Here is a 57,671-nt window from a genome sequence, read left to right on the forward strand (position 1 = left end):
GGCACCCAAAAAGGTGCTTTTTCTTTTGCTCCATTCCTGGTTGCTAGGGCATCTCGGGTAACCGAGATTACAGCGGCCCAAGTTTTGGATAGTAGCAGCTGCCTCACGCGGGAAGTGTGGGTGATTTAGGATAGACAAGCTCTTAAAACTTTCTCAAAATGGTATTGAGGAGGTGGATGAGAATTGTCTTTTGAGAGTGGGCCTTTTGTTGATGTAATGGTGCTATTACTTGTCATAGCGTTTGCGCCAGCAGGGATATTTTTGGTTTACGGTGTTTATCGAAAGTGGTCAGTAATAATACTCGGTCCAGTGACATTGAGTATAGTTGCTATAGGTGCTGTGTATTGGTGGACTAATCATTTTAAACCATTCATTAGCGGAAATTGAATTAGCACCCACGGGGTGCTTTTTCTATTGATCAAAATGACCGTCCTCTAATGAGAGTACAGTCACAATAAAAAAGCCTTATGTACCAAGGGGAACGGTTCCTTCTGGAGAGGTAGATGCATGCGGGTCGAGCGAACCTAGAAATCTCCAGATTTATTTTTTTAAAATTACTTTCGCTTTTGCTTAACCCGATCCCAGAGATGACATTTTCAAATTTTGGCTTCATCTGATGACCCGGAAATTGGTATCCCTACGATACGAGTTTAAAACGAAAGTGAGGTGGGAAAAATTTGGCGAGGCCAAAAGCGAAACCAGAGAAGCAACAAGATAAAGAAATACTGACGTCAGAATTGGTGGCAAATGTAGGGAAGACTCCCAAAAGGTTGGGTCAGTTAACCAAACTCAAATTAATATAGGTTCGAAAAAAATGACTCTGTTCTAGCACATGTGGATGGTATGCGTAAAGCCGAGCTGAAAATCCACTAATGTTAATACCTCTCCAGCTGATCCCAACAGCAGCACGAAGTAAAACGTTTTAATAGAGTGGTCGGCTCATTACTAAATGAAGCATCTATAGAGAAACTTAAACGTTAGAACTGATCATGCTTATCCACGTTATGAATCACACTTTCAGTATAAAGAAACCATTAAATCCAGCGTTTTTAATAAAATTAAGATGGAATTGAGTCGTATAAATGAAAAATTTAGGATAATGAGAACCAAACTGCTCTCTCCTTGTGTCTATATTATATAGACTTCAAACAGGATGTGAATCGATTGAGAGAACCGATGAATAATTGTGATGAAGAGCTTGCGTGTTCCGGAGATTTAGAAGCTTTTACAAGGCTGGTCAAGAAACATGAACAGAGCATGTATCGCGTTTCCCGTTCCATTTTGACGTCCGAAAACGAGTGTCTGGATGCTGCACAGGAAGCAATAATAAAAGCCTACCATTCGTTGTCTACTTTGCGGGATCCCCGTTTTTTCAAATCGTGGCTCATGCGAATTCTTGTCAATGAATGCCACCGCCTGGTCCGTAAAACCCGCAAACTCGTACTTCTTGACGAGTGGCATGAGCAAGCATCTTCCTATCGTTTTGAAGAGAACATCGAGGTGCACGAAGCCGTCCAGCTCTTGGAAGAAGAACTTCGACTGTGTATCGTTCTGTATTACTTTGAGGATATGGCAATCAAAGACATATCGATCATACTCAGCCAACCGGAGGGGACCATTAAATCTCGATTGAGTCGGGCAAGAAAAAAATTGTCTGCTTATTTCACTTTAGAGTCTACAGAATGGAGGACTAGCCATGAATGAATTACAGGTTGATAAAGAGCTTCGCGAAAAAGCAAAGAAAGCGAATGTTGATGTTCCCACGCATTTTTCTGCTGGAATCGATCAAGTGTTGGGCTCTCTTCCGATACGTCCTGTACTGAAGAAATCATATGTGAGGAAGAACAAGTGGTTGATATCCGTTGCTTGTCTTTTTATGGGTATGTTCTTATTGATTGGGGCGGGGCTTGTGTCTCCAACCATGGCACACATGATGAAAAACTTGCCTTATGTGAGCACCATTTTCAGTTTCGTTGGGGATTCAGGGATAAAAGTAGCCGATCAACAAGGACTTACTCAACCGTTGGATCAGTCAGTGAACAACCAGGGAATCACGGTGTCTCTAAAAGAGGCCTATTACGATCGCCTTAATCTTTCGATTGGTTTTGTTGTCACATTCCCGCCGAGTGAAAACGGGTTTCAGCATATAGAGAAGCTCAGCTATGAATGGCAAGGGCGTACGATAACGAGAACATTCACGACGGAAGAAGCCAAGAAAAGTTATCTGCTACATTGGCGTCACGTTGAGGGAAATACATACTACGGAACATTTCAGCCGTTCTTCTTTGAAGAATTGCCTGAAGAATGGACATTAAAATTGGTATTACAGAAAATAGGTGGCGTAGATGGAACATGGCAATTTGACATTCCTCTTACTCGAAAACCTGCAGATGCTGTGACGAAGGTAACGGAGCCAGGAGTTTCCGGTCAATCAAGAGGCTTCATTCTCTCGGTTAAACAAATTATTCGAACCCCTAGTACCACTAGGATTGTTTTTGGGGTACAGGGTGAAAGTGAATCCATAGAACCGGCAGAGGAAGAAACGTTGAATCAGATTGACCTGTTGTCAGATGCTATTCGCGTTTTCGATTCAAAGGGCGTTCCTCTTTCCAGTATTACAGACGAAAAGGGAAATAGGCGAGGAGGCATCACCGGTAGCACCATCTTCACCAAGGATTTCCATCCGATTTCCGTGGACTCCCACTCCATGACTATCGCTGTAGACAAACAGTTGCGTTTCGAGATCCCACTCAACTGACAAAAACCACTCAGCCGCCAGTCTTCCTTTTAGGCTGAGTGGTTTTTGCTGTTATTCAAGTGCTCCTTGTAGAGAATGGAGCCAGGTAGGTAGCAAGCAAAATAGAAAACCTATTATCGATGCGCTTTGTGTTACTGGAGCAGCGAGCTTTGTACTTACAGATGAACGAAGACGACAAGCTGGTTAAGATCCCTATTGTTGAGCAAGACGAACTGGAATCCTTAAACTACGTTATTTGTGATTCATCCCGAGCGGATTATGCTATTACAGTAACGTGGTGGGAGCAAGTAAAAGGCAACCTGGGGACCATATGTACAATGTGGGGTGTTGTTAAGTGGATCTATCAGAACGGTAGGAGAATTAAGCTCGTTACCGATGAAGATAGCCAGTGGATATCTATGGATCAAATAACGGCCGTAATCGCGGACTAAGGAGGACTCTATGGAAAAGTCAACCACACCAAAAAGACCGACCGGGATGAATTAGAATTAGAAGAAATGGGGAATTAGCTCGTTGAAGCAAAAGATGATGGCGACGGGAGAGCGTTGACTGTTTGGGGAATGCCTGAGAAAGTACGTGAGCGGATATCGGTCCTCGATTCGCGCACAAGGTTAGTTCATGTTGATGAAAATGGTATTACAAGGAAAATTCCTTTCGTAAAGGTTAGCTACGAATAATTTCCGACAAAGGGGTTTTCCTTTGTCCGGGAAAGTTCCCCGCATCAAGAATCGGATTTACTCTTTAAAGCATTACCCATTAATTTTCTCAGTCTCCTTCCCCTTCCTACAGGTAGCTTACATAAAATTCCTACCTACAGTAAAATAGAGGAAGTGAACTTAGGAGGGGACTTTCAATGTCTACCAATCTTCCAAGCAAATCGGATAACATTCGCCAGTTACACAAAGAAGGTAAATCAATTAGTGAAATCAGCAAAATACTCAACATCCGCTATCAACATGCATACAACGTCGTCAACAAACAAAATAATCAAGGCGAGCAAAACCGGCTACCAATCCAAGCTGCAGTGGATAGGAACGATCTGTATGCTACCCCAGCATCAAAATTATCTCAAAGAAAAAACATGGGCACGGGGATGTTTTCGAGAATCAACTACCAGTTACGACGTGGCATGAAGGAGCTATACTTGCTTCGTAATCTATCTGAGACGGAGTGGGAAGAAATAAAAGCGTTCTTCAACCACAAATGTGCCTATTGTGGTACTCCGGATACTGGTGACTCAAGAAATGGACTTGTTCCGGATCACCTTATCGCTGTTGCAGAAAACGGGGATTTCGTACTTGGCAATGTGATCGCTGCTTGTCATTTATGTAATGACAAACGAGGAAAAAAGCCATGGAAGAAATGGCTGGAGGATAATTATAATGTGAATGCCCCCGTAAGGGTTTCGAAAATAGAATCTTATCTTGAGCGCTACCCTTACACGCCGCCTGCCGGACCCTGGGAACGTTTGACCGAATCGGAGATGACTCAGTATTTTTCCATTATAAATGATTGGCAAGAACTATGGTTACGAGCACAAAAACTCCGTGACCAAATTTCCGCTCGTAGATCTGAACCTACATTGGATTCAGACAAACTAGATTACGAGAGCGAGGAAACGACAGACTAGGATACAATCGTTACTGACTTTCAAGAGGCGGATTCGTATAAAAGATGGTTTTGATCGTAATTAACATTGGGGTGAGTATTGTGGAAAAATGGGAATATAAAACTCTCAAGTTTCAAACAGGTGGATTCTTCGGAGGAAAATTGAACGCTGAAGGATTTGATGGAATACTAAATAAAATGGGCAATGAAGGATGGGAACTAGTTTCTTGTTTTGATACAAGCCAAACACAAGGTGTTTCAAGGGACGTCATTACAGTTTTTAAAAGAAAGAAACAATAAAATGAAGTTTTAATTAGGGAGAGTGTTGCATGAATTACCCTTTAGTTGTTGCAGTTATAAAAGAGCCCTATTATCAGATACCTGATTGGTTGAATACAGATGTGGCTTATACTGAATACGTCAAGTTAACAGGTCAAACTACTAGTGATGAAGTTGATTTGTTTATTGCGATGCTTTTGGGATACAACAATATAGACATTAAGGGTACACCTCATGAAGTGTTAAAGCGATTATTTGATGAATCAGATGTAGTAATTGGAGGAGGAATCTATTTTGAAAGTAATGATAGGATAATTCCTCCGAGTTGTTGTTCTGGTCTAGAAGCTTGGAGAGATGTGCTAGATAGTGTTATTAACAGGAAAAGCCCTTGGATGGGTCATAATCCAACACCAAGAATGGAATTCGTTGATAATATAGTGCGTGTTTGGTCCGATGATTCTAATGAAGAAGATGTAGACAAGAATGAACTTTACTATATTGATTTTGATTATGTGGAGTTTATTGCAAAGCTAAAAATGGTTGAATCGGATTTAATGGAATTTGCAAGAGTGCCTCTCTTCAATAGATTTTTAGAGTTTGACCCTGAGTTAGCCAATGATGTGGTGAAAAGGTTTGAAAGTTGGTTTATCTTCAAAGGTGACTAAGAGGGGCAGTAAAAAAGTGAACCATTATTCAAAGAAGGTCAGAAGGTATTCACTAAAGGCGGTCTTGAGGCAACAGTTGTTAAGCAATACAGTAATTTATCAGAGTTTATATACACTATTTCTTATGTGAAAAATGGTAGGAAATACGCAACGAATATAAAAGAGGCTAGCTTAGGTTTAGTGCCATTCGAACCAGAGCCAGAAAAGCCTAAAAAGGGTTATGAAGCAATTAGGCAGCGAGTTATTGAGAAAGCTGAAGAACAAAAGAAACGGGCTGACTTAATTGGAAGACTTGCAGAAGTCAATGATTCCAATTCTGAATAAAGTATTGAGTTTATTTCACTCAGTGGAGCTGACTTATTCACTAGAGAACAACTTATGTTTCCTCACTACAGAAGAATGAAAAAGAAGTCTTTCCTGCTTGGAAGGTTGAACCCGAATAAAAACAAGATTTTGTTGGGAAAGGAGAGGTAATGCACACTTTAATCAAACAAGTAAATGGATACACAATCAGACATTGGACTCTTGGTGATGTGTTTTACATTCAAGAAGGTGAGGAATGAAAAGGTAACTTGATTATGTTTTGGAGGGAAAAATGAGTAGGGTATTTTCTACGCTTGCTTCAAGGAGTATTGTTTCAATAGTCTCCGTTATAAACTACTATGCTCTAATGCTGCTCGCTTATCTGATATTAACGGGAACAGATGCTTTCGTAATTACAGCGATACTTCCTATCATGTCGATCATTTTGGCAGTAGTTACTTTCGTTACATTGCATCGTGGAAAAGATAAAGGATGTGGCATGATGATCTTATGGACGAGTTTCATGCAACTCTCTTTATTCTTACTAATAGCTTTTTTCATAATTGATACGATGACAAATCCTCATGGTATTTGGATTTATAAAACACCATAGTACAGCGCTTTAATTAGGAGTTGATCTATTTCGACCAAATTAACTAGCTGCTACTTTAAAGGTAATGATATTTATCTACTTCTGGTAGTTATATTGCCTACATAAATAATATTCTTGCAAAACTATAGCACAGCTATCTGAATTGGTAATATATAGGTATTTTGAGTGATTTAGGAAAGGTTATACTTGAACTATGGGCCTCGGTAGGGGTGAGGGTTGTACCACAAGAAATAGGTATCGCAATGATATTGGAGTAAATGAAATTGGCATTTCATCAAGAATGGATGAATAGAAAATGGAAGCTTATACCAAAATCGAAATGCTAAAACTTATTAAAGCAATGGCAAATAGTCAGCTACTGACTCTGATATATGAAACGGATTCAGATAAAGATTTCGATCCAAAGACATTGTGGAGCACAACAGGCATAACTTACTTACAGTGGCTGGATGCATTATGTGATGAAGGCGTTAGGCGAGGACTATTGCTTACTGAACCAAGTAAGGATATTCGAGATGATTCCTTTTAAATTGGGGAATTCATGAGGAAGGAGAATACAAATGAGTACATTAGAAAAAGCAATTGTGATTGCAACACAAGCTCATGCTGGACAAGTCGATAAGGGTGGCAACCCATACATACTTCACCCTTTACGAATCATGTTAAAGATGTCGACGGTAGAAACTATGATATCAGCTGTTTTACACGATGTGCTTGAGGATACAGATGTTACAGTGGAAGAGCTTCGAAATGAAGGGTTCTCTGAGGAAATCATTGCGGCAGTTATTGCTTTGACCAGAAATGATGACGAAACATATATGGAATTCGTCGGAAGAACAAAGCAAAATCCAATCGCAAGGTTAGTGAAGTTGGGTGACTTAGAGGACAATAGCGATTTGTCAAGGATTCCAGAGCCAACCGAGAAAGACTATGAGCGACTGCTACGCTATAAGAGAGCCATTAAAGAACTGCTTTCAATATAGAACGCGAGCGGGAAGCACAATGCTCCGATTTGGAAAGGACTGCTTGAAGTAAATGAGATTTTACCTTAATTAAATACACTATACTTCGATTAGAACATATGTGGTATTAAAGAAGTCATATGAAATCTTAATTTGTATTTACTTGCCTTGCTAAATCTGTTGATGATGGATGGTTCATATATGAATGTCAGAAGGCTGCCTAGCATAGATAGTTAATCACCAACCGCCTACGGGCGGTATTTTTGCATTTTCGGAAAGACCTACTTTCTCGAAACGATTTCCACGAAATTTTAGCTGATCAATTAAAAATTCCTTTACAACCGAATAGTCAGAATTGAAAACATATAACGTGCAGATTATAATTTTACTTAATTTACAATAAATCCCACAGGGGGTATTAGTTAATGAAACGATTCACAACTGTATTACATGCAGCTCTCATAACTTCTGTACTATTTAGCTCGCAGGGAGTTAGCTTGGCACAGGAAAAGAATAGTGAAGCTATGGTAGATCAGCAGGAGATCGAGCTCATCGAAATCGGCATAGCCCAAGTGATTTACTTGGAAACGTACCCGGGCTACTCGTATGCATTAAAGGAGGGAAAGTATGTCTGGCTCGATTATGATAAAGGCACCTTTGAGTATAAATTGGTGGCAGGATTGTCTCAGGCAACGGATTATCTGTATCAATATGACCAGTACGGAGTTTATCTCAAAACTATCAAAGTAATTGTCAAATAAGCAGAGTGTGTCCATCAAAAGTTTTAACCGAAAGCTTTTGTCTGGTGAAGACAAAATAGGCCGATGACGGTCTATTTTTTATTTTGTTGCTTGAGACGAAAGGAACCGGGATGTTTTCGAGTATCCCACTTATAAAAACATTTGTTAAAACCCTTGAGAAACAAGGTTTTTTATGCCCTCAACCATCCTCCCTGATTACATACCCCCCTAAGAGGTGGTTACCGCTTGATTATTTTTCACCTTGATTCAACAAAAGCATTTCAGCTTTCTCTCGAAGTTATCAGCTGCCTCTTTTTGCATTTTTGGCACCATGGCAATATTCGTTTATTTTAATCCATGTTGCAGGTATATCGAGCAGGGTAGACTCAAAACCGAATAAGGTGGTTTTTTTGTACATAAAGGTGTATTTGTAACTTTATACCTATCGCTCGTAATCATTCTACATCCGATACTTCAAAATGTGGGTATTATTTCCTTTTTACATATAGATTGGATATCTAGCATATCGATCACCATGAGTCTTCCATCTGTATTGAATCCTTTACAGAGAGGAGGAGACTGAATGCCCAATATTGAAGGTATCAACATCCAACAATCAAGTGCGGAACGCAAGAGCTACGTGGTTGTGGGAGCTATTTTATCTTGCAGCAACGGAAGTAAACAGAGTCGGCTGAAAATGCCGTTCAGCCATGGTGTTTTTGTAAAAGGAAAGCCGCAAATGAACATCATGGATTTTGTTCCCAACGTAAATATCATGCCCTTTGGAAAGTGCAGCAGCTTACAAAATCCCACAGTCGCTACAGCCACGGCAGCTAACAACGGTGTACTTAAACCAATGCCATGCATACCTCTGACAACAATGCCATGGATAGATGGGAAAGCGGACAAAATGGTCGGTGGCCATCCTGCATTGCATAATAAATCAACAAATATGTGTTTTTATTGTGGGCAGATCAAGATAGAAGATGACGGGCAGGATTTGGGTGGTGTGACGATAGGAAATCAGTCGTCAACAAATAGCGGGACGTCTGCTGCTGGTTTTGGACAAGGACCAGCTTGCGAAAAGCCGCAGGAAAAGCCCGGCATGTGGGATAGTTTCGTCAAAGGAATCTCAATGCTGGGAGACGTTCCAGCCGCGATGCAAAAAGCGGCAAGTGAGTTGCCAGGGGCTTTGGAGAAAGCTGCTAATGATTTGCCAAAAGGTTTGAAAAAGGCAGCGGAGGATTTACCAAAGGGTATTGAGGTGTTTGTGAAGGAAGGCTTTATCGAGCCAATGCAAGAAGACTTGGATACGTTGCGGGATGAGGATGTCAATCTTGAGGATGCACTTGCAATTAGTGGTCTTGCCGTACATGCACTGACGTTGGGGAGAAGTAAGAATGTTAAGGATATAGTGAATGCGTTAAAGAAGGGAACGGGTAATGTTAGACCTGTACAACAAATTAATAATAGATTTCCCGATGATGTTCAAACTGGAAAAGAGTTTTCTTTCAATATCGAAAATGGATATTTGAAAAACACTAATGGTCTTACAGGAGTGGATTTTGTTATAGACATGAATGGAGGACTTCATATTGGGAGAGGGCATTCCTTTTTGGCAAATGGGCAGTCAGTTCAAGCGGCAGGAAAGCTAAAGCTTAATGGTCAAGGACAGGTTCGAAGTATAGCTAACCTATCTGGTCACTATACTCCTACAGTTGAGCAAGCAAAATTATTCCCACAAGTTCTTGAGCAAGCAGGGGTGAAGACTAAAAATGCTTGGTTTGATATTTATACTATAGAAACAACTCCTTCGGGATACGTTAACACAAATGAACTTGTTAAGATTTCTAGCACTAAGTTAAAGTAGGTGATGAACGTGGAAGAAATAAAGCAGATGAATAAAGATATTTTTAGAGAAAATTTATTAAAAACGATTGAGGAAATTTCGAAAAAGAAAAGATTGATTTTTAGCGATTGCAAATTTGTTATAGAGCCTGTGAAAGAAAAAGACAAGCCGCTAAACGGTGCAGATGATATGATGAGGCTAAATATTTTAAGTGAAGAAAACATTGGGAACAAGCGATTAACATTGGATAACACTGTAAATTTACTTTGTGGATTACAACCATTAGTACCAATATGGATAGATGTACTTTTCGTCGAAATGAATGAAAATGCCGCTATTTTTAAGTTGCGTTGTAGTCTAAGGTTTAGAAAGCCGACTTTATTGAGAAATGCAGAAACTGGACACGCTCCGTTCAAGGCTATAATAGAAGAAATTTTCTAGGTAAGGCTTAGGCTTCTTCTTCTGGTGGGGCTACCCAGTGCCGAATGAACCGCTTCACCTTATAATCACTAGTATAACCTTTGTTCTGCCTGAGGAAATTTTAGAATGTTTGAAAACTGTATACTTAACTATGATTTGAAGGGTAACATATCTGACACAAGACGTTTTTACGAATTTTGCAAGTCAATCGATAAACGCTCTATACTAAGGCTACGCACGATGAATAAGCCGCTCGGGTAAAGAACCGGGCGGCTCTTTTTTTGAAATGGTAAGTGAAGAGCATAGCTGAAAAAATTCTGTCGTAAGTTAGCGGGTTCCAAGCAACAGCGGGCCGTCTACTGCTGGTTTTGGACAAGGACCAGCTTGCGAAAAGCCGCAGGAGAAGCCCGGCATGTGGGATAGTTTCGTCAAAGGAATCTCGATGCTAGGAGACGTTCCTGCTGCGATGCAAAAAGCGGCAAGTGAGTTGCCAGGGGCTTTGGAGAAAGCTGCAAATGATTTGCCTAAGGGTGTTGAAGCGTTTGTAAGAGAAGGATATATCGAGCCAATGCAAGAAGACTTGGATACGTTGCGGGATGGTAAAGTCGATCTCGCGGATGGAATTGCAATCGGTGGGCTTGCCTTGGGTGTACTTACGCTGGGGGGAAGTAAAAGAATTAAGGGTTTATTGGATGCGGCAAGGAAAGGGAAGAAGAGAACTGGTGGAGGTCAAAACAATTTAAGGAAGATTAAAGATACTAAAGGTCTACGTAATGATCTACCTTTAACTGAGAGCCAAATCAAGGAACTAACAATTTATGCTGAAAAGTTAGGGATGCCGAAGGAAAACATTAATGTAGCAGGTCCTGATGATACCTCCCCGACAGGGTTATTATTTGATACGATTCTAAACATTAATAATGACGTTCTTCCTTCAAATGCAGCAGGGAAATTGTCTGCGAATAGTAGAATTACTGGAAAAGCTACCATAGCACACGAAGTAGTAGGGCATTATGAAGCGGGTCTAGCTGGGAGGTCCCTCCAAGTCATGGATGAAGAACTTAGGCCTATTATTAGGAATTTTGCATTGGATAAGCACAAGCAAGTATACGTGCTGCAAGGTTTGCTCCTGATTTAGCACAAACGGAAAGAATTATGCTTTTACGCGATGGAATATCTAGGCTACGAAACGCAGGAATTAGAATCAGAGATGTAAGGGAATTACTTTTCATTGATCGTCGATAGAAGGGAGAAAATCTTTTGGAGATAATGAGATTAGATAATGTAGTTGATATGCCCGGGCGGGGGTTGGTGCTGATCGTTAGCTTTGTTGAATCGGATACACACGACATTACACAACTAAAAAGAATAGTTGGTTCAAAGATAGTCGTAAGCAGCCTGAATGGAACGGATTTCGAATTTTGGGTTAAAGATATTAGTGTGTCATTTTCGATTTCAAATAGCCCTCTTATAGGAATAAATATTCAAGAACGAGTGAATATCGAGGAAATAAAGAAGGGATCCATAGTTTATTTCAATAGGGATTTGTCGGACGGTAATCCTCATAGGGTAGAGTGTATCGATGATAGTATCTAGGACAATTTTACGATGATCATACCACACAACCAATCCCTACCCTTGATTGGCTTCAATAGAGAAATATGTTCACTATACTTTTGAAGGGTTTACAAATCTGACAGACCTGACGCTCTTGACGGTTTTTGCAAGTCAATTGATAAACACTCTATATTAAGGCTACGCACGATGAATAAGCCGTTCGGGTAAAGAACCGAGCGGCTCTTTTGTTGGAGTGGTAAGCTGTGAGACAGAGTGATGAAAAAGTTCTTCTGTAAGTGTCGCATAAGGAAAATACTGTGAGTTCTTTAAGCAATAGGGCTTTACCTCCCATTTATACCATTCGACCCAAATAAACCATCTCCCCATAATAGGGCTCAATATGGGAAAGCTGTTGATGTACAGAAATTAAGACAAATCCAAACTGGCCAAATCCAAATAATCCAAATCCTAACCGGATCACCAAGTATTATCAGTACACCTGATACTCCAACGGGAAGTCACAGAGTTTTTGAACATATAGATGACCCTACCAGAAGTTCACATTTCCCATATGTGCAAATAAATAAAGAATGAGTGGGTGAGAGAAAGTGAGTTTATTGTTGTATCATGCTTATTTACCTGAAAATCACGCACATTTTGTTTCGGAAGAACAAGTCATGCAAGAAGGAATACAATACTTTACAAAGTCTAATAATCGTTATAGTAACGGTGGTAGAGTAAAAAATGAAAAGACTGAAAGTTTGAGACCTTTTGGTATCCCGGATTGGGTTAATTTTAAAGAAGCTATAGGTGTTAATATATCTAATCGCTTCTTTAAGTCGTTTTGTTTTCCTGTGTTTACGGATAAAATTCTCGTATTTGATAGTGAGATATCTATTTCTATCTATGATCAAGCGTTCTACGATGATTTCAAGGATTTTGATGAAGAAGCCTTGAACTTTGACACGGGAGAAAGCATTGAGCATTGGATTAAGTTGTATTGGGATAGCATGATGACACTTCAAGAATACTTGCTAAAAAGACCTTATCCAAAACCAGAGATATTAGTGTTTGAGTCAATACCTAAAGAGATTATTCGAGTGTGTGAAGAAAAATCGTAAACTGTGCGTATTTGGCTTGGTAGGGCTACCCAGTACCCAATTCATGAAGAGCACTTAATTATGATTTGAAGGTTGACGCTCTATAGGAAGGCTACACACGATGAATAATCCGCTCGGGTAAAGAACCGGGCGGTTTTTGTTTTGGATTCACTAATGTTGGAAGGAGTTAGAGATTTAGGAGCAGGTTTATACGTTCTATTCAGATTTCGAGGAGACAATGCTGTACCTAAGGTCGTAAAAACGCCAATGTTATCATATTGATAATTTGTACCTCAAGCACTTCTTTGCTTCAAAACTCATACTTCGATGCTCAATGACACTCGACGCACTAAACTGTCAAATCTGGTAAATTAAAGCAGGAATCTGTCGTTTCTAGTAGAATATAACCCTCATATAAGTAATTGAGGTGAAAAAGTTCCATGCTGTTTGTCCTATTTTCAACATTGGAATACCTTGCAATATTTGCTCTTATGACTACGCTATTTCGATTTGGTTTTTGGGTGCATATCAACCGGATTCTTTTTGTGATTTTGGTATTAATGCTTTTCTCGTTTGGGCTACGCCAATTTACGCCATATGGAGACTATGCAACCATAGCCCAAGTCGTCATCATCTTTGGGACATTAATCCTGGTATGGAACGTGAATTGGGGACAGGCTGCCTTGATGACAATGATAACATCAGGAATCTACTTGGGGATTCAGATGGTGGAAGTGTTTTTCCTAACTGTCATAGGAACCCTAGAGACAATTGAATCGTTAGGGGATCGAACCATCAATACCGGGTTCATATTCCAGACAATCTCCGCAGTACTCACCTTTGCATTATGCTACGGACTTCGGAAATGTAGACTACAATTTACATTTGTCAGAGACGGAGCGCCTTTCTCTCTTTACCACAGAGTCAACATGGTAATTTTATCACTAATCATTGTAACAGGTGTATTGATAACGGTCCTGTTTAAATTAGCAAGTACATATGGAATTGGTTCCCTAGTGTGGATTTTCTTTGGAATGGCAATCGGAATCACAATACTGGCATGGTTGGCTATAAAAAGGGATGGGGAATATGATTGAAACTCTTGCTGAAAGAATAGCCATACAACTAAAGTCGATCAATCCACATGAAACGAAGTCAGTCCCTACCATGAAATTTGGGCTAATCCTTATCATCAACATGCTGCTCATCATTACGATTAGCCTTACCCTTTCCCTCATGATAGGGACATTTCAAGGAACATTACTCACATTGGCCGGATTTTTAGTACTACGCCAATTTTCAGGAGGATTTCACTATTCATCGTCTGTCTACTGCACCATGACAAGTATTACGGGAGCGGTATTCATCCCTCTCATTACCCTTCCTACTGATTTTATCACCCCGATTATTATCATCACATTCGTTCTAGTAGCACTTTTTGCTCCGCAAGATATGGAAATGCAATCACGACTATTCAAACAGAATCAGACTTTTCTCCTCAAGATCATCTCACTTCTCATCGTCAGTTTATTATTTTTCATAGAAAGCGAGACACTGGTTAAGACCTTCTTTGTGCAAGCACTGACGCTAATTCCACTGAAAGGAGGTGGAAAAGATGAGAAATAAAGCGATGATGTTCGTAGCGAAACATGTTTCAGCAATTGCTTCATTTGTTGCAGTACTGGCAGTGTCTACAGCATCCTTCGGTTTCGTGGGGAAACCTGAAATTCCAGAAGAATTAAAGAAATAAGAAGCAATGAACGACACAGACCATTTCTCACTAGATTTCATATCGCCCTAGGAAAAAATGGTTGCCTCAATGCGATTTTTCAAATCCTACCTTTATAAACAAAACACCCGTGTATGATTGTACTGTACTTATCGACTGCTTCTTTCGGGGTGTTACCAATTATCTCAGCCCCTTGGTAGACAAGGGGTTTTCTTATTTTTTTGAATCAAAGGGGACTGTCTTTTAGTCGGAAAATCGACTTTTGAGACAGCCCCTTTCTCTTAACGCTTAATGAAACTTGGAAATAGCGAATTTAGCTGTAAAATTCATTTTTTTCATATAGGAAGAATTCGCTCCAGCTTGAAATTGTACAGAAATATTGCCGTCTTTTTTTGCCTGAAAGACGCGTCCGTAAGGTGAATTCGCTTGGTATGTACCAATCGCTTGATTATCCGCATCAAAGACGGTATAGGAGATCGGGAATCCTGAATTGCTTACAAAAATCGTAAGTTCTTCTCCCTTTTTCAGCGAAAAAGATTCTTTTTGCGTCACTTCGTATGAACTCAGAGAATAGTATTTCGTAACCTCTTGCATGTCTAAAGCCGTTGTTGCTGCGCTAGCTTTTGAGACTTCCACTCCTGGCAAAGATACACCCGAAAGTACTGCAATCCCTAATGCACCTGCTAAAATGACTTTTTTCATAATCGAAATGCCTCCTTTTTTGCTCATTCATGAGCGAAAGTAAATATTTGGAAATTATAACCATTATAGTCTCGTTGAAAATGATTATCAATAAGTTTTTTGAAGATTACTCTCACGGCGTGATAAACAGGACATAAAAAAAGAGAGTGATTCATTGGAATCAACATCCCCCTAAAAACGGCACACACATCCCCGTATCTGGACAAAACCCCTCATTCTCCACGCACAACTTCTCCGTAAATCCAGGGTCCTCCTGCGCCAGAAACTTAAAATAACAAACAATTTCATGATTCCTTACAGCTAAGCTATTCAACTGAAAATCCAACAAATGCTTCCGATCGACATGCTGGTAGTACAACCCTTTTTTCGTAAACGGAGGAGGGTACACCTTGGAAGGCAAAGTCGGAATAATATCATGAACATTCACGATCCAAACACTGTTCTTTACCGTCTCATTAAACCGCGAAGCAAAGATAGGTTCTCCGACACGAGGGCTCCCATACGTATACACAAAAGGTCGCGTAAACTTCGTATTCACGGCAATATCCAAGCCGGCAAGTGCGGCCAAACCTCCCCCTAAACTGTGCCCCGCAACAAATAGTCTTTTCGATCTAGAGAGCTTGCTCAACTCCCGAATCAATTCATCTCGCGCGGATTGGTAAATGCAAGTAAACCCACGGTGGGTCTTTCCTGCCTTTCTGACAAAAGGATAGGGGACTTGATACAAATCCTGATCTGACTCATTGTCGTTAAACGTGCGTGTTCCCCGAAGAGCAACAACGATATTGTCTGGTGACTCAGCTACAAAACCAAATACTTCGGGTTCCGGCGTCTCGACACCAGCCAACGCTCGAATCGTCAAGCGCTGACGATACCCTTGTGGCAAGACAAGTGAATCTGTTTCAAAAAGCTGATAGGCCTGATGGATCATGGCCGCAAGTAAAATCGCATCTTCACTGTTATAAATACGATCGATCATTCATGTGTCTCCCTTTCTCGGTTTCAAGGCTGTAAAAGCTAGCATTTGCCTTGAAACGGAATACACGTATCGGTATCGGGACAAAACCCCGGATTTTCCGCACAGAGTGTTTGGGCGTAATCAGGGTCAAACTGAGTGAGGCTATGAAAATAGCAGGCGATACTATCGTTGCGAGGCGTATTATTCAGTTGAAACGAGATCGGAAACTTGTTTTTTACATGTTGATAATAGATACCTTCCTGGGTAAAAGGAGGTGGATATTTTTGGTCGGGGAAGGTAGGAAAAGCGTCGTGAACATTGACAATCCGCAGGCTATTTAGAACGACTTTATTGAACCGTCAAGCGAAGTGGGGGTCACCAATACGCGGACTGCCATAGGTATAAACGATTGGGTGTCTAAACTGCGTGTTTACCGCTATATCTAAAGCTGCCAGCACAGCTAGAGCGCCACCGTAGTTGTGTCCAGTGATAATCAGCTTTTTTGATTTGGAAAACTGATTTATTTTTTTGAGTAATCGATCGCGTGTTGACTGATACAGGCAAGTAAATCCACGTGAGGTTTTCCCTGCATCTGTGACAAAAGGATAGGGAATTTGTAGGATGTCATAGGCAGCCAAAAGGTCTGCCGGATAGGCTGCGTACCCTCTGAAGGCAATGATGATTTGATCTTTTGATTCTGCTACAAAGCCATACATATGTTCAGTTGGATTCTCTACGTCAGCAGAAGCTCGAATCGTGTATCGGAGTTGAAAGCCTTTGGGTAAGATAAGCTCGCCTTCAAAAAATAGTAGATAAGTCTGATAGCTCATGGCTGCAAGGAAAATGGCAGCCTGACTAGTAAACATGTTGTCTTCGTCCGAGAAAAACATGTAGACAAATTCCTTTCCAAACAAGAATAACGAACAAACACTTTTACGATCGTGCTTCGAACTTTTGTTTGTCCCTCCCAAATGAAAACAGGTCAATCCTATTTGAATATTACTTACCATGAGCCTATGTTTTTACAACGGAATGCGTGCTTGTATGAAGAAAATAAAAAGGGGCGCGTACGAGACGCTCCCCAATTACAAAGGTTTTGAGAGAATTTCAATTCCCACATCAATGGTTTTCTCTACTCCCATGAAGGTTAAAAATATTTTAGCCCTGTTTTTGTGCTTGTCCACTTTTTTGATAATGCCTTCCAGTCCTTTGAGGGGACCAGATTCTACGATCACCTTTGAATTTTCCAGATATACTTTTGAATAATCGACAACCTCACCGTTCCCCATGAGTTGGAGTATTGGGGTGATTTCTTTTTCTTCAATGCTCGAATAATAAGCCCCCTCGTCTTGCGTATAGTAACTACCGTTATTGACCAAACGCAAGCTTCTAGGGATTTTTTTGATTTTATGGAACATTTCGTTAGTCATTTCAGTCTGAATAAGTACATATCCAGGAAAAAAATTCTTTAGGACGTTATACACCATGCCTGACTTTTTCTCAGGCACCAATCTCTTCGGCACAATGGATTTTAAAGACTGCTCATTAAAATAGAGTCTGAGGTACTTTTGAACGACTTCCTCTTTACCGGATTCTACAAAGATGGCATACCATTTCAAGGTGAGCAATCCTTTCATTATGAAGTGGATTCGTAAGTATCTGGAGTACTAATTGCTTTCCAAAAAAATGGGAATGATTGAGTAGATGAATTCACAAAATTTGTGGTATTATACTAAATATATCCAATTCCTTCGCGTTATGCAATAAATGCGGTTGTTGAAAGATTCTGTATAAATAGAAAGAGTTAGCTAGATCAGCTTCTTATCGAAAGTAAAATCTCTCAGGGAATTTAATCGCTGTTTCGGCACGTTAAAGGAACGAGGGAGGTCATACGGAGAAACGGTAGTGTGTAGAACTATTTACCCACGAACCGGGGAAGCTCTGCCCTTTGGCATAGTCGTAGAACGAGAGAAGGCGGAGATTGGATTGCATGTATTTCCACAGACCTTTACGAATGAATTCGTTATCAAAGGGACAGATAGAGAGTTTCGTGCTAGTTTGTGCATGGGCTACTTTTCAGTTCCCGTAGATTTTTTAAAAATAGTAAAATTCCTGCACCCAAGAGAATTCGAGTACTATTTTCATCTGGAGTATGAACGGAGAGTAAAAAGCTACCTGACAGGGAGATATGTCGCCAAAAGAGCCATTTCGTTTTTGACTGGAGAAGACAGTTTAGATCGAATATGGATTGAGCGGGGCATTTTTCATCATCCTGTCGCAAACCTACCGAATTCAGCCAATCTCCAAGTGAGTATCACCCACTGTGATGATCTTGCAGCAGCCATTGCTTTTTCGGAGGAGTTACCGATGGGGATTGATGTTGAGAGAATTAGCGTTGATAGAAATAAAGTTTTGGAGACGCAAATGACTGTGAAGGAGAGCAGCTTGTTGTCCTGCTTGCCTTATTCCTATGAAACGACGCTCACTCTTTTCTGGACAGTGAAGGAAGCGTTATCCAAAGTTTTGAAGACTGGCTTAACAACCTCTTTTCATATCTATGAAATAAGCCAAGTGGAGATAAGAGATGGGGTTGTGTATAGCCTATTTGAAAACTTTCCTCAATACCGTACTGCCTCCTACATCCTAGGTGACTATGTGTGTTCGATCACCTATCCGAAAAAAACAGAGTGGAGTACTGCTGTAGTAAAGGATCTACTTCAGGAGATAGAACAATCCATGACAATCACGGATAAAAATTCCCCATAAGCGGTCAATTGACCAGGCTGTGGGGAGTTTTCTTTATAAAAACCTTTCATATGAACAAGGGGTGCATCATACATGGAAAAGCCTGTTGTGTTTATGTTTTCTGGACAAGGGTCGCAGTACTATCAGATGGGGAAAGACCTTTTTGATCAGAATCCGGTATTTCGCAAATGGATGCTTCGGTTAGATGAAAAGGTACATTCCCAGATCGGGGAGTCTGTCCTTGCCCAGTTATACGATGACACGAAGCGACGAGACGATATATTTGATCGCACCCTTTATACGCATCCCGCTATTTTTATGGTGGAATACGCTTTAGCCCAGGTTCTCATGGAAAGCGGAATAAAGCCCGACTATTGTCTGGGGAGCAGTTTGGGGGAGTTTGTGGCGGCGGCAGTGTCTGAAATCATGCCTGTGGAAGAATTGCTGCAACTCGTGGTTGAACAAGCCACCCTTTACGAAGCGTATTGTCAGAAAGGGAGTATGCTTGCGATTCTCCACAATCCCGATTTGTATGACCAAGAGCCATTCTTGCATCGAAATAGTGAGTTGGTAGCGGTGAATTTTCATTCGCATTTTGTCATTGCCGGGAGCAGTCATCAGCTACAGCGCATGGAGGATTATGTCAAAAACAAAGGGATTATTTGTCAACGATTACCTGTATCATATGCGTTTCACTCCTCTTACATCGATCCGGCTGAACCACATTATCGGGAGGTATTGAAACAGAAATCATTTGGAATTCCCCAGATTCCCTTTGTATCGGGTGTTCATGGTGAAATTATGAAGGAGCTACCTGCTGACTATTTTTGGCAAGTGGTAAGAAAACCAATGCAGCTTCCAAAAGCTGTCCAAGGGCTTGAGAAGCAGCAAAGCTACATCTATTTGGATTTGGGACCAGCAGGCAATTTGAGTAATTTTACAAAGCGAAATTTGCCGCAAGATTCTCAGTCAGAATGCCATTCCATCATCACTCCTTTTAAAAAGGACGGAGAAAATGTAGAGCGCATCAAGCAGCTTTTCTCAAATAAAAGGTTGAAAACCAATAGAAAGGAAGGCAGAAAAATGACCACATATGTTTTCCCAGGGCAGGGCTCTCAAATAAAAGGAATGGGAGGCTCTCTTTTTGATGAGTTTCCAGAAATAACGGCGAAAGCTGATCAGATATTAGGTTATTCGATCAAAGAACTATGTCTGCATGATCCAGACAAGAAACTAGGTAAAACACAATTTACCCAGCCTGCTCTGTATGTGGTCAATGCGCTTAGCTACCTGAAGAAAGTGAAGGAAACCGGGAAAAAGCCTGACTATGTGGCGGGGCACAGCCTGGGTGAGTACAATGCGCTTTTTGCATCAGGGGTGTTTGATTTTGAGACAGGGCTGCATTTGGTGAAAAAAAGAGGCGAGTTGATGAGTCTGGCCGTCGGTGGAGGGATGGCGGCTGTGATTGGGTTTACTTTGGAGCAAGTGGAACGCGTCTTACATGAAAATAATCTGACTAGCATCGATATTGCCAATCACAATTCTCCCTCCCAATTTGTGATTGCAGGTCGGAAAGAAGATATCGAGCGTGCCAACCCTGTTTTTCAGGAAGCGGGCGTAAAAGTATATATACCGCTAAAGGTGAGCGGAGCATTTCATTCCCGTTACATGAGTGATGCGAAGATGAGCTTTGAGGACTATTTGAATCAGTTTGCGTTTTTTGATATGACGATTCCGATAATTTCAAATGTTCACTCAAGACCCTATAAACAGCGCGATGTGAAACGGAATTTGGTTGAACAAATTACACACCCAGTGAAATGGAATGACACCATTCGATATCTCCTGGCCGTGGGGGAAAACGAAATAGAAGAAGTCGGCTCTGGTACTGTGTTGACCAAACTGGTTACTACGATCCGAAATGAAGCAGAGCCGCTGATCATAGAAGTGGAAGAAGAGAAAGAAAGCATGGGGCAAGAGGTAAAGCCGGTTGCTATCACCGTACAGGCTGAAGAGAGAGCAAACAGCATGGAGCAGCCAAAAGAGATTACCGCTTTCTCGCTGGGAGATCAGTCATTTAAACAGGACTACAAATTGAAATATCCCTATCTAGCAGGAGCGATGTACAAGGGAATTTCCTCGGAGAAGCTGGTCATTAAAATGGGGAAAGCCGGGATGATGGGCTTTTTCGGGAGCGGTGGCTTACAGCTGGATAGAATCGAGCGAGCCATCCAACAGATTCAACGTGAACTACAGCAAGGCGAGCCGTATGGGATGAATTTGTTGCATCATCCAAGTGACCCGTCTATGGAAGAAAAAACCGTCGAGCTGTATCTGGCTTATCAAGTCAGAGTGATTGAAGCCTCTGCGTTTATGGCGATTACCCCTGCGTTGATCATCTATCGGGCCAAGGGATTAAGCCGGGGGATGAACGGGCAAGTGGAGGCGGCACACAAAATTTTTGCCAAGGTATCACAGCCTGAGGTAGCGGAAGCCTTTTTAAGTCCCGCACCTGAGTACCTGATAGAAAAATTGCTGCAAGAACATAAAATCACGAGGGAAGAGGCGAGTCTGTTGCGGGAAGTCCCAATGGCGGATGAGTTAACGGTGGAGGCTGATTCAGGTGGAAATACTGATCACGGTGTAGCTTCTGCTTTGATGCCTGCCATGATCAGGCTCCGAGATAACATGATGCACAAGTATGGATACCGTAAGCCGATCAGAATCGGGGCTGCGGGCGGCATTGGGACTCCGGAAGCTGCAGCGGTCGCTTTCATGCTCGGGGCGGATTATATTGTGACAGGTTCGATTAACCAGTGCACAGTGGAGGCGGCGACCAGCGAGTCGGTGAAGGATTCGTTGCAGTTGGCCAATGTTCAAGACACAGAGTACGCGCCAGCGGGTGAAATGTTTGAAATGGGAGCGAAAATTCAGGTGTTGAAAAAAGGCTTATTCTTTCCGGCGCGAGCGAACAAATTGCACGACCTCTATCGTCAATACAACTCACTTGATGAAATCGATGAGAAAACTAAGCAGCAGCTCCAGGAAAAGTATTTTAAACGCAGCTTTGAAGAAGTGTATGAACAGCTGAAAATCACTTGCCCGCCTCAGGAACTGAAAAGAGCGGAACGGACGCCGAAATACAAAATGGCGCTCCTGTTCAAATGGTATTTTAACCGCTGTTTTGACTGGGCCTTGGATGGTGCCGAAAGCTATAAAGTGGATTATCAGATTTACTGCGGTCCTGCGTTAGGCTCTTTTAATCAATGGGTGAAGGGAACGGCTGTTGAAAACTGGAGAGACCGTCACGTTGATCTCATCGGTGAAATGCTGCTCAAGGAGACAGCCAACCTCTTGAATCAGCGTATCCTCGCTTTAACAGGTTCGAGCAAGTAAAAAGGAATGACTCTCAAATAAGAAAGGAACGGCGAAAATGAATTTGGAACTAGAACTAGTAGAATACCATCCGCAGGGCGTTTCTAACGAAGCGCCTCTTCTTTTTGTGCATGGAGCATGTCATGGAGCATGGTGTTGGGAAAAAAACTTCCTTCCTTATTTTGCGGACAAAGGCTTTTCTTCTTATGCGGTGAGCCTTCGTGGACACGGTGAAAGTGACGGCTTTGACAATCTTCATACTTACACACTACAGGATTATACGGATGATGTTCTAGAAGTGATCGGGCGTCTAAAAAACAAGCCAGTGCTGATCGGGCACTCCATGGGCGGAGGCATCGTGCAAAAGATCTTGCATCAGTACCCTGATATCATCTCGGGTACCGTTCTCGTTGCCTCAATTCCTCCGCACGGCGGGATGCGTGACTTATTCCGATTGATGTTCAAAAATTTTAAAGAAGCTATGCAGTTATTTACATATAACGAAAAAAGAGATGCCTCACTGCTTGCCAATGTCTTTTTTTCCAAGGAGCTACCGATGGAAAAAAAGGACGAGTGGGTGAAGCTCTTGCAGCCTGAATCACTGAAAGCAAGAACCGAGATGAATGGAAAAATTGTTCCCAAAACCATCAGTGCGAAAGCTCCGATGCTGGTTCTCGGCTCTAAGCAGGATCGGATGATTTCTGAGAAAACAACGCGCCGAATTGGCAAAACATACGGAATTGAGCCCGTTCTGTTCCCAAATATCAGTCATGATATGATGCTTGATCCTGAATGGGAAGCTGTTGCTGGCGAGATTTTGGCTTTTTTAAACGAATCGATATCTGAGCAGCGGAGGTAGGGGAAACATGGAAGGTTCTTATCAAATCGCAAACATTGCAACGAATGTTGAGGTAGAAATAGAACGCTTGAAATCGCAGGTGGAGTTGTTTTGGGAGAAAGAGCTGAAGCATTATATCGAGTTTGGTCTGACAGATGGGATGTCGGTCATAGAGCTGGGCTCGGGTCCAGGATTCGTGATGGAAAAGGTCATGCAGGCGTTTCCGAATGGCAGAGTGACGGGATTGGAGATTGATCCTCTTCTCGTTGATTATTCCAGAAACTATTTGACGCAAAAGCAATCGAATCGATTTGAGATCGTCGCGGGATCGATTATGGAAACGGGCTTACCTAGCGATTCCTATGATTTTGCCATTACGCGCCTCGTATTGGAGCATTTACCCGACCCAGTCGGTGCGGTTCGTGAAGTGGCGAGGTTGTTAAAGCCAGGTGGCAGAGCCGTATTCATCGACAATGATTTCGAGATGCACATCATGACCACCCCACATGTACCAGAATTGAGAGAGTTGTATGATGCCTACTGTGCGGCACGCTATGCGGAAGGCGGCAACCCGAAAATCGGTCGTGAACTGCCAACAGTGCTCAAGCAAGGCGGGCTTGGAAAAATAGATTTCGAAGTCATTTGCGCTCATAGTGAGCTTCTCGGGTACGAAATGTTTCTAAAGTCGGAGGGTGTAGGCATTCCTGTGCAGCTGGTGCGTGACGGTTATTTATCCAGCAAGGCGTTGGGCAAGTTATCTGTGGCATGGCGAAACATGCTGAATACGGAAGGACATTCTATCCTCAGACAGCTTTACATGGCTGTTGGTGAGAAATCGGTGTAGAGATTGGGGGGAGTCGAGTATGAAGGTACTTTTTCATTCATTTCATGATGTGGAAACAATAGTGAAAGAAGTAATGACCGACTTAGTAAAAGATACGACGAATCCCTTGGATTTCGATAAAAGCTTTGTGGAATTAGGTATCAGCTCGGTATTGTCAGTAGAAATGGTTGAGATGATAAATGAGAAGCTAGGCATAGACTTGGGGATTGAGGCCGTTTTTGATCACGAGAATACCAAGCTGCTAGCCAGGCACATTTTCGAAAAATATCCGCCAGCAAGCCGTACCCAGTCCGATAACGGATCATCAACGATTGCGAGCAAGATAAGGAAAATCTTGGCTCAGCTATTGGATACATCTGTGGAAACCTTGAATTTTGATAAAAGCTTCGTTGAGCTTGGCATTCATTCTGTATTGGCGGTCGAATTAATAGAAGCGATCAATGCTGACTTGGGGATTCAGCTTGGCGTAGAAGTTATTTTTGATTATACAGAGGTGGGGGAGCTGGCAGAATATATATCTCTCCAATTTGCAACGGAGATAGCAGTAGACGACAGCCAAATCCCGCCAACTGTTTTCGAAAACGAAATTCGCCACTCTGATATCGCGATCATCGGTATAGCAGGCAGATTTGCTGGCTCGGATTCAGTGGAAGAGTTTTGGGAGCATATAGCATCTGGCGACAGTTGTATCGAGGGAATAACACGCAGTGGTTGGGAAGAGGATCAATATTACGGTGGGCTTCTCAAGGACATTGATCAATTTGATGCATCCTTTTTCAATATTTCCGCCGATGAAGCAAAAAGTATGGACCCCCAACAACGATTGTTCCTGCAAGAATCCTATAAAGCTTTTGAAGATAGCGGATATTCGGTTGACCAGTTAGCGGGGAGAAAAGTAGGTGTGTTTGTTGGAGGGCGTCGTTCAGACTACCAGGAGAAATCCATGTTGGCCGAAGGTGTCTCTTCACAAACGATGCTAGGCAATGAAATGTCCATGCTAGGAGCAAGACTCTCTTATTTTTTCAATCTCAAGGGACCAAGTCTTGCGGTAGATACAGCTTGTTCTTCTGCTTTGGTAGCCATTCATTTGGCTTGCGACAGTCTTCGCAGGGGAGAAACCGAAATGGCTCTTGCAGGCGGCGTTGCGATTCACAGCTCCCCTGAATTTTTTGTGATGTCCTCGAAAATGGGGGTAGTTTCACCGGATGGAACATGCAACACCTTTGACAATGATGCAAATGGCATGGTGTTTGGAGAAGGCGTTGGGGCGGTCGTACTGAAACCAGTTGCGAAAGCAGTGGAAGATGGCGACCATATTTATGCAATCATCAAGGGCTCAACGGTGAATCAGACAGGAAAGTCAAACGGGATTACCGCACCGAGCATGCTTGCCCAAAAAGAATTAATTGTGGATGCGTATGAGAATGCAGGGGTTGATCCAGAGACGATCAGTTATATCGAAGCGCATGGAACTGGAACGCAGCTGGGTGACCCTATTGAAGTGAAGGCATTGATTGAAGCGTTTCGTTCATTTACGGATAAAGTACAATTTTGCGCGATTGGCTCACATAAGCCCAACATCGGTCATACCACGATGACATCGGGACTGGCGAGTTTGTTTAAAGTGGTCATGGCGATGAAATATAAGAAGATCGCTCCGACGATTAGCGTCAAGGAGGTCAATAAGCATATTAAATTGACCGGGAGTCCTTTTTTCATCAATACGGAGCTTATGGAATGGAATACGAGTGATGCCACTCCGCGAAGAGCAGGTGTGAGCGCTTTAGGATCGAATGGAACCAATTGTCATCTGATTTTGGAAGAAGCACCTACGCTACAACCGCAATCAGGCAATCAGCAAGCAGGAGCCTATTACTTGTTCCCGTTTTCAGCCAAGAGCGAGTCAGCCCTCACACAAAAACTGGATGAAATGTCCCAATGGTTAGAAAAAGAAGCGGGACGTTTTCACGAACAAGATATTTCTTATACCTTGTTCACAGGGAGAAGCCATTTTTCGTATCGTTGCATGTTTATTGCCAAGGACGTAGATGAATTACGGAAAAAAATCGCGGAAGTAATGGAAACGGGAGCAGCTGCTGACTATTTTGTCCAGGATGAAACAGACGTGCGGCTAGAAAAGAGCTTGAGAGAGTTCGGAGAAAAATTAATGGCAGAAGTAGCAGAGAACCGTTCTCTATCCAACCAGGCAAGAAAAGAGAAGCTGGCCACGCTTGCCGATTTATTTGTAAAAGGATACAAGCTGGATTGGAGTTCCTTCTATAAAAACGGCAGATACAGCCGGGTTCCTCTGCCCGCCTATCCATTTAGAGGGGAACGCTATTGGTTGCCCAAAACCGAGCGACAGGATCGCTTGCCCAATACCCATCCCGAATTGTGGAAGGAAATGGACGAGCTTCTCGTCAAGCTGTTATGGGCGCAAATGCAGTCTATCGGTTGGTTTATTGCCAAGAGCGTGAATGTCGCCGACCTCAAGGCAAAAACAGGCTTCCCTGTGCGTTATGAAAAATGGTTGGAAGAAAGTATGGCGATGCTAACCCGTCACGGCTATCTCGATGGCTATGATGGAGAGCAATGCCTGGTGGTCGATCCGACTTTGACCGAAGTAGAAGCGGTATGGGAAGAATGGGATCGACGTAAGGTGGCATGGCGAGAAGATGCCAATCTGGTAGTGCGGATCAGTTTGCTGGAAGCAACGATGAAATCTCTGCCGCTCATTGTAACAGGCAAGAAGCTTGCTACAGATGTCATGTTTCCAGGCTCTTCTATGGAATTAGTACAACCTATCTATAAAAATAACCCGGTGGCAGATCACTACAATGAGGTGCTCGCGGAAACAGTCGCAGCCTATGTGGAAGAACGGGTGAAAAAAGATTCTTCGGCAAAAATTCGCATCATAGAGATTGGGGCGGGGACGGGCGGAACGAGCACGTTTGTCTTTGAAAAGCTGAAGCCTTATCAGCCGTTTATGGAAGAATATTGCTATACCGACATCTCCAAAGCATTTTTGATGTTCGCGCAAAAGGAATATGGACCGCATGTTCCGTATTTGACCTATCAAATTTTTAATGTGGAAGCGCCTTTTGTTGTGCAAGGGGTTCGAGAGGCCTACTACGATCTGGTGATTGCGGCTAATGTGCTGCATGCCACCAAAGATATTCGCAAAACCTTGCGCCATACCAAGGCTGTTTTACGAGAAAACGGTTTGGTTCTTTTAAATGAGATTAGCAGTAATTCCTTGTTCCTTCATTTGACCTTTGGTCTTTTGGAGGGCTGGTGGCTGTCTGAAGATACAGATGTACGTATTCCTGGTTCTCCTGCCTTAACTCCGGCATGTTGGCAAACGGTACTGGAAAGTGAAGGATTTCACACGATCTCTTTTCCAGCTCGGGAAGCGCATGATCTTGGACAACAGATTGTCATTGGAAAAAGCGATGGCGTCCTTCACCCTGATGTTGTACAGCAGGCAACAGCACCGCAAAACATTCCAAGCCAATCTGTAGTGACCGAGCAGACGGTGACGGATTATGTGAAGGATATGATTATTGAAAAGCTGGGTGCCGCATTGGAAGTCGATGTCGATTCGATCGATGTAGAAGAGCCTTTCAGAGATTATGGATTGGATTCGATTCTTGGCGTTCGATTGGTGCAAGAGATCAATCAAGCGTTGATGATTGAAATTGAGACAACGATTCTGTTTGATTACAGTTCAGTAAATCAACTTACAGGTTATATTTTGTCTGTGTACAAAGCGGTTATTGCTCAAGCGTTAGGGCAGAAGATCAGTCTGTTCGAGCAGAGGGAAGATCCCGTTTCTGCTATTCAGACCGAGCCATATATTCAAGCAACTCCAATGCTTTCAGAGGAAAAAAGGAGTGTGTCCGAAAAAGCTTCGTCCCCTACTGAACCCATTGCGATTATTGGAATGAGTGGCAAGTTCGCCTCATCTGGCAACACTGACGACTTATGGGACCACTTGGTGAGCGGCTCGGATTTGCTTAGGAAAGTGACTCGCTGGGATTTATCAGCGTACGGTTTGGACGAGGAAGAGGGCTATCAATACGGCGGGCTTGTAGAAAATATTGACTTGTTTGATCCGCTTTTTTTCAATATCTCCGGTTTGGAAGCTGACTATATGGACCCGCAGCAACGCTTCTTTTTGGAGGAATCCTGGAAGGCGTTGGAGGATGCTGGCTATGCGGGTCAAGGTGTGCAAGGAATCCAATGCGGCGTCTACGCGGGATGCGCCAAAGGCGATTATGATCGTCTCGTGGGAGAGAATCCTCCTGCCCAAGCCTTCTGGGGAAATATGGAGTCTATTGTGCCTGCCAGGGTTGCTTATCATCTGGACTTGCAGGGACCTGCTGTCACGATTGATACGGCTTGCTCGAGCTCCTTGGTGGCGATTCATATGGCGTGCCAAGCCTTGCGGACAGGTGAGATCGACATGGCATTGGCAGGTGGTGTCTTCATTCAATCTACGCCGGGCTTTTATTTGTCGGCCAAGCGAGCAGGTATGCTGTCACCGACAGGACGCTGCCACACGTTTGATGAGCGGGCAGATGGTTTTGCGACGGGGGAAGGCGCTGGTGTCGTTGTCCTGAAACGTCTCTCGGAAGCGCTCGCTTGCGGTGATCATATTTACGGTGTCATTCGAGGCTCGGGAATCAATCAGGATGGAACGACGAATGGGATTACAGCGCCGAGTGCGAAGTCCCAGGAACGCTTGGAACGCAATGTCTACGATACATTCGACATCAATCCTGAGCAAATTACAATGGTCGAGGCGCATGGAACAGGGACCAAGCTGGGAGATCCGATTGAGTATCAAGCGCTCACTCGTGCTTTTCGGGCCTATACGGATAAAAAGGAATTTTGTGCGATTGGATCGATCAAGACGAATATTGGACATACCCAGATCGCAGCAGGTGTTGCAGGGGTCATCAAAATCCTTTTGTCATTGAAACACAAACAAATCGCGCCATCCCTGCATTTTGAAGAGGGGAATGCCAATATTAAGTTTGTAGACAGCCCTTTTTATGTCAATACACGCCTGCAGGAATGGTCAGTGGAGCCTCAAGCCAAACGCTGTGCTGCGATCAGTTCCTTCGGAGCCAGCGGTACGAATGCGCATATGGTAATCGAAGAGGCGCCACAGGTAGAGCGGAATCATGCAAAAAAACCGGGCTATTTGCTTGTGCTGACGGCGCGTACTTTTGAACAATTGCGTCAGCAGGCTGCCCAATTGCTTTCGTTTTGTGAAAAAGCACCGGAGACGGATTGTGGAAATATCAGCTATACGCTGTTAGTAGGCAGAAAGCATTTCCATCACCGCTTCTCCTGCCTTGTTCAAAATACAGCCGAGCTTGTCCAGCTTTTGAAAAAGTGGCTGGAAACAGGAAAAGCATCACAGGCTTTTGTTTCTGAATTAAATGAAAAAGATCATCGTGAACAAATCGCATTGAAACGTTATGGAAATCAAAGCATCGAGAATCTGCAGGTAACGAGTCAGGCCAGCGAATATTTGGAGCAGCTATCTGTGGTCGCAGAATTGTTTGTGCAGGGATATGGATTAGACTATGACAAGCTGTTTGCGAACGATCAGTATTCGCGTATTCCACTTCCCACGTATCCTTTTGCCAAGGAACGTCATTGGGTACTGGAGAGTGAAACAAAAGCATTTGCTGTAAGGGGAGCGGCAACTACCATCACAGCATCCGTGATCCATCCCATGCTGCATCAGAACACGTCTACTTTCTCCGAGCAACGGTTTAGCTCCACCTTCACGGGAGAAGAGTTTTTCTTGGCGGATCACGTAGTCAAAGGGCAGCGGGTATTACCAGGAGTTGCCTATCTGGAGATGGCAAGAAGCGCGATGGAGCAAGCTGTAGGAGAAGACGTCCACGAGAATACGTCGATGAAGCTACAGAATGTCATATGGGCTCGTCCGATCGTTGTGGGCGATCAGCCTGTTCGGGTACATACGGGCCTCGTACTCGACGAAGATGGGGGAGTATCCTACCAAATCTATAGCGAGGCAGAGGGCAGTGATGCCAAGATCGTGGTACACAGTCAAGGTGATGCTGTGCTTACTCCACGCTCGGAGTTGCACATGCTTGATTTGTCCGTTTTGCAAGAGCAGTGCAGCGAGCAGGTGATTTCATCCGAGGAATTCTATGAGTTCTTCAGAGCGATTCAAATTGATTATGGACGCGGACATAAAGGAATAGACAAGGTATATGTCGGGTCTGGACAAGTCTTGGCAAAGCTGGTTTTACCGTTATCGGTCACCGGGTCAGTGGATCAGTTTGTCTTGCATCCAAGCTTGATGGATTCAGCGTTGCAGGCATCTGTGGAGTTGACACTTTCTTCTCGTGACGTGATGTCGTCTGACAGTTTGGCAAAACGCAAGCCAGTGATGCCTTTTGCCCTGGAGGAAATGGAAATCATTCGCCCGTGCACCTCTGAGATGTGGGCATATGTGCGCTACAGCGACGGTAGCCAAGCAGGGAATAAGGTGGAAAAATACGATATCGACCTATGTGACGACACAGGAACGATTTGTGTACGGATGAAGGGATTCACATCTCGGGTATTGGAAAGAGAGATCCAAACAGATCGTACAGCAGCAAAAGGGGCAGTTGAGACCGCAAGCGAATCGCTGATTGGAACCATGCTGCTGAGTCCTGTTTGGGAAGAGGCTGTAGTGGCTCATGGTTCGGAAACGCCACTTGCAAGCGAGCGTATTCTGATTGTTTGTGCAGATGACGAGAACCGAAGCCTTGTTCAACAACGCTATCCGCGGGCAGCTACTATGGAGATTACGCCCGCAGAAAGTATAGATGAACTAGCCGTGAAGCTGGAGCAGATTGGTTCGATTGACCATATCATCTGGATTGCGCCATGGATTGATTTGGAATACCTGGCAGAAGAGGCCCTGATCATCGAGCAGGAGCGCGGTGTATTTCATGTATTTCGTTTGCTAAAAGCGCTGCTCAAACTGGGCTACGATACCAAGAAGCTAGGATGGAGTCTCGTAACTTTCCAGACTCAACCGATTCATCCGAACGATGTGGTGAATCCTATTCATGCCAGTCTTTACGGTTTAGTCGGTTCGATGGCAAAAGAATACACGAACTGGCGTATCCGACTGGTTGATCTGGAAGCGGGTCGTGTTTGGCCTATAGAGGATGTTTTCACACTTCCGCCAGATGCTGAGGGGAATGCAACGGTTTATCGCGGAGGGAAATGGTATCGTCAGGAATTAATTCCATTGCGTCAAATGGAAAGGGAACAGGCTTCCTACAGGCAGGGGGGAGTCTATGTGGTGATCGGAGGCGCTGGCGGTATTGGCGAAGTCTGGAGCGAGTACATGATCAGCACCTATCAAGCCCAAATCATCTGGATTGGACGCCGAGAAAAAAATGCAGAGATCCAAGCCAAAGTGGATCGACTTGCAAAGCTCGGACCTGCTCCTGTCTATATCGCGGCGGATGCGACGAATCGCAAGTCCTTGTACTTTGCTTATGAAGAAATCAAAAAAAGATATAAACAAGTGAACGGAGTCATTCATTCCGCAATTGTTCTGCTAGATAAAAGTCTCGCGAATATGGACGAAGAGCGCTTCCGTGCGGGGCTTTCGGCAAAGGTTGATGTAAGCGTGCGGATTGCTCAAGTATTTGATCGGGAGCCGTTGGATTTTGTCATGTTCTTTTCATCGATCAATTCATTTACCAAGTCGCCTGGACAAAGCAATTATGCGTCAGGTTGTACGTTTAAGGATATATTCGCGCACCAGCTATCGTTGCATAGCCTCAGTGCAGTGAAGGTGATGAATTGGGGATACTGGGCGAACGTGGGCATTGTTGCCACCAAGGATTATCAGGAGAGAATGGCACAGGCAGGATTAGGCTCCATTGAACCTCGTGAAGCGATGGAGGCTTTGGAAAAGCTGCTTGCAGGACCCATCAATCAAGTCGCGTTGGTGAAAACAACGAAATCACAGGCCATGCTTAAAGTAAATCCGGATAAATCCATTTACATCTATCCTGAAAAGCTAGTATCCCACATCGAACGCGTAAAGAATGAGATGCCCAAACTAGAGTTTTCGTCTCAACGCAGACAATCTGAAATGGAGGCTTATAAATGAATACAATGGATAAGCTTCTCAGTGAACTACTCTATGGTCAATTACAGTCAATCGGGCTGTTCACGGTAAAAAACCAGACGATCGGAGAACTCAAAGCCAAATTGCATGACAGGTACGGCAAATGGCTGGAAGAAAGCATAGCCGTTCTCGTACAAAACCAGTATCTTGCATACGATGGAGAGTCACTCATCGCAAAAGATACTACCCCTATCAATCTCGAAACCGCATGGGAAAAATGGGAGGAAGAAAAAACAGCATGGCTGAACGACCCGAATAGTAAAGCGCAGGTGATTCTGGTAGAGGCAACCATGCGCGTACTGCCAGATATTTTGTTAGGAAAGATTCCAGCTACGGACATCATGTTCCCTAATTCCTCGATGGAACTGGTGGAAGGGATTTATAAACACAATGAGGTTGCGGACTACTTTAATGAAGTGCTCGCCAATACGATTGTTACCTATGTGAAGCAGCGTACGGAGCAAGATCCTTCTGCTCGGATTCGCATTTTGGAAATCGGGGCAGGTACAGGTGGAACGAGTGCGATCGTACTGCCAAGGCTAAAGCCCTTTCAGAAACATATCGAGGAATATTGTTATACCGATCTTTCGCAAGCCTTTTTGCTTCACGCCGAAAAAGAATATGGAGCAGAAAATCCATATCTCACGTATCGGATTTTTAACGTGGAAAAGCCTGTTGAGGAGCAGGGGATCGCTGCGGACACTTATGATCTCGTGATTGCCACAAATGTTCTGCATGCGACAAAAAATATTAGCCAAACCTTGCTCCACGCCAAAATAACGTTACAGAAAAATGGCTTGCTAATTCTGAATGAATTAACGAGCAATACCTTGTTTGCTCACTTGACGTTTGGCTTGCTGGATGGCTGGTGGCGCTATGATGATCCAGAATGGCGAATTCCTGGCTGCCCCCTGTTAACGGTTGAAACATGGCAAAAGGTGTTGAAGAAGGCAGGATACCGATCTGTTTTCCTGCCAGCAGAAGACCAGCTGGATTTATGTCAACAAATTATTGTGGCAGAAAGCGATGGGGTGATTCGTTACAGCAGCCAACCGAGGCAATCGGCGGTAACAGTTGCGTATTCGCCTACAAAAAAGCAAGCCTCAAAGCTGAAGGCGATGCCACTCCAAAAACAAGTGCCTGTACCCACGAAACCAGCGAAAAAGTCAGGCAGAGTCACGGAGGAATTCCTTCGCGATAAAAGCACGGCTTATCTCAAAATGTTGATTGGTGAAACGCTCAGAATTCCGACCCATCAGATAAAATCGTCTGCGCCATTAGAGCAATACGGGATTGATTCGATTCTGGTTGTGCAATTGACCAATTCGCTTCGCAAAGATTTTGCGAATATGAGCAGTACGATTTTTTTCGAGTATCAAACGATTGATGCCTTGGTAGCGTATCTCATCGAGACGCAAAAGGAAGCGTTGATCAAGGTAATAGGAGTAGAAGCACAAGAAGCTGTTGAGGAAGCATTGCCCGTCGCTGCTTCAACGGCGCACACCGATCTTCCTGTGAGAAACATGAGACGCTTTTTATCCGTTCGGGAACAAGAAAGAAAGGAATCCATTTCGCCTTCATCGGTGGTGCGGGATGTGGCGATCATCGGTCTTTCCGGGCGTTATCCGCAGGCGAAAAATGTGGATGAATTCTGGAATCGTTTAAAAGAGGGGAAAAACTGCATTTCTGAAATCCCTAAGGATCGCTGGGATTGGCAGAGCTATTTTGACGAAGAAAAAGGCAAGAAGGAATCGATGTATACAAAATGGGGCGGATTTATCGATGATATGGATAAATTCGATCCCTTATTTTTTCAAATCTCTCCCAAAGAAGCCGAGGAGATGGACCCGCAAGAACGGTTATTTTTACAAGAAGCCTATGCGAGTATTGAGGACGCTGGATATACGCCTACAACTCTGTGTGAAAGCAGAAAAGTAGGCGTTTTTGTCGGCGTGATGAATGGCAATTACCCAACGGGAGCCACTTATTGGTCGATCGCGAATCGCCTCTCTTATCTATTAAACTTTCAAGGTCCGAGCGTGGCGGTGGATACGGCTTGCTCCGCTTCTCTCACCGCGATTCATTTCGCCTTGGAAAGCTTGTACAGCGGCACAAGCGAGTGTGCAATCGCAGGGGGAGTCAATCTCATTGTCGATCCCGTCCACTACATGAAATTGTCAGCTTTGACGATGCTCTCTCCTTCGAATCAATGCAAGTCCTTCGGCGATCAAGCGGACGGCTTTGTGGATGGAGAGGGTGTAGGGGCTATCGTCTTGAAGCCTTTGGATAAGGCGATAGCCGATGGTGACCATATTTACGGAGTCATCAAAGGAAGCATGATGAATGCCGGTGGGAAAACGAATGGCTATACCGTCCCGAATCCGCAGGCGCAGGCGCAGCTAGTGGCGGATGCCCTACAACGTGCCAAGGTACATGCAAGAACGGTCAGTTATCTGGAAGCACATGGAACCGGAACGGAGCTAGGAGACCCGATCGAGGTTGCTGGACTTACTCGCGCCTTTGAAAAAGACACCCAAGACAAACAGTTCTGTGCATTGGGATCAGCGAAGTCGAATATTGGTCATTGTGAAAGTGCGGCAGGGATTGCTGGCGTAACGAAAATATTATTGCAGCTGAAGCACGCGAAATTAGTGCCATCCTTACATTCCCGTACGCTCAATCCCAATATTGATTTCACCAAGACGCCGTTTGTGGTTCAGCAAGAGTTGGCAGAGTGGAAACGACCGATTGTAGAGATCAATGGCACAACCAATGAATATCCACGAATTGCAGGGATTTCCTCGTTTGGTGCAGGGGGAAGCAATGCCCATGTGATTATCGAAGAATATATTCCGGAAGAGCAAAAGCAATCCGGTTTGAAAATCACACCTCAGAACCCGGCTATTTTTGTTTTGTCAGCAAAGAATGCGGAGAGGCTGTTTGAGATCGTTCAGCAGTTGTTAGCTTTTATCCAGGAACACTCTCTGTCCGATGAGCACTTAGCAGACATGGCGTACACGCTTCAGGTAGGACGTGTAGCCATGGAAGAGCGCATTGCTGTCATCGCAGGCACTATGAAGGAGTTGCAACAAAAACTAACAGACTATGTAGAAGGGCAAGAGCACATTGTTGATTTGTATCGTGGTCAGGTAAACCGAAATCAGGAAATGCTGGATATTTTGACGTCCGATGATGAATTAGAAGAAACGATTGCGAGATGGATGGAACGCGGAAAGTACAGCAAGCTTCTCGACCTGTGGGTGAAGGGCTTATCTATCGATTGGAACAAGCTCTACCAGGAGGAGCAACCGAGTCGGATCAGTTTGCCGACGTATCCTTTTGCCAAGGAATCGTATTGGACCCACGCCAGGTCTGTTAGCAGCAGCGCAGGTGTGGGTGCGATTCATCCTTTCTTACACCAAAATACATCTGATTTCATGGAGCAGCGGTTTAGCTCCATGTTTACGGGACAGGAGTTTTTCCTGAGTGACCATGTCATTAAGGGGCAACGTGTCTTGCCAAGTGCGGCTTATCTGGAGATGGCACGGGCAGCGATCCAGCAGGCGACGAGAGGGCTTGATTCGGAGCGAGAACCGGAAGGACTCCGCTTCAAAAATGTGGTCTGGACGCAACCTTTGGCTGTTGGGCCAGAGCCCGTTCAGGCACATATCGAACTCTATCCTGAGGCGAATGGTGAGATAGCTTTTGAAATTTACAGCGATAGCAACCAAGACCGGGAACAAACGGTGGAGATTGTACATAGTCAAGGAAGTGCCGTACTGTGTTCCATTCCAGATATTCCATCATTCGATCTCTCCGTATTGCAGGAACAGTGCAGCCTAAGCACACTCAGCGCGGAACAATGCTATGACGCTTTCAAAAAGATGGGAGTCGACTATGGGCCTGCACATCGTGGGATCGAGCAGATTTTGATTGGTCAGGAGCAGGTGCTCGCGAAGCTGTCTCTGCCTTCTTCCGTGGTGAAGACCCAAGGCCAATTTGGTCTGCATCCGAGTTTGCTCGACGCAGCTCTACAGTCGTCCCTTGGCTTGATGATGGCAACCAGTGATTTTTCGCTGATCCTTCCCTTTGCTCTTGAAGAAATGGAGATCGTAGGTGCTTGCTCCTCTTCCATGTGGGCACTCATTCGCTACAGGGAAGGCAGTAGGGCTGGAGACAGAGTGGAGAAGTTTGATATCGATTTGTGTGACGAGAACGGAAATGTCCAAGTGCGGATGAAGGGCTTTTCTACGCGCAGGATCGCAAATGAATCTGTTAGATCAGAAGTAGAAGCGCCAAAAGCTTCCGTTCCTCTCGAAGGGGAGAAGGCCATAGATTCCTCCTCACTGATGGAACAGGCAACCCCTTATTTTAAAAAGCTGCTTTCCTCCGTGATCAAATTGCCAGCCAATAAAATGGAAGCAGACGCCTCGTTGGAAAAATACGGTGTCGATTCCATTGTGGCTATGCAGATGACCAAGGAGCTGGAAAAGCAATTTGGTTCGTTACCAAAAACGTTATTTTTTGAATACCAAACGATAAAAGAATTAACCGGGTATTTTCTTGAAAACTACCGTGAAAATCTGATGCACATCCTGGGGATGAGGGAAAATGCAGAAGCCTCCCTCGCGCAAGAATCAGAAGCAACGATGGTGGATGAGAGGAAAGCACAGACAGAGCGCAGGAGCAAAAAACGTAAGTCTCAACGATTCGCGTCCCTGCGCATGGAAACCCAGCGAGCAAAAGGGGCGTTGGACATTGCCATTATTGGGATGTCCGGACGTTATCCGCAAGCATGGAATATCCATGACTTTTGGAAAAACCTACGTGATGGCAAGGATTGTATTACCGAAATCCCAAAAGACCGTTGGGATCACAGTCTGTACTTTGATGAAGCGAAGGATAAGATCGGTAAATCGTATTCCAAATGGGGCGGCTTCATAGATGGTGTTGATCAATTTGATCCGCTTTTCTTCCATATTTCCCCAAGGGAAGCAGAGCTAATGGACCCACAGGAGCGGTTATTTTTACAGTGTGTCTATGAAACGATAGAGGACGCAGGGTATACGCGCGAAACGCTGGGCAAGCACGAAGGCTTGGGAGGCAATGTTGGTGTTTACGTAGGCGTTATGTACGAGGAATACCAGCTCTATGCGTCCGCTGAACAGGCGTTGGGCAGAGCGCTTGCGATTGCGGGGAGTCCAGCTTCTATCGCGAACCGCGTCTCCTATTTTTGCAATTTCCACGGTCCAAGCATGGCGGTCGATACGATGTGTTCGTCTTCGTTGACGGGTATTCATTTAGCGTGTCACAGCTTACAGCGTGGCGAATGTGAGGTTGCGATAGCAGGTGGTGTGAACGTTTCTATTCATCCAAATAAATATTTGTATTTGTCGCAGGGCAAGTTCGCCTCCAGCAAAGGACGATGCGAAAGCTTTGGGGAAGGTGGAGACGGATATGTACCTGGCGAAGGAGTCGGAGCCGTATTGCTCAAACCTCTGGCAAGAGCAATTGCTGATGGAGACCACATCTATGGTGTGATCAAAGGAAGCGCCATTAATCATGGTGGAAAAACAAACGGCTATACGGTTCCCAATCCTCATTCTCAATCAAGAGTGATTCGCCGAGCTTTTGAAGAAGCAGGAATTCATCCGAGAACGGTCAGCTATATAGAGGCACATGGTACAGGGACTTCCTTGGGAGACCCTATTGAAATTGCCGGATTGACGAAGACCTTTCAGGAATACACGAAGGAGAATCAGTTCTGCGCGATTGGTTCGGCCAAGTCAAATATCGGGCATGGCGAGAGTGCGGCAGGGATCGCAGGGTTAACCAAGATATTGCTGCAAATGAAATACAAGAGACTAGTTCCGTCCTTGCATTCCCGCACACTTAATCCAAACATTGATTTCAGCAAGACGCCATTTGTGGTGCAGCAAGAGCTGGCGGAATGGAAGCGACCTGTCATTGAAATCGATGGAGTAACCAGAGAATATGCAAGAATTGCGGGGATATCCTCCTTTGGGGCGGGAGGGGCAAATGCTCATCTCGTCATAGAGGAATATATCGAAGCGGAACACCGCCCACCAAGCAGCATCTCGGCAAAAAATCCAGCTGTCATCGTACTGTCAGCGAAGAATAAAGACCGTCTCCGGGAGCAGGTGCAGCGGTTGTTGTCTGCTATTCGGGAGAAAGTGCTGACGGACAACGATCTGGCTGAGATTGCCTACACGCTCCAAGTAGGACGTGAAGCGATGGAAGAGCGGCTCGCTGTGATCGTCAAGTCGATCTCCGAGCTTGAAGCGAAGCTAACGTATTATCTGAAAGATGAGGATGATAGACAAGACCTGTTCACAGGTCAGGTAAAGCGGAATAAAGAGACGATGGATGTTTTTGCCGCAGATGAGGATTTACAACAGGCAATCGAGACGTGGATCACCAAAGGGAAATACGCAAAGATTTTGCAGATGTGGGTACAGGGGTTGATTTTTGACTGGAACAAGCTCTATGGGGAAACAAAGCCTCGTCGAATCAGCTTGCCTGCCTATCCTTTTGCAAGAGAGCGCTATTGGCTGCCAAAGGTGGAGTCACAAACCATTGGTTTTACCGCAGGGGCGCCGGCTTACCTGCATCCCTTGCTGCATCAAAATACGTCTACACTTTCGGAGCAACGGCACAGCTCGACGTTTACAGGGCAGGAGTTTTTCCTGAGAGATCATGTCGTGAACGGACAAAAGGTTTTGCCTGGGGTAGCTTATCTGGAGATGGCACGAGTGGCTGTGGATATGGCAGCAGGTGTCCGAACGGATAACCAGTCGGTGATTACACTGAAAAATATCGTGTGGGCGAAACCAGTTATCGTCGAAGATGCCCCCATCCAAGTACACACGGGACTATACCCGGAAGAGAATGGTGAAATCACTTTTGAAATCTATAGCCAGCCAAGGGAAGCCGAGGAGAGTCTAGTAGTACATAGCCAGGGTAGAGCAGTACTACGATCAGCTATGGAGGCGCCAGCGCTCGACCTTTCCGCCATTCAAGCACAGTGCACAGAGATCAGTTACAGCTTTAGCCAATGCTACGAAACGTTCCATGGGATTGGACTGGCATACGGTCCATCACACCAAGGGATTGAGAAGCTGTTTGTTGGGCCAGATCAAGTGCTGGCGAAGCTTGTCTTGCCTTCTTCTGTTACGGGTACAGCAGAGGCATTTGTCCTTCATCCGAGTATGATGGACGCCGCATTACAGGCATCGCTTGGATTCATGATGGGCACTTCCGATCTTCAGCCATCCCTGCCTTTTGCCTTGGAGGAATTGAACATTTACGGTGCTTCTACAACTGCTGTATGGGCGTTGGTTCGATACAGTGACGGCCATGCAGCTACGCAAAAAGTACAGAAGCTCGACATTGATTTGTGTGATGAGCGAGGCACAATTTGCGTTAGCATGAAGGGATTCACAACGAGGGTCCTCGAAGGTGAAAAAGCTGCCGGAGTCGCAAAAAACAAAGGTACAGGTGAAGTAGGAAAAATCACTAATACGTTGATGCTGCAGCCTGTTTGGATCGAAAAAGGCATTCCCAAGGAAGCCAAAGCACCTGAATATGAACAGCATGTGGTGATGCTCTGCGAACCAGGGAAGATTTCATCGGAAAGCCTTTCATCTCAGATAAACGGTGCGCGGTTCCTAGTGTTGCAATCGGATCAGCAAGGCATAGCGGAAAGATTCCAAGCGTATGCTGTTCAGGCGTTTGAAGAAATAAAAGCCCTTCTTCAAGCAAAGCCAAAGGGGAAAATGCTGATTCAGATAATAGTTCCTTTTGAAACGGAACAACGAGTGTTTGCTGGATTAGCTGGTCTGTTGAAAACCGCACAGATCGAAAACCCGAAAGTAATCGGACAGTTGATCGAGATTGATTTGACGGAAGATTCAGCGAAATTAGCGGAGCAGTTGAGAGCAAACAGCCTTTGCCCTACAGACAGACAGATTCGCTATCAGTTAGGAAAAAGATATATAGCGGGTTGGAGTGAGGTTGCTCCTCAGGATGAAGTCAGTATGCCATGGAAAGACAACGGGATTTATTTGATCACAGGCGGAGCAGGTGGCTTGGGACTTCTTTTTGCCGAAGAGATGGCGAAGAAAGCCCGTGGTATCACCTTGATTTTGACGGGACGCTCTGCGCTGACTGAGGAGAAGCAAGCACAGCTTCGCAAGCTTGCGGACAACGGAACCGGAACCAGAGTCGAATACCGCCAAGTGGATGTCACGAAGAAACAGGCCGTAGAGGATTTGATCCAAAGTATCCAAACAGACTTTGGCGATCTTCACGGGATCATTCACGGGGCGGGCGTGACTTTCGACAACTTTATCTTGAAAAAAACCAAAGAAGAAGTACTAGCAGTTCTCGCGCCAAAGGTTGCGGGACTTCTTCACTTAGACGAAGCGACTAAGGGACTGAATCTGGATTTCTTTGTCCTCTTTTCTTCAGCCGCTGGAGGTTTAGGCAATATGGGCCAAGCAGATTATGCGATGGCCAACGCCTTTATGGATAACTACTCCGTTTACCGCAACGAGCAGATCGCGCTAGGTGAACGGAGAGGTCAGACCATCTCCATCAATTGGCCCCTGTGGAAAGAGGGCGGAATGCAGGTAGGCGAAGAGACAGAAAAGAGATTGTGGGACGATCTTGGCATGGTTGCTATGCAGACAGCTTCGGGTATCAACTGCTTGTATCAGGGGTTAGCTTCGGGACAAGATCAGTTGATGGTCATGGAAGGTGATCGTGTACGGATGAAGCAGAGGCTGATAGGGGAAACGGCAACCTCTGTGACCGCAACAGCTCATTCGAATAGCTTGCAAAGTGAGATTCAAGTGTCTTTGCGGAAAATGGTCGCTGATGTGCTCAAGGTGGAGAAAGAGGATATAGATATCTACGCGGAGCTCCATGAGTACGGCTTTGACCAGATTAAGCTGACCGAATTTACAAACAAGCTGAATCAAGCCTATCAGCTTGAGCTTACTCCACCTGTATTGGTAGAGTACCCGACGCTTCTTGCTGTCTCGCAATACTTGTTTGAAGCATACCGGGATCGGTTCATACAATCGTTCGACCCAGCAGAGCGAGCAAGTACTTCTGCAAAAATAGAGAAAGAACAGCCAATTTCCGGTGGGCAACAAGGGGTACTTCGGGCAAAAGTAAGGGAATATCTGAAAAAAGAAGTTTCTGCTGTTATCAAGCTCCCTGCTTATAAAATCGATGAGGAAGCTCCATTGGAGAAATATGGGATCGACTCGGTTATGGCGATGCAATTGACCAAGCAATTGGAAAAAGTGTTCGGTTCGCTGTCGAAAACGTTGCTCTATGAATACCAAAACATCGAGGATTTGACAGGCTATCTTGTAGCTCATCATCGAGACAAGATCATTGAAATCATGGGGGCTGGGAAAACAGCAGAGACAAGTACAGGAGAAAATGTTCCTAATGCGCTGCCTACTGCTGACTCCATAACAGCCTATCGCCGTCGTTTCTCACGATTTGTTACGCGTGAGCAGGCAAATAAACAAACAACATCTGACCTAGACATTGCGGTCATCGGTATTTCTGGTCGTTATCCGCAGGCTTCTACTATACAAGAATTCTGGAACAACTTGCGGGAAGGCAAGGATTGCATTACAGAAATTCCGCAAGAGCGCTGGGATCACAGCCTGTATTTTGACGAGACTCGGAACAGCCAAGGAAAAGCATACAGCAAATGGGGCGGCTTCATAGATGGTGTCGATCAATTTGATCCGCTGTTCTTCCATATTTCCCCGCGGGAAGCGGAAATGATGGACCCTCAAGAACGCCTTTTCCTGGAAACTGTGTGGAATCTGCTGGAAGAGGCAGGACACACCCGAGAGGTATTACAGAGTCAATATGAGAATAAAGTCGGCGTCTATGTAGGGGCGATGTATCAGCCGTATCACGCATTTGATACGGATATGGAAAAGAGCTCGATCATTTCCCTGTCTTCCTACCATTCGATTGCAAACCGAGTCTCTTACTTCTTCAATCTGCAAGGTCCAAGCATGGCGATTGATACAGCGTGTTCTTCATCTGCTATTGCCATTTACCATGCCTGCGAAAGCTTGTTGAAAGGTGAAAGCACGCTTGCCATCGCGGGTGGCGTGAATGTTTCGATCCATCCTAAGAAATACCTAGGCTTAAGTCAGGCCCAAATGATTGGAAGCCACGCAGATAGCAGAAGCTTTGGCGATGGAGACGGATATTTGCCAGCAGAAGGCGTAGGCGCTGTACTATTGAAGCCTTTAGCCAAAGCGGTGGAAGATGGAGATTCCATCCTAGCTGTTATCAAATCAGCCGCGACCAATCATGGCGGACGTACCAATGGATTTTCCGTGCCGAATCCCAACGCACAAGCGCAATTGATCGAAGAAAATTTTGCGAGAGCGGGCATTGATCCACGGACTATCAGTTATGTGGAAGCCGCCGCTAATGGTTCGCTGCTGGGAGATCCGATTGAGTTGAAGGCATTAACAAATGCTTTTTCGAAGCAGACGGACGATGTTCAGTTTTGTGCGATTGGGTCAGTGAAATCGAATATCGGTCACGCCGAAGCAGCTTCTGGTATTTCTCAGCTGACCAAGGTGATTTTGCAGCTACAACATCAGGAATTAGTTCCCTCGATAAAAGCGGAGCCGTTGAACCCGCATATCCATTTTGCAGAAACGCCTTTTTATCTGCAAAAAGCTCGACAAAAGTGGGAGCGACCCGTGCTGAGAATCAATGGGGAAGAACGAGAGGTTCCGCGCCGAGCGACGATCAGTTCGTTTGGAGCAGGCGGGTCAAATGTTCATTTGATCCTCGAAGAATATATTCCGGTGCAAAGAGAGATGAATTCCATTTCTGCTGACACTTCACCCCAGATCGTGGTTTTCTCGGCAAAAAATGCGGAGCGATTGCGTGCCGTTGCCAAGCAGATGCTTGCATTTGCCCAGCAGCAAGCGTTTTCCTTGGCGGATTTTGCCTATACGCTCCAAGTGAAACGAGAGGCTATGGAATGCAGGCTGGCTATGGTGGTTCAAGATCGTGATGAACTGGTTCATGGATTGCAGGCTTATTTGGAAGCGATGGAACTAGGTAGCGAGCCAGCTGCATCGATTCCTATCTATACAGGAGACCTCGAAGAAGACCATGGAGGAGTGAGAAATCTATTTTCTGGAAAAGTAGGAGATACCGTATTGCAGGTTCTTTTAGCAGAAAACAATCTGGACAAGCTTGCCCTTCATTGGACCCAGGGAGGTAAAATTCCTTGGGAATCCTTGCATTCAGAAGAACGTCGCATGATGTCTCTGCCTACCTATCCTTTTGCCAGAGAACGCTATTGGCTCGGCACTGAAACGGTCACTCCACCTATGGAAAAAGAGACGATAGCGATTGATATCAACCCGGACAGCCCAACAGAGGAAAATATCCAGCGGGATATGGCACAATTTCTCTCACGGGAATTACGCCTTTCGGAAGGGCAAATCAAGCCAAACAAATATTTCATGGACTATGGCATGGATTCGATCATGGTGACCAAGCTGATTCGTCATTTAGAGCTGCGCTGGAACATCAAGATCAGAGGGCGGGAAGTGCTGGAGAACCCGACGATGAAGTCCTTGGCACATCTCCTTGCGATAAAAATAAAAGAGTGCAGTCATAAAGAGATCGCTTCCACGACAGATTTTGAAACAATGTCTCCGGATAGCGGGGAACGGACGGAGAATTTCGCAATCGATATGCTGCAAAAATTCAAAGAAGGCCTACTAAGCCTGGAAGAGATCGAACAGTTAATCGACAAAGGAGGGATAATATGATGCGACGGGAAATCCTCATGGCTTACAAAGAAGGTAAGCTGTCTGCTGCGGAAGTCCAAGAAAAGCTTCTGGAGCTGGAAAACCCATCGTTTACAAGTCCTCTGTCCGTCGGGCAGCAAGGATTGTGGATGTTGCAAAAAATGTCCCCTACGATGAGTGCGTATAATGTTCCGTTATGCTTTTGCATCCGTCAGAAATGGGACGTAGCCTTATTTAAACAGGCCTGCCACCATGTCTGGAAACAGCATCCGCTTTTACAGCGTTCGATTATGGAAAAGCAGGGTGTTCCGTATCTCATTCAACGCAAGGAGCAATCGCTTGCCATTGAGCAGGAGGACATCTCAAACCTAACGTCTCAGGATGTATTGCCGTATCTCAGGCAAAAAGTAAAAGAGCCCTTTTCATTGGAAAAGGGTTCTTTACTCCGCATTCATCTATTGTCGCGTTCAGAAGAAGAGCATTATGTGCTGATTACGATCCATCATATGATTTTTGACGGACATTCCTCCTTGTTAATCTTGCAAGATTTGGTCCAAACCTATATCGGACTGGTTGAAGGAAAACAGCCAAAAGTAACACTGAATTCAACGGATTACGCTGACTTCGTAAAATGGGAACAGGACATGATGGCAAGTTCCGAAGGTGGGGAACATCGTTCTTACTGGCTGGAGCAATTGTCAGGGACGCTTCCACAACTGGAGCTTCCTGTCGATCGCCCACGTTCTTCCGCACCTAGCTTTGAGGGGCAGGTTCATACGCATGTATTTTCACGAGATGTGAGTCAGCAGGTGAAGCAGCTCTCCAAGCATTACCGTATGAACCCATCTGTTCTTTTGTTAGGGATGTTTAAAGCCTTATTGTATCGCTATACAGGTCAAACGGATGTGATTGTCGGCATGCCGACGATGGGACGTCCGGAAGAGAGATTTGATTCTCTGATTGGTTATTTTGTCAATATGATTCCCATTCGCAGTCAGGTAACGGGGGAAAAGTCTTTCTCCCAGTTCATTCGGGAATTGCAGCTTACGCTGATTGATGGGATGGATCACGCTGTCTATCCTTTTCCAGCGATGGTTCGCGAGGCAAATATTCCTCGGCTTCATGGAAATTCACCCGTATTCGCTATCATCTTTACGTACCAAAATTTTCTGCAATCGCAAAACTTGCAGCGATTTTATGATGAATGTCAAAACAAGCTTGCTATCGAATTGATTGATGGCGTTCATCAAGAGGGTGAGTATGAATTTGAGTTAGAGGTGTTTGAGCAGGAAGCCGAATTTGTACTGAATTTGAAATACAATCCGCATGTATTTGATCAAGCGACGATTCAACGGATGGCAGCGCATTATCAAAATATCGCAAACGAAGTCATCAAGAAGCCTGACATTGCTTTGGATGAGCTTCCACTTCTTTCTGCTGAAGAACGAAACATGCTGCTCGTTGAGTGGAATGCGACGGAAGAGGCATTCCCGCAGGCTTTATGCATCCATGATTTGTTTGAGAAGCGAGTTCAACAAACGCCAGATGCTGTGGCAGTTGTTTATGAAAAGCAGTCATTAACCTACCGTGAACTAGATGAGCGGGTTACCAAGCTGGCGATCTTTTTGCAGGCGAAGGGAGTAGTCCCGGAAGCTACAGTAGGGATTTGTGTCGAACGTTCTTTGGAAATGGTCATCGGTATTTTAGGCATTCTGAAAGCTGGCGCAGCCTATGTTCCATTGGATCCAACCTATTCCACAAAGCGGTTGGCATACATGGTAGAAGACAGCAAGAGCACTTTGGTGCTTACCCAGGCGCGCCTTTTGGACAAGGTATCTTCAGCCGCAGGAGAAAGTACAAAATGCATCGAGTTAGACAGGGATTGGGAAGAAGTTGAGCAGACAGCTCTTCGACAAACAACGCTCAACCGGGTAGGAAACCCAACCAATCTGGCTTATGTGATTTATACATCCGGAAGCACTGGGAAACCCAAAGGGGTCATGGTGAGTCATGAAAGTATCATGAACACCCTCTTTTTCCTGGAAGCTCGTTATCCGGTTATGGAGAACGATGTTTATTTGCTGAAAACCAACTATGTGTTTGATGTTTCGTTGTCCGAGCTGTTTGGTTGGTTCATTGGTAAAGGACATCTGGTCATTCTTCCGCCACATGGCGAGAAGTCACCAGAAATGTTAGCGGAATCGATCGTGAAGCATCGTGTGACTCATGTCAATTTTGTCCCAGCGATGCTGAATGTCTTCGTCAACGGTGTTGCAGCGAATCAGCCATTCCTACAGCATTGTCCGCTAAAATACGTGATGGTTGCAGGAGAAGCCTTTCCAAAAGAGTTGGTGAAAAGGACGGTTGTGACTTTTCCAAAGGCGAAGATTGAAAATATTTACGGACCAACAGAAGCCTCTATTTATGCGGCATGGTTCTCCTGCTCTGAAAATGAACTGGTCAGCAGCAATACACCGATTGGTAGACCTGTCGCAAATACGCAACTCTACATCGTTGATCGCCATATGAATCCCGTGCCAGTTGGTGTGCCAGGAGAGCTTTGTATTGCAGGAAAAGGCTTGGCTCGTGGGTATTTGAATCGCCCAGAGCTGACCGCAGAGAAGTTTGTAGATAACCCGTTTACACCGGGAACCAAGCTGTATAAAACAGGTGATGTAACACGTTGGCTCCCTGATGGAACGATTGAGTATTTAGGCCGAATCGATCATCAAGTGAAAATTCGAGGCTTTCGGATTGAATTGGGTGAGATCGAGAGTCAACTAATGGCTCATCCACAGATCCAAAGCGTTGTCGTGTTGGTGAAAGAAGAGGGAGATCATAAACGGTTGGTTGCTTATTTTGTCCCGAAAGCAGGTGCCAACCACGAGCAGCTTGAGCCTTCAAAACTACGCGAGTATTTAAGAAAGAATTTGCCAGAGTATATGCTCCCGGCATTTTTTGTTTCCCTGGATAAAATCCCGTTAACCGCTAATGGAAAAGTGGATCGCACAGAGCTGCTGAATCAAAAGCTTGTGGTCACACAGGCGAAGAAGCAGAGCCTTCCGCAATCTGATATAGAGCAAAGGACTTTGAAAATTTGGCAGGATGTTCTGAATGTAGAGGGGATCAGTTTAGAAGATGGCTTTTTCGATGTGGGTGGAGACTCGATTCTCGCTACCATGGTTGTCGCCAAAATGACGGAGGAGTTTCAGTGCGATCTAAATGTGACGACTCTATTTAAGTACGTCAATATTCGAGAGATTAGCGAATATATCGCCGCAAGGAAAGAGAATGAATCGGATGAGCAAATAGACTTTGCCAATTCGAACCAGACAACGGCGTATAGCGATGGACAAGCGGAGGAGTCATATCCTGATTATTATGAGGATAGCATCGCGATTATTGGAATCTCCTGCCACTTCCCTGGAGCGAAAAATCATAGAGAGTTTTGGGAGAATTTACGAAACGGTGTAGAGAGTGTACGTTTCTTCTCAGATGAGGAAATCGATCAATTACATCTGCCTGAGGAATACTTACAGAACCCGAACTTTATTCCGGTGCAGTCGACCATAGAAGGAAAGGATCACTTCGATCCAGGATTCTTTCACCTTTCGGCCAGAGACGCGGAATTTATGGACCCGCAGTTTCGGCTGTTATTGACCCATTCATGGAAAGCACTGGAGGATGCAGGGTATACACCAAAACAGGTTCCGCAGACGGGTGTATTTATGTCGGCGAGCAATAGCTATTATCAAGCACTTTTGCCGCATTTCACCAAGGAATCACCGAATGTCATGAAAGACCCCAAAGAATATGTCTCGTGGGTTTTGGCACAAGGCGGAACGATTCCGACGATGATTTCTCATAAAATGGGGCTGAAGGGACCGAGCTTTGCCGTCCATTCCAATTGTTCTTCTTCATTGGTTGGCTTGCATCTGGCTTATCGCAGCCTGCAATCGGGAGAATCCAAGGTGGCTTTAGTAGGGGGCGCAACGATTTTCCCTATGACTTATTCAGGGTATGTCTATCAAGCTGGATTGAACTTTTCCAGTGATGGTCACTGCAAGACGTTTGACGCGTCAGCAGACGGTATGATCGGTGGAGAGGGAGTCGGCGTAGTTGTCCTCAAAAAAGCTTCCGATGCGATCAGGGACGGCGATCATATTTATGCCCTCATGAGAGGAATTCGCATCAACAATGACGGGGGAGATAAAGTCGGATTTTATGCGCCAAGTATAAAAGGTCAGGCTGAGGTGATTCAGCAAGTATTAGAGGACACCAAGGTTCATCCTGAAACCATTAGCTATATCGAAGCGCATGGGACGGGCACTTATTTAGGCGATCCAATCGAATTCGCGGCGCTCAATGAAGTCTATACAAAATACACATCCAATCAACAGTACTGCGGACTTGGATCAGTGAAAACCAATATTGGACATCTCGATACAGCCGCAGGGTTAGCAGGCTGCATTAAAGTAGCATTGAGCCTATACCATAATGAAATTCCTCCCTCGCTAAACTATGAAAAGCCGAATCCGAATATCCATTTGGATCAATCGCCGTTTTATGTGGTTGATACACTGAAAAAATGGGAGAATGCACCTGTTCCTCACAGAGCGGCGTTAAGTTCATTTGGCCTTGGCGGGACGAATGCTCATGCGATTTTTGAACAATGGAAGATTGGGACAGAAGCTAAGCGTATCAACGTGAGTGATGATAACAACCATCGTGCTTATTTCGTGCCGTTATCAGCCAAAAACGATGATCGTGTTCTGGCGTATGCCCAGCAACTCGTTGATTTCCTTAGCGGGAATCAGGAGCGAGTCCATCTAGCAGATTTGGCCTATACTCTCCAGGTAGGAAGGGAAGCGATGGAGAGCAGGGCTATTTTTATTGTCAAAAATACAGCGGAACTCATTCAAAAGCTGAGTGACTTTTTGAGTGGAGCGGAACAAACAGCGGGTAGCTTTAAAGGGAATACAAGGAAAGTAAGCCACGAAGTCTCCCTATTGAAAAAGAATGGGTTTAATCGTGAGTTATGTACCAAGCTATTTGCAGAAGGGAATGGAGAAAAAGCAGCTGAGCTGTGGAGCAAGGGTCTGGATATCGAGTGGGAAGTCCTGTACAGCGATGCAAAACCACGTCGCATCAGCCTGCCTACCTATCCTTTTGCTGAGGAGTCCTATGGGGTTCCTGAGAATGTGTACAAGGAGTCGGTAGCGGCTTCTGTACAGATTACGCCAATCTCTTCAACAACGCCAACGCCAGAAACGCTGCTACTCCAACCGTGCTGGAACGAACAGGAGGTCAGCCAAAAAGCTGGCTCACCTGCCTTTGCAGAGCATCTCGTGATCCTTTGTGAATGGACAGAGGAATTCCAAGAGCATATCGAATCCGAAATGAACGGAGTGCGCTGCCTGGTCTTACAACCACAATCGCAGCAGGAAAGTATCGCGGAACGGTTCCAAGCCTACACCGTCTTGGTATTCTCGGAAATCCAGCGAATCCTTGCCAATAAACCAAAGGGAAAAGTGCTGCTGCAGCTTGTTGTGCCTGCCAAAGAGGAACAGCAATGCTTCTCTGCCCTCTCTGGTTTGCTGAAAACGGCGCACTTGGAGAATCCAAAGCTGATTGGACAGCTGATTGAAGTACAGGCAGAGGACAATCCAGCGGACTTGGTTTATAAGCTGCAACGAAACAGCATCGATGAGAAAAGTCAGCATATTCGTTATCAGGATGGCAAGCGATGGGTGAGCAGCTGGACAGAATTGAAAGCTTCCGGGCAAGCAGAGCATGTTTGGAAAGATGAAGGCGTTTATCTGATTACAGGCGGTGCAGGCGGATTAGGCTTGATTTTTGCCAAGGAAATCGCGCAGCAAACGAAGGGAGCGACGGTGATTATCACGGGTCGTTCTTCCTTGGATAAAGAAAAGACAGCCAAATGCAGCGAATTAAAAACACTGGGAGTCAATATTCAATATCGTCAAGCTGACATCACACAAAAGCAAGCGGTAGAAGATTTATTCCAAGGCATCAAGCAAGAGTTTGGTAGCCTCACAGGCATTATTCATAGTGCGGGAGTCATTCGCGACAGTTTCATCATGAGAAAAACAGTGGATGAAGTGGCGCAAGTGCTGGCGCCAAAAGTTTCTGGACTGGTGCATCTCGATGAGGCAAGCAAGGATATGGCGCTTGATTTCTTTCTTTTCTTCTCTTCTGGCGTGGGATGCTTTGGGAATGCAGGGCAAGCCGATTATGCTGCTGCCAATGCCTTTATGGATCAATACGCCAAGTATCGTAGTGGTTTGGTGAAAGCAGGTGAGCGTCAAGGCCAAACACTCTCCCTCAATTGGCCGCTGTGGAGAGATGGCGGTATGCGTGTGGATGAAGCCACAGAGAAGATCATGGAGACTAGAGGCATGGTAGCGATGCCGACTGCAAGCGGGATACAGGCGCTGTATCAAGGGGTGGCTTCCGGCTCTGTGCAGATGCTGGTTATCGAAGGCCATCTGCCAACACTCAAGGAACAGTTGCTAGCTGCTCCTGCCGTGTCTCAGCTCGATTCCACATCGATGCAGGATGAGAATTTTTCAGTCGATACAGGCGTGTTAAAAGAGAAAACGCTCTATCAGCTAAAAATGATGTTCGGTCAAGAGACGAGGCTTGGAGCAGGTAAAATCGCTGTCGATGAACCATTCGAAACATACGGAATTGATTCGATTATGGTGATCCAGCTGAATAAAAAGCTAGGGGATGTCTTTAGCGAATTGTCCAAGACCATCCTGTATGAATGTCAGACGCTTGACACCCTTGCAGATTATCTCGTCGCTGATCACTTGCCAGAATGCATGAAGTGGACGGGGCTAGATCGTCAGGGTGCGGTCAATCGTGGAACTCCAACACCACTGGCGCAAAACGAACGTGATACAGCCAGCCATGAACCGACTCGCAGTGTAGCCGTGCAATCAGAAAAGCAGATAGCACGGGAGCCGATTGCCATTATCGGCATGAGCGGTCGTTATCCAAAAGCACGATCGCTAAACGAGTATTGGGAGAATCTGAAGTCCGGAAAGAATTGCATTACGGAAATTCCGGAAGAGCGCTGGTCACTGGATGGCTTTTTCGAGCCAGATCCAGACAAGGCTGTGGCAGAAGGAAAAAGCTACGGCAAATGGGGCGGCTTTGTAGACGGATTCGCTGACTTTGACCCGCTCTTTTTCAATATGTCACCGTGGGAAGCGATGCATTTTGATCCGCAGGAACGCTTGTTTATGGAGTCATGCTGGGAAGTGCTGGAGGATGCAGGTTATACGAGACAACAGCTTGCGGAAAAGTACAATCGACGAGTCGGAGTGTTTGGCGGGATTACCAAAACGGGATTCAGCTTGTATGGACCTGATTTATGGAAGCAGGGTGAATTGATTTACCCGCACACATCGTTTAGCTCACTGACGAATCGTGTTTCCTATTTCCTCAATCTCCAAGGTCCGAGTATGCCGATTGATACGATGTGCTCCGCTTCGCTCACCGCGATTCATGAAGCGTGCGAGCATCTGTATAACGGGGATTGCGAACTGGCGATTGCCGGTGGAGTCAACCTGTATCTGCATCCTTCCAGCTATGTCTTTTTGTCAGCACTGCATATGCTGTCCGTGGATGGACAATGCAAAAGCTTTGGGCAAGGCGGAAACGGTTTTGTACCGGGAGAAGGCGTAGGTACAGTGCTGCTCAAACCACTGTCGAAGGCAATAGCGGATGGCGACCATATCTATGGATTGATTCGCGGAACCAGCGTGAATCACGGCGGAAAAACGAATGGCTATACAGTACCGAATCCAACTGCTCAAGGAGAGCTGATTCGCGAGGCACTGGATAAGGCAGGCGTTCATGCCAAGACCGTAAGCTATATCGAAGCGCACGGAACAGGCACGGAGCTTGGTGATCCGATTGAAATTACGGGTCTCATCCAGGCCTTCCGCAAGGATACGCAGGATACGGGATATTGTGCGATTGGTTCTGTGAAATCCAATATTGGTCACTTGGAAGCGGCGGCTGGAATAGCAGGAGTGGCAAAAATATTGCTGCAAATGAAGCATCAACAGCTGGTCCCAAGTCTGCATGCGAAGGAGCTGAATCCGAATATTCCGTTTTCGAAAACGCCATTTGTCGTTCAGCAGGACTTGGCTGAATGGAAACGACCGCGAATGGAAGTGAATGGAGTATTGAGAGAATTCCCGCGAATTGCCGGGATTTCTTCTTTTGGTGCAGGAGGGGCCAATGCACATGTTGTGATTGAGGAATACATTCCTGCGGTCAAGGAACGCCCATCAATTATAGTCAGTCCGCAAAATCCGGCGGTCATCGTCCTGTCGGCAAAGAATGAGGAGCGTCTCATCGAACAAGTGCAAAGACTGCTAGCGTCGATTGAGGAGCAATCCTTTACAGATGTGGACTTGGCGGATATTTCGTATACGCTCCAAGTGGGACGCGAGGCAATGGAAGAACGCCTGGCCCTGATGGTGAGCTCGCTTTCAGAGTTGGTAGAGAAGTTGCAAAGCTTTCTTGCAGGTGATGACAGCATTGCCGATCTCTATCGCGGTCAGGTAAAGCGCGGCAGGGAAACAACAGACATCTTCGCAGGCGATGAAGAGTTGCAAGAAGCGATTGAAAAATGGATGCAACGCAAAAAAATCGCCAAGCTGCTCGATTTCTGGGTGAAGGGCTTGAATATGGACTGGAATAAGCTTTATGACGACAAAAAGCCTCGTCGGATCAGCTTGCCAGCGTATCCTTTTGCCAGAGAGCATTACTGGCTGCCCAAACCGAAGACACAGCCGTTAACTCACACAAAAGGTACGTCTGGTCTGACTGCTTCCCTGCATCCTTTGCTGCATCAAAATACTTCGGATCTCCGCGAACAAAGATTCAGCTCGACTTTTGATGGTCAGGAATTCTTTTTATCGGATCATGTTGTAAAAGGAAAGAGAATTCTGCCTGGGGTTGCTTATCTGGAGATGGCTCGAGCAGCTGCGGGTCTCGCAGCGGGAGCGTTGGAAGACGAGCAATTCGCGATGGAGCTGAAAAATGTTGTCTGGGCGCAACCGATAGTGGTGGAAGAAAAGCCTGTTCAGGTACACATCGGGATTTATCCTGAGGATAACGGCGACCTTCGTTATGAAATATACAGCGAACCGCAAGTAGAGGCAGAATCGGTGGTACACAGTCAAGGGAGTGTGGTGTTTGCGGGGATCACCGCTGCACCCACGCATAATCTCGATGCGCTCAAAGCCCAATGCAGCTATCGTACGCTTCATGCCAGTGAGTGCTATGAAGCCTTTCAAACAATGGGACTTGCCTATGGGCCAGCCCAGCAAGGAATTGAGCAAGTGTACGTGGGAGAGGGACAAGTATTGGCCAAGTTAGCCATGCCTTCCAAAGTTGCCGAGACGCAAGGAGAATTCGTCCTGCATCCGAGCATGCTGGATTCGGCCTTACAATCCTCTATCGGCTTATTGCTTGGCACAGGCGATACAGCGATTCTGAAGCCAATCCTGCCATTTGCACTGGAGAAGCTGAGCATTTTTAGCCAGACTTCCTCCCAGATGTGGGTATGGATTCGACAGGCTGGCGGCAATAGGACGGGAGACAAGGTACAGAAGGTAGATATTGATTTGTGTGACGACAAAGGAACAGTTTGCGTGCGTATGCAGGGCTTCTCGGCACGAGTGCTAGAAGGTGAAGTTGAGCCGATGGATTCCAAAGGGAAACTCGGAACACTGCTGGTTCATCCTGAATGGAAGGAAAAAGCAGTGGTGAGCAATGCCGAAGCCCCTGACTATACACAGCGAGTCGTGATGATTGTTGAACCAGATCGCAATACTTGGGACAGTCTCCAATCTAACTTGAATGGAGTCCGCTGCCTTCCTTTACGATCCGCCCAAGAAGGCATTGCCGAGCGTTTCATTGATTATACGACACAGATATTGGAGGAAATTCAAGGGGTTTTCAAGCAAAAAGTACGCGGTAAAGTATTATTTCAGATTGTCGTTCCTTTGCAAGCAGAGCAGCCGTCCTTCACCGCTTTCTCCGGATTGCTGAAAACGGCGAGATTGGAGAATCCTAACCTGATTGGACAGGTAGTGGAGATAGAATCGGGCGACAACGAATTCGAGATTGCTGAAAAAATAAAGGAAAATGTACGTTGCCCATTGGATGTTCAGATTCGATATCGATCTGGAAAGAGATATGTAGCTGAGTGGGTAGAACTCGATGCTCCACAAGAAACGAGCATTCCGTGGAAAGACGGTGGAGTTTATCTCATCACAGGTGGAGCAGGCGGACTGGGTTATATTTTTGCCAACGAAATTGTACAGAAGGTTCAACAGGCGAACCTGATTCTGACAGGACGTTCCCCATTGGATCAGGAGAAGCAAGGTAAACTCCATGACTTGAAAAGATATGGTGCAAGAGTTGAATACCGCCAAATTGATGTGACACAGAAACAGGAAATGACAGAATTGATCCGCACGATTCAACAGGACTATGGGCGTCTTCATGGCATTATTCATAGTGCTGGCGTGCTTCGTGACAGCTATATCCTCAAGAAAACCAGGGAGGAAGTTCAAACGGTTCAGGGTCCAAAGGTTACGGGTCTCATCAATCTAGATGAGGCCACTAAAGATGTAGAACTGGATTTCCTGGTGCTGTTTTCCTCGGTGGCTGGCAGCCTGGGGAATATCGGACAAGCAGACTATGCGTGCGCCAACGCCTTTATGGACGGATTTGCGCATTATCGCAATGGATTGGTTGCGTTACAGCAACGTCACGGACAGACATTGTCGATGAATTGGCCGTTGTGGAAAGAGGGCGGAATGCAGGCTGACGCAGAGGCCGGTGACATGTTGGAGCATAGCAGAGGAGTAGGCGCTATGCAGACTGCGACGGGGATTGCAGCTATGTATCAAGGCTTAGCCTCTGGAAAAGCACAGGTCATGGTGCTGGAAGGTGATCTGGCGAAGCTCAAGCAAACACTGTTTTTGCAAGCGCCAGTCAACTATTTTCAATCCAAGCATTCGGTCACAGTGGATACTAGCAGCCTGCTGCAAAAAGTGGAACTTGCCTTGAAGCATACCGTGTCGGAGCTGCTTCAGGTTCCTACCACGGATATTGATGGCAAAGTAGAGCTGTCTGAACTCGGATTTAATCAGGTTCTACTAACTGAATTCGCCAACAAGCTCAGTCAGCAATATCACATCGGACTGACTCCGACTGTTTTCGTGGAGTGTCCGACGCTTCAACAGCTTGCATCCTATTTACTGGAAGAATTTGAAGACACGCTGGTCAAACAGGTGCAACCAGTGGCATCGATTACACCAACGAAAGTAGAGCTGAATGAAAAACGAGGGACCACCGTTGTGGAACAAAATGTTCTCCACGAGAAAGCGACTCATTTTGTGAAAAAGGAATTTGCCGAGGTTCTGCAACTGCCTGTGAATCGAATCGAAGAAGATGCCGCGATGGAGAAATACGGAATTGATTCGATTCTATCCATGAAATTAACCAACCAATTAGAGAAAAGCTTTGGTTCACTGCCGAAAACGTTATTTTTTGAGTATCAAACGATTCAAGAATTGATTGGATATTTCCTGGATTCCTATCGAGATAAATTCATTGAAGTCTTGGGTCTTACGGAACAGCAGGAAACGGTTGTTACCCGAAAAACAGCAATCGTGTCAACAGAAGAGAACACGTCGAAAAGGCCAATGAATAGCCATCGAGGAAGCAGTCGCAAAGGCTCGCGGTTCATCTCAACACAGAAGGAACCCCAACCAGCCAAAGGAGCAGGAGCTTTGGACATTGCGATCATTGGGGTTTCTGGACGTTATCCGAAAGCGCGGAATATCCAAGAGTTCTGGACGAATTTGCGCGATGGCAAGGATTGCATTACGGAGATCCCCAAAGAGCGCTGGAACCACAGTCTGTATTTTGATGAGGATAAGAACAAACGGGGGAAAACCTACAGCAAATGGGGCGGTTTCATAGACGGTGTGGATCAATTCGATCCGCTGTTCTTCAACATTTCTCCTCTGGAAGCAGAAATCATGGACCCGCAGGAACGTTTATTCCTGGAGTGTGTGTATGAAACCTTAGAGGATGCAGGTTATACCCGCGAATCTCTCGGATCGTCCCAAGGCTTCGGACTTGGCGGAAATGTCGGTGTTTATGTGGGCATCATGTATGAAGAGTATCAACTGTATGGTGTACAAGAAACCATGATGGGCAGACCAATGGCCCTTGGCGGAAGCTTCTCATCTGTTGCGAACCGTGTTTCTTATTTCTTTGATTTCCATGGCCCTAGCGTAGCTGTTGATACCATGTGTTCCTCCTCGCTAACGGGCATCCATTTTGCCTGCCAAAGCTTGTTGCGCGGTGAATGCGAGGTTGCGATTGCGGGTGGTGTCAATGTTTCCATTCACCCGAATAAATATTTGATGCTCGGGCAGGGGAAATTTGCTTCCAGCAAGGGACGATGCGAAAGCTTTGGGCTTGGCGGCGACGGCTATGTGCCCGGAGAGGGTGTCGGAGCCGTACTGCTAAAACCTCTGGCGAAAGCAATCGCCGATGGAGATCAAATTTACGGTGTGATTAAAGGAAGCGCTATTAACCATGGCGGCAAAACAAATGGTTATACCGTACCGAACCCGAATGCACAAGCGAGCGTGATTGGGCGTGCCTTGAAGGAGGCAGGAATTGATCCGCGGACGATTAGTTATTTGGAAGCCCACGGTACAGGTACTTCCTTAGGAGATCCGATAGAGATTGCGGGCTTGACCAAAGCTTTCCAAGCGTACACAGCAGACAAGCAGTTTTGCTCCATCGGATCAGCGAAGTCCAATATCGGGCATTGTGAGAGCGCAGCGGGAATTGCCGGGATTACGAAAATCCTGTTACAGCTCAAACACGGACAGCTAGCTCCATCCTTGCATGCGGAGGTGCTAAACCCGAATATTGATTTTAGCACGACCCCGTTCGTCGTCCAGCAAGAGCTCGCGGAGTGGAAACGTCCTGTTATTGACGGTCAGGAAATTCCAAGACGCTCCGGTGTGAGTAGCTTTGGTGCGGGTGGCTCGAATGCTCATATCGTTTTGGAAGAGTACATTCCAGACGATGAGAAACGTCCAGCTTTCCAAGTAAGTCACACAAATCCAGCGATCATTCTCCTGTCAGCGAAGAACGAGAGCCAGCTCCACGAACAGGTACAGCGTTTGTTAGCGGTGATCAAGGATCGGACCATTTCTGACATGGACTTAGCAGATATTGCTTACACGCTTCAAATTGGGCGAGAAGCTATGGAAGAGCGCCTTGGTGTGATGGCCAGCTCCATTCAAGAGCTTCAGGAAAAGCTGACGCAATTTGTAGATGGACAGGAAAGTATTACAGATGTATTCCGAGGACAGGTGAAAGGCAACAAAAAGACAATCGCCGTGTTTGAAGCGGATGAAGATTTGAAACAAGCAATCGATGCTTGGATCAGCAAAAGAAAATACACCAAGCTGCTTGATCTGTGGGTAAATGGAGGCGTGGTTGATTGGAACAAG

Annotated in this window: 26 protein-coding genes and 2 pseudogenes (1 of these 28 running past the window's edge); 24 read left to right on the forward strand and 4 right to left on the reverse strand. The window is 45.3% G+C overall.

Annotated features, from left to right (window positions below; all coding sequences use genetic code 11):
• Nucleotides 1-1,176: 1,176 nt before the first annotated feature.
• The 17 genes and pseudogenes from HPY31_RS07825 (at nt 1,177) to HPY31_RS07910 (ending at nt 14,604) form a co-directional block, all read left to right on the forward strand.
• The gene (locus HPY31_RS07825; protein ID WP_216675538.1) at nt 1,177-1,704 is read left to right on the forward strand and encodes a sigma-70 family RNA polymerase sigma factor; all 528 of its coding nucleotides are present in this window, start codon (nt 1,177-1,179) and stop codon (nt 1,702-1,704) included.
• Entirely contained in the window at nt 1,697-2,758 is a 1,062-nt protein-coding gene (locus tag HPY31_RS07830; protein WP_172139914.1) for a DUF4179 domain-containing protein, read from the forward strand. Before HPY31_RS07825 ends, HPY31_RS07830 begins: the two co-directional genes overlap by 8 nt.
• A 119-nt stretch (nt 2,759-2,877) precedes the next feature.
• Nucleotides 2,878-3,189, forward strand: a complete 312-nt coding sequence (locus tag HPY31_RS07835) for a YolD-like family protein (protein ID WP_172139916.1) — start codon at nt 2,878-2,880, stop codon at nt 3,187-3,189.
• A 422-nt stretch (nt 3,190-3,611) separates the two neighbouring features.
• Complete coding sequence (locus HPY31_RS07840) at nt 3,612-4,388, forward strand: HNH endonuclease (RefSeq protein WP_172139918.1); 777 nt, start codon at nt 3,612-3,614, stop codon at nt 4,386-4,388.
• Between the two features lie 80 nt (nt 4,389-4,468).
• Nucleotides 4,469-4,666 (forward strand): DUF4177 domain-containing protein, encoded by a 198-nt coding sequence (locus HPY31_RS07845; protein ID WP_172139920.1) that lies wholly within the window; start codon nt 4,469-4,471, stop codon nt 4,664-4,666.
• 29 nt (nt 4,667-4,695) lie between these two features.
• Complete coding sequence (locus HPY31_RS07850) at nt 4,696-5,310, forward strand: hypothetical protein (protein ID WP_172139922.1); 615 nt, start codon at nt 4,696-4,698, stop codon at nt 5,308-5,310.
• A 180-nt stretch (nt 5,311-5,490) separates the two neighbouring features.
• On the forward strand, nt 5,491-5,634 hold the full coding sequence (locus HPY31_RS07855; protein ID WP_172139924.1) for a hypothetical protein: 144 nt from the start codon (nt 5,491-5,493) through the stop codon (nt 5,632-5,634).
• An 887-nt stretch (nt 5,635-6,521) separates the two neighbouring features.
• Nucleotides 6,522-6,755, forward strand: coding sequence for a hypothetical protein (locus tag HPY31_RS07860; RefSeq protein WP_172139926.1), 234 nt, complete (start codon nt 6,522-6,524; stop codon nt 6,753-6,755).
• 31 nt (nt 6,756-6,786) lie between these two features.
• Nucleotides 6,787-7,209, forward strand: a complete 423-nt coding sequence (locus HPY31_RS07865) for an HD domain-containing protein (protein ID WP_172139928.1) — start codon at nt 6,787-6,789, stop codon at nt 7,207-7,209.
• A gap of 404 nt (nt 7,210-7,613) precedes the next feature.
• Nucleotides 7,614-7,949, forward strand: a complete 336-nt coding sequence (locus HPY31_RS07870) for a hypothetical protein (RefSeq protein ID WP_172139930.1) — start codon at nt 7,614-7,616, stop codon at nt 7,947-7,949.
• 562 nt (nt 7,950-8,511) lie between these two features.
• Nucleotides 8,512-8,931: pseudogene (locus tag HPY31_RS07875) on the forward strand (DUF4280 domain-containing protein); the annotation flags it as partial.
• A gap of 876 nt (nt 8,932-9,807) precedes the next feature.
• Nucleotides 9,808-10,218, forward strand: a complete 411-nt coding sequence (locus HPY31_RS07880; RefSeq protein ID WP_172140634.1) for a hypothetical protein — start codon at nt 9,808-9,810, stop codon at nt 10,216-10,218.
• Nucleotides 10,219-10,609: 391 nt separating this feature from the next.
• Nucleotides 10,610-11,335, forward strand: a complete 726-nt coding sequence (locus HPY31_RS28800) for a hypothetical protein (protein WP_253901733.1) — start codon at nt 10,610-10,612, stop codon at nt 11,333-11,335.
• A gap of 1,027 nt (nt 11,336-12,362) precedes the next feature.
• The gene (locus HPY31_RS07895; RefSeq protein ID WP_172139932.1) at nt 12,363-12,875 is read left to right on the forward strand and encodes a DNA polymerase III; all 513 of its coding nucleotides are present in this window, start codon (nt 12,363-12,365) and stop codon (nt 12,873-12,875) included.
• Nucleotides 12,876-13,294: 419 nt separating this feature from the next.
• A complete protein-coding gene (locus HPY31_RS07900) occupies nt 13,295-13,951 on the forward strand; it encodes a hypothetical protein (RefSeq protein ID WP_172139934.1) in 657 nt (218 codons plus the stop codon).
• Nucleotides 13,944-14,480, forward strand: a complete 537-nt coding sequence (locus tag HPY31_RS07905) for an accessory gene regulator ArgB-like protein (protein ID WP_172139936.1) — start codon at nt 13,944-13,946, stop codon at nt 14,478-14,480. Before HPY31_RS07900 ends, HPY31_RS07905 begins: the two co-directional genes overlap by 8 nt.
• Nucleotides 14,470-14,604 carry a cyclic lactone autoinducer peptide gene (locus HPY31_RS07910; protein ID WP_172139938.1) on the forward strand — a complete coding sequence of 45 codons (135 nt, stop codon included), beginning with the start codon at nt 14,470-14,472 and terminating at the stop codon, nt 14,602-14,604. Before HPY31_RS07905 ends, HPY31_RS07910 begins: the two co-directional genes overlap by 11 nt.
• A 267-nt stretch (nt 14,605-14,871) precedes the next feature.
• Here HPY31_RS07910 and HPY31_RS07915 read toward each other — a convergent pair whose 3' ends face one another.
• From HPY31_RS07915 to loaP, 4 genes and pseudogenes are all read right to left on the reverse strand, one after another.
• Nucleotides 14,872-15,285, reverse strand: a complete 414-nt coding sequence (locus tag HPY31_RS07915) for a hypothetical protein (RefSeq protein ID WP_172139940.1) — start codon at nt 15,283-15,285, stop codon at nt 14,872-14,874.
• Nucleotides 15,286-15,445: 160 nt separating this feature from the next.
• Nucleotides 15,446-16,264, reverse strand: coding sequence for a lipase family protein (locus HPY31_RS07920; RefSeq protein WP_172139942.1), 819 nt, complete (start codon nt 16,262-16,264; stop codon nt 15,446-15,448).
• A gap of 38 nt (nt 16,265-16,302) precedes the next feature.
• Nucleotides 16,303-17,133 (reverse strand): annotated as a pseudogene (locus tag HPY31_RS07925) (lipase family protein).
• A 195-nt stretch (nt 17,134-17,328) separates the two neighbouring features.
• Entirely contained in the window at nt 17,329-17,862 is a 534-nt protein-coding gene (loaP, locus tag HPY31_RS07930) for an antiterminator LoaP (RefSeq protein WP_172139944.1), read from the reverse strand.
• Between the two features lie 286 nt (nt 17,863-18,148).
• On the opposite strand from loaP, the gene HPY31_RS07935 reads away from it, so the two are divergent.
• The 7 genes from HPY31_RS07935 to HPY31_RS07965 all read left to right on the forward strand — a co-directional run.
• Nucleotides 18,149-19,009: a 4'-phosphopantetheinyl transferase family protein gene (locus HPY31_RS07935; protein ID WP_172139946.1), complete on the forward strand. Its 861-nt coding sequence runs from the start codon at nt 18,149-18,151 to the stop codon at nt 19,007-19,009.
• 72 nt (nt 19,010-19,081) lie between these two features.
• Nucleotides 19,082-22,384: an ACP S-malonyltransferase gene (gene fabD / locus HPY31_RS07940; RefSeq protein ID WP_172139948.1), complete on the forward strand. Its 3,303-nt coding sequence runs from the start codon at nt 19,082-19,084 to the stop codon at nt 22,382-22,384.
• A gap of 37 nt (nt 22,385-22,421) precedes the next feature.
• Nucleotides 22,422-23,222: an alpha/beta hydrolase gene (locus HPY31_RS07945; RefSeq protein ID WP_172139950.1), complete on the forward strand. Its 801-nt coding sequence runs from the start codon at nt 22,422-22,424 to the stop codon at nt 23,220-23,222.
• Between the two features lie 7 nt (nt 23,223-23,229).
• The gene (locus tag HPY31_RS07950) at nt 23,230-24,045 is read left to right on the forward strand and encodes a methyltransferase domain-containing protein (RefSeq protein ID WP_172139952.1); all 816 of its coding nucleotides are present in this window, start codon (nt 23,230-23,232) and stop codon (nt 24,043-24,045) included.
• Nucleotides 24,046-24,064: 19 nt separating this feature from the next.
• Nucleotides 24,065-32,212: an SDR family NAD(P)-dependent oxidoreductase gene (locus HPY31_RS07955; protein WP_172139954.1), complete on the forward strand. Its 8,148-nt coding sequence runs from the start codon at nt 24,065-24,067 to the stop codon at nt 32,210-32,212.
• Nucleotides 32,209-44,094 (forward strand): SDR family NAD(P)-dependent oxidoreductase, encoded by an 11,886-nt coding sequence (locus HPY31_RS07960; RefSeq protein WP_172139956.1) that lies wholly within the window; start codon nt 32,209-32,211, stop codon nt 44,092-44,094. Before HPY31_RS07955 ends, HPY31_RS07960 begins: the two co-directional genes overlap by 4 nt.
• A protein-coding gene (locus tag HPY31_RS07965; protein ID WP_172139958.1) for a non-ribosomal peptide synthetase crosses the window boundary here: on the forward strand, nt 44,091-57,671 show its 5' portion. It continues 7,869 nt past the right edge of the window; only the first 13,581 of its 21,450 coding nucleotides appear in the window; it begins with the start codon at nt 44,091-44,093; its stop codon lies off the right edge, out of view. The genes HPY31_RS07960 and HPY31_RS07965 overlap by 4 nt, the downstream gene beginning before the upstream one ends.

Source organism: Brevibacillus sp. HB1.3 (assembly GCF_013186635.1).
In the GTDB taxonomy this organism is placed as follows: Bacteria; Bacillota; Bacilli; order Brevibacillales; family Brevibacillaceae; genus Brevibacillus; species Brevibacillus brevis_D.

Bases quoted from the DNA above. Each gene is read 5' to 3' on its own strand.
- HPY31_RS07825 (WP_216675538.1), top strand. From the start codon at position 1,177: ATGAATAATTGTGATGAAGAGCTTGCGTGTTCCGGAGATTTAGAAGCT.
- HPY31_RS07830 (WP_172139914.1), top strand. From the start codon at position 1,697: ATGAATGAATTACAGGTTGATAAAGAGCTTCGCGAAAAAGCAAAGAAA.
- HPY31_RS07835 (WP_172139916.1), top strand. From the start codon at position 2,878: ATGCGCTTTGTGTTACTGGAGCAGCGAGCTTTGTACTTACAGATGAAC.
- HPY31_RS07840 (WP_172139918.1), top strand. From the start codon at position 3,612: ATGTCTACCAATCTTCCAAGCAAATCGGATAACATTCGCCAGTTACAC.
- HPY31_RS07850 (WP_172139922.1), top strand. From the start codon at position 4,696: ATGAATTACCCTTTAGTTGTTGCAGTTATAAAAGAGCCCTATTATCAG.
- HPY31_RS07860 (WP_172139926.1), top strand. From the start codon at position 6,522: ATGGAAGCTTATACCAAAATCGAAATGCTAAAACTTATTAAAGCAATG.
- HPY31_RS07865 (WP_172139928.1), top strand. From the start codon at position 6,787: ATGAGTACATTAGAAAAAGCAATTGTGATTGCAACACAAGCTCATGCT.
- HPY31_RS07870 (WP_172139930.1), top strand. From the start codon at position 7,614: ATGAAACGATTCACAACTGTATTACATGCAGCTCTCATAACTTCTGTA.
- HPY31_RS28800 (WP_253901733.1), top strand. From the start codon at position 10,610: ATGTGGGATAGTTTCGTCAAAGGAATCTCGATGCTAGGAGACGTTCCT.
- HPY31_RS07900 (WP_172139934.1), top strand. From the start codon at position 13,295: ATGCTGTTTGTCCTATTTTCAACATTGGAATACCTTGCAATATTTGCT.
- HPY31_RS07905 (WP_172139936.1), top strand. From the start codon at position 13,944: ATGATTGAAACTCTTGCTGAAAGAATAGCCATACAACTAAAGTCGATC.
- HPY31_RS07910 (WP_172139938.1), top strand. From the start codon at position 14,470: ATGAGAAATAAAGCGATGATGTTCGTAGCGAAACATGTTTCAGCAATT.
- HPY31_RS07915 (WP_172139940.1), bottom strand. From the start codon at position 15,285: ATGAAAAAAGTCATTTTAGCAGGTGCATTAGGGATTGCAGTACTTTCG.
- HPY31_RS07920 (WP_172139942.1), bottom strand. From the start codon at position 16,264: ATGATCGATCGTATTTATAACAGTGAAGATGCGATTTTACTTGCGGCC.
- fabD (WP_172139948.1), top strand. From the start codon at position 19,082: ATGGAAAAGCCTGTTGTGTTTATGTTTTCTGGACAAGGGTCGCAGTAC.
- HPY31_RS07945 (WP_172139950.1), top strand. From the start codon at position 22,422: ATGAATTTGGAACTAGAACTAGTAGAATACCATCCGCAGGGCGTTTCT.
- HPY31_RS07950 (WP_172139952.1), top strand. From the start codon at position 23,230: ATGGAAGGTTCTTATCAAATCGCAAACATTGCAACGAATGTTGAGGTA.
- HPY31_RS07955 (WP_172139954.1), top strand. From the start codon at position 24,065: ATGAAGGTACTTTTTCATTCATTTCATGATGTGGAAACAATAGTGAAA.
- HPY31_RS07960 (WP_172139956.1), top strand. From the start codon at position 32,209: ATGAATACAATGGATAAGCTTCTCAGTGAACTACTCTATGGTCAATTA.